Source organism: Vreelandella stevensii S18214 (genome assembly GCF_000275725.1).
In the GTDB taxonomy this organism is placed as follows: Bacteria; Pseudomonadota; Gammaproteobacteria; order Pseudomonadales; family Halomonadaceae; genus Vreelandella; species Vreelandella stevensii.
The window spans coordinates 57,672-114,469 of record NZ_AJTS01000010.1; the positions used below are offsets into that span (position 1 = coordinate 57,672).

A 56,798-nucleotide genomic window follows, 5' to 3' on the forward strand; every position below is an offset into this window, starting at 1 on the left:
TGGCGGAAGTCATCGACTTTCAGCGCGAGCGTCATTTCAGCGGACGCTATCGCTACCCCAATGCGCGCATGCATCAACCGGATGAAAAGCTGCAGTTGAACTGCTTTTTAGGAGAGTGGTTGGCCCATGGGCTGGCCCATGGTCATGTCGTCGATTTGCCGGAGCTACCCTGATGCGGTTGATACAGATTACCGATGCGCATCTGCACGCCGACAAGCAGGCACGCTCTCGGGCGGCCATTCCCTGGCAGCAGTTCGAAGCCGTGCTGGACGCCGTGATGGCCGAACGCCCGGACGTGGTGGTGGTGAGTGGTGATATCAGCCAGGATGAAACCAGCGCGTCTTACGTTCACGCCTGCGAGGCCTTGAACCGCCTGCCGTGCCCCTGGTTCTGGATACCGGGCAACCACGACCAGCCCGAACTGATGGCCGCAGAACGCCCGATGCTGGATGAAGTCGACCTGGAACAGTGGCGCCTGCTGCTGCTGGATACCCATGTGCCGGGCAAGCCCCATGGCGAGCTGGGGGCGGCCAAACTCACCGCCCTGGCCGAACGGCTGGAGCAGGACGAGCGGCCGGTGGCCATCGTCATGCACCACCCGCCGGTGGACGTCGGGGCGGACTGGATGGATGCGATTGGTTTGCAGGACCGCGATGCGTTCTGGCAGCTGTTGAGCGCTTACCCCCAGGTCAAGATCATTCTGTTTGGGCATGCCCATCAGGCTTTTGCCCAGCATCAGCCGCTGGCGGGCTCGGCGATAGGCACTTATGGTTGCCCCGCCACGTCAGACCAGTTTCTGCCCGGTGCGGAAACCTTTGCAGTGGATGAAGCGTCGCGGCCGGGTTATCGCGTGGTGGAGCTGCACGGGGAGGAGTGGCAGACCTGGGTCGAGCGTATCGACCTCTGATGCCTGTCTATTTATTCGATAAAGATATAAAAAGATAGTTATTAATTCTTTTGGGTTATTATTGGCCTGGCGTTACCCTACCCACAAATGCCCACCTTGCGATTCATGCGCGCAGGGTGGCACACCATGTTTGCACAGGCTTCCTTGAAAAGCCGTTTCGATAAAAGCAAGCACCGTTTTGTGAGGGAGTAGGTAATGAACCAGTTTTCTGCGCCACCGGCGACGCAACAGGTGCCCATTGCACCGGATGCCGCCCGACTGACCCACCTGAAGCAGCTCGAAGCCGAGTCGATCCATATCATCCGGGAAGTGGCTGCCGAGTTCAGCAACCCGGTGATGATGTACTCCATCGGCAAGGACTCCTCGGTGATGCTGCATCTGGCGCGGAAGGCCTTCTACCCCGGCACGCCGCCGTTCCCGCTGATGCATATCGATACCACCTGGAAGTTCCGCGAGATGATCGCTTTCCGCAATCGCATGGCGGAAGAGGCGGGCATGGAGCTGATCGTGCATACCAACGAAGAGGGGCGCGCCGCCAACATCAACCCCTTCGACCACGGCAGTGCCAAGTACACCGATATCATGAAGACCCAGGCCCTCAAGCAGGCCCTGAGCAAGCACGGTTTCGATGCTGCCTTTGGCGGCGCGCGGCGCGACGAGGAAGCCTCCCGTGCCAAGGAGCGCGTCTACTCCTTCCGCGACAAGTACCACCGCTGGGACCCGAAAAATCAGCGTCCGGAGCTGTGGAGCGTCTATAACGCCAAGATCAACAAGGGCGAATCGATTCGCGTGTTCCCGCTCTCCAACTGGACCGAGCTGGATATCTGGCAGTACATCTATCTGGAGTCGATTCCCATCGTGCCGTTGTACTACTCCGCCAAGCGTCCGGTAGTACAGCGCGACGGCATGCAGATCATGGTGGACGACGAGCGCCTGCCGCTGGCCGAGGGCGAAGTGCCGGAAGAGAAGTGGGTGCGTTTCAGAACCCTGGGCTGCTACCCGCTGACGGGGGCGGTGGAGTCCACCGCCGCCACGCTGCCGGAGATCATTCAGGAGATGCTGCTGACCAGGACCAGCGAGCGCAGTGGCCGCGCCATTGATCACGATCAGGCCGGTTCCATGGAGAAGAAAAAGCGTGAGGGGTATTTCTAATGGCGCACCAATCAACGTTGATTGCCGATAACATCGAGCAATACCTGCACGAGCACGAAAACAAGGATCTGCTGCGTTTCATCACCTGCGGCAGCGTCGACGACGGCAAGTCCACGCTCATTGGACGGCTGCTCCACGACTCCAAGATGATCTTCGAAGATCAGCTCGCCGCGATCACCAAGGCTTCCAAAACCAGTGGCACCACCGGTGATACGGTGGACCTCGCCCTGTTGGTAGATGGCCTGCAATCGGAGCGCGAGCAGGGCATCACCATCGACGTGGCGTACCGCTTTTTCTCCACCGACAAGCGCAAGTTCATCATTGCCGATACGCCGGGGCACGAGCAGTACACGCGCAACATGGCCACGGGCGCTTCCACTGCCAGCCTGGCGATCATCCTGATCGACGCGCGCTACGGTGTGCAGACCCAAACACGTCGGCACAGCTTCATTGCCGACCTGCTGGGCATTCAGCATCTGGTCATCGCGGTCAACAAGATGGACCTGGTGGGCTTCTCGGAGGCACGCTTCAACGAGATCGTGGCGGAGTACCGCGCTTTTGCGGCCAACTTGCAGGCCCCGGACATTCGCTTCGTGCCGATGTCGGCGCTCAATGGCGACAACGTGGTCAACGCCAGCGAGCACACGCCCTGGTACTTTGCGGCGGGCAGTGAAGGCTACGAAGGCAAGACCCTGATCGAGCTGCTGGAAAACGTCGAAGTCACCCGTGACCAGAACCTGAGCGACCTGCGCCTGCCGGTGCAGTACGTCAATCGCCCCAACCTGGACTTCCGAGGCTATTGCGGCACCCTGGCGGCCGGTGTGCTGCGCCCAGGCCAAGAGGTGAAGGCGCTGCCGTCGGGCAAGACCTCCCGCGTGGCGCGCATCGTCACTTTCGACGGGGATCTCGACGCTGCTTACCCCGGTCAGGCCATCACCGTGACTCTGGAAGACGAGATCGATATCTCCCGTGGCGATTGGCTGGTCAGCGCCGAAGCCCAGGTGCCGCTTTCCAACGTGTTCAACGCCGATGTGGTCTGGATGCACGAAGAGCCCCTGGAGCCGGGCAAGCTCTACGATATCAAGCTGGCCACTCGTGATCTGGCGGGCCAGATCAGCGCCATCGAGTATCAGGTGGACGTCAACACGCTGGAGAAACACCCGACCCAGCGTCTCGGGCTGAATGCCATTGCTCGCTGTGAAGTGGAACTGACGGCATCGATTCCGGTGGACGACTACCGTACCAGCCCCGGCACGGGCAGTTTCATCATCATCGACCGGCTGAGCAACGTGACCGTGGGCGCCGGTATGATTCGGCGGGTCGCGGATGCCCGTGAGCAGGCCGGCACCACCGACTGGGCCGCCTTCGAACGTGACCTGAACGCTCTTGTGCGCAAGCATTTTCCGCACTGGGGCGCGAAGGACATTCGTGACCTTCTGCGCTAATGGTTTGATGACGTTATCGAGATAATCGAGTAGACGCTTAGCCGTTGGCAACGCACACTGAACCTGCTGTTGGCGCAAGACGCTGCAGCAGGTTTTCTATATGGAGACAGCGGGTGGGTTGCCGCTGTTTTTAATGATCAAAGATGAAGTTTTATCTCCAATGCGCCCTGGAGCGAGTCGCGTTGGGGAAGAACAGCTGCTGGTCGTTGACCTTGAAGTCGGCAATCGCTTGCTGGCCTTCGTCGGACACCAGCCACTCGTGCCATTGGCCCGCCAGCTCATGTTTCAGGTGCGGGTGCTGCTCCTGTGACAGCAGCAGCGAACCGTATTGGTTGAACAGCGCTTCGTCGCCCTCGAACAGCAGGGTCAGGTCCTGCGGGTTTTCAAAGGCCACCCAGGTGGCGCGGTCGGTGAAGCTGTAGGCGTTCATGCCTGCGGCGGTATTCAGGGTCGGCCCCATGCCGCTGCCCAGTTCACGGTACCAATCTCCTTGCGGTGTGACGCCCGCATCTTTCCAAAGGCGCAGCTCGGCGCGGTGAGTGCCGCTGTCGTCACCCCGTGAGGCGAAGGGCGACTCGCTGTCGGCGATCCGCGCCAAAGCATCACTGACGCTGTCACTGGCGGCGATGTTGGCGGGGTCATCGCTGGGTCCCACGATCACGAAGTCGTTGTACATCACATCCAGCCGCTCGGTGGCGTAGCCATCGGCAACGAACTGCTCTTCGCCTGCGGTATCGTGAACCAGCAGGCTATCGGCATCGCCACGACGAGCGATTTCGAAGGCCTGGCCAGTGCCTACGGCCACCACGCGCACATCGATCCCGGTCGCTTCGGTAAAGACCGGCAGAATGGCTCCAAACAGCCCCGAGTTCTCGGTAGAGGTGGTGGAAGCCAGGGTAATGTAATCATCATTGGCCAGCAGCGAGGCGCTCCAGGCCAGTGCCGTGGTGCATAGGCTGGCGGTAACGAGGGTAGTGGTCTTGTTCACGGTCCTGCTCCTTTGGGTATTGTTCAAGCGTCGTAGCGGGGCTTACTAGAGTAGGGCTTGCCAGAGCAAGGCTTACCAGACCAGCTCGCCCCGTATGAACGCCCTGGCCTGCGCTGTTGCCGGGGTGTCAAAAAAGTCTTCTGCCGAGGTGTGTTCGATCAACTGACCGCTGTACATGAACAGCACGTCGTCGGCCAGACGCCGGGCCTGATGCAAATCGTGGGTGGTCATGACGATACGCGTGCCTGCCTGATGGAACTCATTGACCGCGTCTTCCACGGCCTTGATGGCCGCCGGGTCCAGGGCGGAGGTGGGTTCATCCAGAAACAGGACGGCAGGCTTGAGCAGCCAGGCCCGTGCCAGCGTGAGACGTTGCTGCTCGCCTCCGGAAAGCACCCGGGCGGGGCGCTTGGCCAAGCTGGTCAGGCCGAACTTTTCCAATGCCTGCAAGGCCAGCGCCTTGCGCTGGCGGCGAGGCACCCGATGCACGGCCAGCGCGTAGGTGAGATTGTCCAGCGCCGAACGGCGCAGCAGCACCGGGCGCTGAAAGACCATGGCCTGCACCGGCGGCTTGCCTTCCCAGGTCACCTGACCACTGCTGGGGCGCAGCAGCCCATGCGCCAAGCGCATGAGCAGGCTTTTGCCAGCCCCGTTGGGGCCCATTACCAGCGTCCGGCGGCAGCCGTGCAGCGCTAGCGTGGTCGGTGCCAGCAGCGTGTCGCCACGGTGGCAGAAACTGACCTGCTGAAAATGCAGTCTGGGGACGGTGGAAGCCGCGGGGCTGAGGGGTGCGTTCATCCTAACCGCCGTTTTGCCGTTTCACTGACCCAGTGGGCCAGTGCATTGATCAAGGTGACCAGGCTGAGCAGAATGATGCCCAGCCCCAAGGCCATCGCCAGGTTACCCTTGCTGGTTTCCAGCACGATGCTGGTGGTCATGACCCTGGTCACGCCGTCGATATTGCCCCCCACGATCATCACTGCGCCCACTTCCGCACTGGCGCGGCCAAAGCCCGCCAGTATCACGGTCAGCAGGCCAAATCGCGCATCCCACAGCAGCGTGGGCATCATGCGCAGTTGGCCGAGCCCCAGCGAACGCAGCTGTTCGGCGTACTCGCTGTGCAGGGCTTCCACCTGCTGGCGTGTCAGGGCAGCAATGATCGGAAAGACGAGAATCACCTGGGCAATGACCATGGCGGTGGGCGAGAACAGCAGCCCGAACTGACCCAATGGCCCCGCACGGGAAAGCAGGAGGTAGACGCACAGGCCCGCGACCACGGGAGGTAGTCCCATGAGGGCATTGAGCACCACGATCAGAGCGTTCCGCCCGGGGAACTGCCACAGTGCCAGCGCCGCCCCTAGGGGCAGTGCCAACAGGCTGGCCAGGGTGACGGCGATCAGCGACACCTGAAGCGATAGCGTTACGATGGCCACGAGCGCGGGGTCCATGCCCAGAATGAGCGCTATCGCGGTGCTGAATGGGTTATCCGACATGACGTTCCGTGGCCAGGGTTGCTGATAGGGGCAGGTTCATTGTGTTGGTAGGGTGTCGTTGTAAGGTCATGACGTGTCTAAAAAGTCACGATGCTGGTAGAAGCATCAGGTAGGTGCATAGTGTACGTAAATTTCCCGGGATGCACGGTGCGCTGAAAAATATGCGCTACTATGCAGTCTCATGCAGCATTTGAAGGTGGGCGGGTGAGAGAGTCTTTGAAAGAGTATTCAAAAGAGTACCTTACGACGGCGGAAGTGGCGGAGTATCTGCGGCTCAAGGAGCGCAAGGTGTATGACCTGGTGCGCCAGGGGCAGATCCCTTGTAGCCGTGCCACCGGGAAACTGCTGTTTCCTCGTCAGCACATCGACATGTGGGTGTTGAGCCACCTGGAAGGCGACCAGGCCCAACGGTTGCCGCCCCCTCAGGTGCTGGCCGGAAGCCTCGATCCGCTGCTGGAGTGGGCGATTCGTGAGAGTGGCTGCGATCTGGCATCGCTGTGCCATGGGAGTGGCGACGGCATTCGGCGCTTGCTCGAAGGCAAGGCCATGGTGGCGGGTATCCACTTGCGGGACCCTGACAGCGGCCGCTACAACGAACCGACCGTGCTGGGGTTGGGTGGGGTCAAGGATCTGGTGGTACTGCACTGGGCCAAGCGCCGTCAGGGTCTGATAGTGGCGCCGGGCAACCCGCTGGGCCTGAAGACGATAAAGGATCTTGCCCGCCCAGACGTGGTGTGTGCTCATCGCCAGCCCGATGCCGGGGCTGCGCATTTGCTGCGAGGCTTGTTGACGCAAGCGTCCATCGCGTCTGACGCGCTGCGCTGGGCCGACCACATGGCGCTCAGCGAGGAGGATCTCGGCCTGGCCATTGCTCAGGGAGAGGCGGATGTCGGGGTGGGCATGGAGGCGGCGGCGCATCGCCAGCAGCTTCATTTCATTCCCCTGGTGGAGGAGTCGTTCGATCTGGTCCTGCATCGACGCAGCGCTTTCGAGCCCACCATGCAAGCGCTGATGGCCTTTGCCCGGCAGCCGCGCTTTCATCAGCGGGCCGAGGCGCTGAAAGGTTACGACATCAGCCAGCTGGGTCGCGTTTTATACAATGCTTGACGATGGTATAAGATGCGCCACACTGGTTAGGTGCTGTACACGACTACTCATCACGAAATGGAGAGCATGATGAATCAAGCACTGAACGGTAAACGCGTTGCTATTCTGGCAACGGATGGTTTCGAAGAGTCCGAGCTGAGCGTACCTCGCGCCGCGCTGCAAAAGGAAGGCGTCGATGTGCATGTGATCTCCCCGGAAGGCAAGGAGATCCGCGCCTGGGCAGAGACCGAGTGGGGCGATAACTACCCCGCCGACAAGTCGCTTGCTCAAGCCAGCGAGGCGGACTATCACGCCTTGGTGCTTCCCGGTGGCCTGTTCAACCCGGACGAGCTGCGCATGAACGATGAGGCGCTGAGCTTCGTCAAAGCCTTCTTCCAGGCAGGCAAGCCGGTGGCGGCCATCTGTCACGCCCCGTGGATTCTGATCAATGCGGACGTGGTGGAAGGGCGCAAGATGACCTCGGTCGCCAGTGTCGCTCAGGATTTGCGCAATGCGGGCGTGAACTGGGTAGACGAGCCGGTGGTGGTCGACAGTGGGCTCGTGACCAGCCGCACCCCCAAGGACCTGGATGCCTTCAACGCCAAGCTGCTGGAAGAGCTGCAGGAAGGGCGTCACTCGGGTCAGCACGCTTAATGGCGTGGTATCACCAGTGGGCAAGCTTTGCCAAAAGGCTTGCCCATGTCGTTGCCAAACCCATGAAAAAGGATCGTGGCCGGGGTGGCATGATGGTGCACCCTTATCGTGGCTACGGCTCTCAACAGGAAATTTTCGTCATGGGCCGCGTGTTTCGACAGGCGGCCCTTGGGCGTGCCATCCCGCGGCGCGGCATATTGCGTGACACGGCCGACGTGGCCCGGCGCATCTTTCGCCGTGGCCTGGCCGATGCCCAGGTAGAGATCCGTGTGGGTGAAAATCAGCTGACGCTGACCACCGACCGCGACGGTTATTTCGACGCCCATTTGCCCATCACCTCGACGCTGCCAGTGGACGTTTCCTGGCACCGTGCGGATATCGTCGTACGTGCCAGCGGCCAGCCCACGGTGCGCACCAGTGTGGAAGTCTACGTGCCGCCCCCCGAGGCCGACCTGCTGGTGATCAGTGATATCGACGACACCGTGATGTTCACCGGTGTAGCCGAAAAGCTGAAGATGCTCTATCGGCTGTTCGTGCGCAAACCCCATCGACGCACCGCGTTTCCCGGCGTGGCATCGCTGTACCAGGCGCTCTACCGTGGCCAGACCGAAAAGGCAGAGCGTCCCATTCTGTACGTGTCCCGTGGCCCCTGGGCCATCTATGAAATGCTCGAAGCCTTCTTTCAGCTCAACCGTATTCCGGTGGGGCCGATCCTGTTTCTGCGCGAATGGGGTATCTCCTGGCGCAAGCCCTGGCCGCGCCGGGCAGAAGCCCACAAGCGCGACCTGATCGACCGCATGCTGGCGCTCTATCAGGACATGCCCTGCATCCTGATCGGCGACAGCGGCCAGCACGACCCGGAAGTGTATACCGAGGTCGTCAAAGCCTACCCGGAGCGCATCAAGGCGATCTACATCCGACGGGTGGACAGTGACCCCAAACGCGAAGAAGCCATTCAACGCCTGCGTGAGCAGTTGGCGCACACTCAGTGCGAACTGGTGTTGGCCGCTGACAGCGTGCTGATGGCCGAACATGCCCACGGGCAGGGCGATATATCTGCCCGCGGGCTGCAGGCCGTCAAGCGTGATGTTGCCGCACATCACAACGACCCCGACTGACGCTGCGCCGCCACGCGTATCATGGTAAAACTAATGGCCCGCTTGCGGGTCATTTTACGTAGGCACTGGCCGTCGCGAGCAGCTTGCTTTGCCGCCGTCAGTGCCCCCACGGCTTGTCGAAGCCTCTCTGAATTACCTGTGAACGCAGCGGTGGAGTTATGTGGATTCTGGTCATTGCCATCATGCTGGCAATCTTCGTACTGCCCAACGTCTGGGCGAAATGGGTGCTGAAGCGTCACACCCGTGGCCGTGATGACTACCCGGGCACCGGGGCCGAACTGGCCGAGCACCTGTTGCGCCGCCTGGGCGTAGAAGGGGTCAAGGTAGAGCGTACCGAGCATGGCGACCACTACGACCCGGAAGCCCGCTGTGTGCGCCTGACGCCAGATCACTACGACGGCCGCTCGCTCACCGCCGTCACCGTGGCGGCTCACGAAGTGGGCCATGCTCTGCAGCACCATGAAGGTTATGCGCCGCTGCTGGCCCGCAGCCGCCTGGTACAGCTGGCACAAAGAGCGGAAAAGCTGGGGGCGGTGCTGATGATGCTGGCGCCTTTCCTGTTCCTGCTGACCCGCTTGCCCGGCGGCCTGGCAGCGGTGGTGGCCATGGCCGTGATCAGTTTTGGCACTGCGGCACTGGTGCATCTGGTCACGCTACCGGTCGAGTTCGATGCCAGCTTCAACCGGGCCCTGCCGCTGCTGAAAGATTACGTGCCCCCCTACGACATGCCCGGTGCCCGCCACGTACTGACCGCTTGCGCCTTCACCTACGTCGCCGCCTCACTGGCCAGCGTCATGAACCTGGGGCGCTGGCTGGTGATTTTGCGGCGCTGAGCCTGGCTTACGCCGGCCTGTTCGCCAGAATCACTGCGCGGCGAGGGGCGGGGTAGCCTTCTATGGTGCGGGTGCGGTCGTGGGGGTCCAAAAAGTCGGCCAGTGACTGATAGGTCATCCACTCGGTGGAGCGCTGCTCATCCAGCGTGGTGATGGCTTCATCCACTACGCGCACGTTGGTGAAGCCGCAGCGCTCAAGCCAGTGGCACAGGGCGCGGGATGAGGGCAGGAAGTAGACGTTGGGCATGGCGGCGTAGCGCTCGCCGGGCACGAACACGGTCTGCTCGTCGCCTTCCACTACCAGGGTTTCCAGCACCAGCTCGCCGCCGGGGGCCAGCGCGCCCTTGAGCTGTTGCAGGTGCTCCAGGGGCGAAGGGCGATGGTAGAGCACGCCCATGGAGAACACCGTATCGAAAAAGCCCAGGTTTTCCGGTACGTCCTCGATACCCACGGGCAGGAAGTGCGTGCGGCCTTCATCGGCGTCACCCACGAAGTGGCGCACGGCCTGGAACTGCCAGTAGAAGCGCGGGGAAGGGTCGATCACCAGCACGAAGGCGGCGCCTGCGCCTGCCATGCGCCAGGCGTGGTAGCCGCTGCCGCCGCCGACATCCAGCACTTTGCGATACTTGAGCGGGGCAAGATGCGGCGCGACGCGCTGCCATTTCCAGTCGGAGCGCCACTCGGTGTCGATATGAATACCGCCCAGACAAAATGGCCCCTTGCGCCAAGGGGCCAGCTTGCGCAGCAGGTTGAAACACTGGCGCTGCTGGCTCTCGGTAAGTGCCAGCTCTACCGTCAGCGTGTCGCTGTTGAGGTCGACGTGGCGCTCTTCGGGCAGCGGGGGCAGCTTGGCCACAGCCTTTTCCCAGGCGGAAAGGTCGCCGTGGCGCTGGCGGTCTAGCCCGCTGGCCAGCTGCTCGGGCAGCTTGGCCAGCCACGGCGTCAGTGAAGCGTCCTGCGTGGCCTGATCCAGAAACGCTTGATACAGCATGCGATGATCGTCGGGAAGCAGCGCCACGTCAGCCCTCCTTGAACGCGATCAGCGAGGTGAAGTTCAGGTACTGAAACCAGGTCATCGAGCGCGGAAAGCCCGCCTGCGACAACCGCTCGTGCAAGGCATCCAGGGTGTCGGGAATCAGCACGTTCTCCAGCGCCGTGCGTTTCTGGCTGATTTCCATGTCGCTGTAGCCGTTGGCGCGCTTGAAGTCGTGGTAGCGCTCTACTCGCCAGGCATTGTCGCGTTCGTCGGCGTCGATGGTCTTTTCCGAGAGAATCAGCACGCCGCCGGGCTCCAGGGCAGCGTACAGCCGCTTGAGCAGGGCATCTCGGTCGGCGGGAGGCAGAAACTGCAGCGTGAAGTTGAGAATGATCATCCCCGACGGCGCGTACGCGTAGGTGCGGATGTCGGCTTCTTCCACCTGCATGGCGTGATCGGGGCTCTCGTCGAGAAAGGTCTGGCGAGCACGCTCGACCATGGCAGGCGAGAGGTCGATGCCGGTATAGCGGAAAGCGTCGGCGGGTATGGCCCCGGCCAGCGCCAGGCCCGAGGCCCCCAGCGAGCAGCCCAGGTCGTAGACATGGGCGCCGTGGCGCAAATGGCGCTGGGCGATCAGGCTCAGCATGCCCAGGATCTGGCCATAGCCGGGCACCGAGCGGCGGATCATGTCGGGAAAGCAGGCGACGACCTGTTCATCGAAAGAGAACCTTGCCACCTTATCCAGGGGTGTTGAAAAGATAGCGTCGCGGTAAGATGCATCACTCATGGGCAAGCCAGGCTGGTTAATGAGGCTCGCTAGTTTACGCGCCCTTGTTAATCCAGAACAGGCCCGTCGATCACAGATTCCTGCCTCACGGAACGACGCCACAGGAGAGGGCACATGGCTTCAGCAAAGGCAACTCCCGATACGCTACCCGCTTGGCAAACGCTTACCCAGCATGCCCAGGCGATTCGTCACATCCATCTGAAGAACCTGTTTGGTGACGACCCCGAGCGCTGGTCACACTTCACCCGTCACGTGGCGGGGCTGACGCTGGACCTCTCCAAACAGCGCTGGGATGACGACACCCTGGAGCATTTGCTGGGCCTGGCGGAAGAGGCGGGCGTGCCGGGGGCCATCGAAGCGCTGTTGAGCGGCAAGCGGGTCAACGTCAGCGAAAACCGCCCGGCGCTGCACACCGCCTTGCGCTTGCCCGCCGATGCCCAGCTGGAGGTGGAGGGTGAAGACATCGTCGGGGCCGTGCACGACAGCCTGGCGCAGATGGAGTGCTTGGTGCAGCGCCTGCACGCGGGCCAGTGGCGTGGTGCCACCGGTAAGCCGATTCGTCACGTGGTGAACCTGGGGGTAGGCGGCTCGGATTTGGGCCCGCTGATGGTGACCCACGCGCTGGCCGATTATCGCCCCAGCGACATTCACCCCGTCGAGGTGCACTTTGCCTCGACCATGGATGGCTCGCAGCTGGCCGACTACCTGACGCGTTTCAACCCGGAAACGACGCTGTTCGTGCTCTCTTCGAAGTCGTTCACCACCATCGATACGCTGTCCAACGCCAACACCGCCCGTGACTGGCTGCTGGGGCGGCTGTCCCGGCATGCGGAAGCTGGCGAAGCCCCTCAGGCGCACACCATCAGTGCCGAACTGGTCGTGCGTCAGCACTTCATTGGTGTCTCGGCAAGCCCGGAAAAAATGAGCGAGTGGGGCATCACCCCGGACCACCAGCTGATGTTCTGGGAGTGGGTGGGGGGGCGCTATTCGCTCTGGGGCACCATTGGCCTGCCGATTGCCCTGGTGATCGGCATGGAGAACTTTCGTGCGCTGCTGTCGGGCGCGCACGCCATGGATACCCACTTCAAGACGGCGCCCATGGCCGACAACCTGCCCGTGCTGCTGGGCCTGGCGGGTATCTGGAACGTGAACTTTCTGGATATTCGTGCCCATTCGATTCTGCCCTATGACGGGCGTCTGGAATATTTTGCCGCCTATCTGGAACAGCTGGAAATGGAGTCCAACGGTAAATCCGTGACCCGCCAGGGCCAGGCGGTGAGTTACTCTACCTGCCCGGTGCTTTGGGGGCAGTTGGGTCCCAATGCTCAGCATGCGTTCTATCAGCTGCTGCACCAGGGCACCCAGCCAGTGGTCTGCGACTTCATTGCCCCGCTCAAGCGCTACGACGAGGTCGAAGACCCGGACACTCGCCGCCACCTGAAGGCCCAGCATCGGCTGGCGCTGGCCAACTGCTTCGCCCAGTCGCGGGTGCTGATGCTGGGGGACGATGCGCTGGAGGAGGACGGCCCGCGCCCCGAACACAAGCGCTATCGCGGTAATCAGCCCTCGACCACGGTGCTGCTGGACAAGCTCACGCCCGCCACCCTGGGGGCGCTGATTGCGCTCTACGAGCACAAGGTGTTCGTGCAGGCGGTGATCTGGGACATCAATCCTTTCGACCAGTGGGGCGTCGAGCTGGGCAAGCAGATTGCCACCGACACCCAGGCCATCATCGAAGGTGACGGCGAGCTGGCGCGTTTGGACGCGTCCAGCCGTGGGCTGATCGAAGCGTTCTGGGCGGCGGAGCAGACGCCGCGCGGCTAAGGGATGCGTGGCGCCCGTTTTTCATGGCTGGATATACAGCTTTTTGCTTTTCCGCTATCCTGTGCCCTTTTGTCGGCGGCGCACGCCGCCGACAGTACGTATTTTTAGGAACTGACGTTACATGACCCAGTTTGATGCTTCTCAGTACGGCGCGAGTTCCATCGAGGTTCTCTCCGGGCTTGAGCCGGTGCGCAAGCGCCCTGGAATGTATACCGATACCTCGCGGCCCAATCACCTGGCCCAGGAGGTCATCGACAACAGTGTCGATGAAGCGCTGGCTGGGCATGCCACGGCCATCAGCGTCGTGCTGCACGGCGATGGCGCCATCGAAGTGCAGGACAACGGGCGCGGCATGCCCATCGACCTGCATCCCGAGCACGGCGTCTCGGGGGTCGAGCTGATTCTGACCAAGCTCCACGCGGGGGGCAAGTTCTCCTCGTCGAGCTACCGCTTTTCCGGCGGCTTGCACGGCGTGGGCGTGTCGGTGGTCAATGCGCTGTCGCGGCGGCTGGAGGTCGAGGTCACCCGGGACGGCGCGCGCCACGCCATTGCCTTCGAACACGGCGAAAAGGTCGAAGAGCTCAAGGAGATCGGCAAGGCCGCCAAGCGTGCCACCGGAACGTTGGTGCGCTTCTGGCCGGACGAAAGCTACTTCGACAGCCCCAAACTTGCGCTCTCACGATTGAAGCACCTGCTGCGGGCCAAGGCGGTGCTGTGTCCGGGGCTGGCGGTCACGCTGGTGGAGCCGGACGGCACCAAAACCGAGTGGGCGTACGCCGATGGCCTGCGCGACTACCTGGCCGAAGCCACCGATGGCTACGAGGTGCTCCCCAGGGAGCCTTTCGTTGGCCACTTCAATGATGACGAGCATGGCGTGGACTGGGCGATTCAGTGGCTGCCGGAAGGTGGCGAAGCGCTGCTGGAGAGCTACGTCAACCTGATTCCCACGCCCCAGGGCGGCACCCATGTGAACGGTTTCCGGGCGGGGTTGCTGGATGCCCTGAGGGAGTTCTGCGAATTCCGCAACCTGCTGCCCAGGGGCATCAAACTCACCGCCGAAGACCTGTGGGAGCGCGCATCCTTCGTGCTGTCGGTCAAGATGCTCGACCCTCAGTTTGCCGGGCAGACCAAGGAGCGGCTGTCGTCGCGTACCATCGCCGGATTCGTGTCCGGCGTGGTGAAAGACGCGTTCTCGCTGTGGCTGAACCACCACGTGGAGCAGGCCGAGCAGTTGGCCGAGCTGGTGATCAGCGCTGCTCAGCAGCGTCAGCGGAAATCGAAGAAAGTGGCGCGCAAGAAGGTCACCTCGGGCCCCGCGCTGCCGGGCAAGCTGGCCGACTGTTCGGGACAGGACCCGGCCCAGAGCGAGCTGTTTCTGGTGGAAGGGGACTCGGCCGGGGGCAGCGCCAAGCAGGCGCGCAACCGCGAAACCCAGGCCATCCTGCCGCTGCGCGGCAAGATTCTGAACACCTGGGAGGTCGAGACCCACGATATCTACGGCTCCCAGGAAGTCCACGATATTGCGGTGGCCATTGGCGCTGACCCCGGCAGTGCCGACCTGGAAAAGCTGCGCTACCACAAGATCTGCATCCTGGCCGATGCCGATTCGGATGGCCTGCACATCGCCACGCTGCTGTGTGCCCTGTTCGTGAGGCACTTCCCCGCCCTGGTGGATGCAGGCCATGTGTTCGTGGCCATGCCGCCGCTCTACCGGATCGATCTGGGCAAGGAAGTGCACTACGCCCTGGACGAGAGCGAAAAAGCCGCCATTCTCAAGCAACTGGCCAGCAAGCGCGGCACCCCCAACGTGCAGCGCTTCAAGGGGCTGGGCGAAATGAGCCCGCTACAGCTGCGTGAAACCACCATGGCCGTGGAGACCCGCCGACTGGTGCAGCTCACGCTGAGCGAGGGGGACGGCACGCTGGAGATGATGGACATGCTGCTGGCAAAAAAACGTGCCAGCGACCGCAAGAAGTGGCTGGAAGATTACGGCAACCTCGCAGACATTGAGGTATAACCTCCGATGACCATGGATATTCAGGTAGCGGAGGGCGACGTCGAGCGTCTGTCCCTGCGCGACTACACCGAAAAAGCGTACCTCGACTACTCGATGTACGTCATTCTCGACCGCGCGTTGCCCAACATCGGTGACGGTATGAAGCCCGTCCAGCGGCGCATCATTTATGCCATGCGTGAACTGGCGCTGCACGCCAACGCCAAGTACAAGAAGTCGGCGCGTACCGTGGGCGACGTGCTGGGCAAGTTCCACCCCCACGGCGACAGCGCCTGCTACGAAGCCATGGTGCTGATGGCCCAGCCGTTCAGCTACCGCTACCCGCTGGTGGATGGCCAAGGCAACTGGGGTAGCCCGGACGACCCCAAATCCTTCGCGGCAATGCGCTACACCGAGGCCAAGCTCTCCAAATTCGCCGACGTGCTGCTCAGCGAACTGGGCCAGGGCACCGTGGAGTGGGCGCCCAATTTCGATGGCACCATGCAGGAGCCGGTGGTACTGCCGGCTCGTCTGCCCCATGTGCTGCTCAATGGCGGCACCGGCATTGCCGTGGGCATGGCCACGGACATTCCACCGCACAACGTATCGGAAGTGGTCGATGCCACCTGCCATCTGCTGCGCAACCCCAAGGCCACCACGGCCGAGCTGATGGCGTTCGTGCCCGCGCCGGACTTCCCCACCGATGCCGAGATCATCACCCCCAAAGCGGACCTGCAAAAGCTCTACGAAAGCGGCCGTGGCTCGGTGAAGCTGCGCGCTCGCTACGTGCGAGAAGAGGCCAACGTGGTGATCACCGCGCTGCCTTACCAGGTCAGTGGTGCCAAGGTGCTGGAGCAGATCGCCGCGCAGATGCAGGCGAAGAAGCTGCCCATGGTGGCCGACCTGCGCGACGAGTCGACCCATGAAGAGCCCACCCGACTGGTGATCGAGCCACGCTCCAGCCGAGTGGACGTGGAGTCGCTGATGGCCCACCTGTTCGCCACCACGGACCTCGAAAAGAACGTGCGGGTGAACATGAACGTGATTGGCCTGGACGGTCGGCCACGGGTCATGCCGCTGAATGACATGCTGGGCGAGTGGCTGCGCTTTCGTCGTGCCACGGTGCGCCGTCGCCTGGAGCATCGGCTGGGCAAGGTGGAAGATCGCCTGCACATTCTGGAAGGCCTGCTGACGGCTTACCTGAATATCGATGAAGTGATTCGTATCATCCGCGAAGAGGACGAGCCCAAACCTGCCCTGATGAGCGCTTTTGGCCTCTCCGAGCGGCAGGCCGAGGCGATTCTGGAGCTGCGCCTGCGCCACTTGGCCAAGCTGGAAGAGATGAAGATTCGCGGCGAGCAGGACGAGCTGGAGAAAGAGCGCAAGACCCTGCAAGGCCTGCTGGGCAGCGACGCCAAGCTCACCACGCTGATCGAAAAAGAGATTCGCGCGGCGGGCAAGGAGCACGGCGATGCGCGCCGTTCGCCGCTGGTCGAGCGCAGCGAAGCGAAAGCGCTCTCGGAAGTGGAGCTGCTGGGAGCCGACCCGATTACCGTGGTGCTGTCCGACAAGGGCTGGATCCGTGCGGCCAAGGGCCATGACATCGACCCTGAAGGGCTATCGTACAAGGCGGGCGACAGCTTCCGCCTGGCGGCCCGGGGCAAGACCAATCAGCCGCTGGTGCTGCTGGACGATACTGGCCGTGCCTACACGCTGCCAGCGCACAACCTGCCCAGCGCCCGAGGGCAGGGCGAGCCGGTCACCGGCCGCGCCAATGTCTCGGCGGGCGCCCAGATGGCGGGCTTGATGCTGGCGCCGCCCACGCGACGCTTTTTGCTGGCCAGTGATGGTGGCTATGGCTTCGTCGCGCCCCTGGAGGCGCTGACCGGCAAGAACAAGGCGGGCAAGGCGGTACTCAGCGTGCCGAAGGGCTGCAGCGTCATGGCGCCCGTGGAGGTACCGGAAGGCGAATCGCTGTGGGTGGCGTCGGTTTCCAACGAAGGGCGGCTGCTGCTCTTCCCGCTGGACCAGTTGCCCGAGATGGCCAAGGGCAAGGGCAACAAGATGCTCGATATCCCCGGCCCCCGGGCGGCGCGGCGTGAAGAGTTCCTGCGTGATATCGCCATTGTACCGGAAGGCGGTGAGCTGATCATTCATGCGGGCAAGCGCAAGCTGACGCTCAAGGCCGATGACCTTGCTTATTACCGGGGTGAACGTGGGCGTCGGGGCAGCAAATTGCCGCGCGGTTTCCAAAAAGTTGAACGACTAGAAGCAGGGGAGTGACCGATGGCACGCGGTGATGAAGCAGTAGCCGATGTGGTGATGAGTGTACTGGCACCACGCTGGACACCCGACATGGAGCCGCCCCTGGCGGCACTGCTGGCGCAGTTCGGCCTGCAGGAGCAGCAGCGTACGCCGTTGGCCCAGGTGGCAGAAGGCGCGCCGCTGGATTGCCTGGAGCTGCACCTGGCTGGCGCTCCCGCCGAGTGGCGGGAGCTGCGTCAGGCGGCGCTGGCGCTGGGGGAAACGCTGGGGGCCGACGTGGTGGTGCAACCCGACCGGCGCCACCTGGGGGCTCCCAGGCTAGTCTGTTTCGATATGGACTCCACCCTGATCAAGGCCGAGGTGATCGATGAGCTGGCGCGCCGCCACGGGGTAGGTGACGAAGTGGCTGAAGTCACCGAGCGGGCGATGCGCGGCGAGCTGGACTTTCAGGCCAGCTTCCGGGAGCGGATGAGCAAGCTGGCGGGGCTGGATGAGTCGGTGTTGGCCAGCATTGCGGCCGAGCTGCCGCTGATGGACGGTGTCGAGCGGCTGATGGCCAATCTTCGCCATCAGGGTATCCGCACTGCCATCCTTTCTGGTGGCTTTACCTATTTTGCCCGTGGCCTGCAGGCGCGGCTTGGCTTCGATGAGATCCACGCCAATGAGCTGGTGATTCAGCAGGGCAAGGTCACAGGCGAAGTCCAGGAGCCCATCGTCGATGCCGAGCGCAAGGCGCTGCTGCTGGAGCAGATTGCCCAGCGTGAAGGTATCGACCTGGCGCAGACGGTGGCGGTAGGTGACGGGGCCAACGACCTGAAGATGTTGGCCAAGGCGGGAATGGGCGTAGCGTTTCGCGCCAAGCCACTGGTGCGTGCCGAGGCGCGTCAGGCGCTGGGCGTGGCAGGGCTGGATGGCGTGCTCTATCTGCTGGGCTATTCCCAGGCCGAGCTGATCGATCCTGTCTAGTGATGACGGGGCGGCGTTTGGCCGCCCTGTTCAGCTCGAAGGGCTCTCGGTGCTGGGCGTCAGGCTACCGTACTCGGCCCGCAGGGCTGCCAGCCGTTCGGTTTCGGCCTCCGTCAGCGTAGGCGCGTGCCAGAGCCGTTGGCCCTGGGCATCCTTCACGCCCTTCAACGTGAGGGTGAGCTGGACATCCCGGGGTATCTGATCGTTGCCCCAAGGGCCAAAACGGTTGGGTGCCAGGCTCCAGGTGGCGCGCTCACCCGGCGCCAGGCCGCCGGAAATCACGTAGTAGAACGTCTCGTCTACCCAGGCAACGTCGCGGTTGGCGCTGCGCAGTACGCCGCGCAGCTGCAGCTCGGCAATGGTCTCCTCGGAGTCGTTGCTGACCTCTAGTTCAATGACCGGCTCCAGCGCTCCGAATGGGCTGGAAGCAAGATAGTAGCGCGCCCTGTCGATAGTCACCTGCGCCAGCTGCTGCTGAGCGGCTTCGGCGTTGGCCTCTTTTTCTTCCAGGCGGCTCAAGGTGCGCAGGGCCTGGTCACGCTCTCGGGCACGGCGCTGGCGCAGCATCTCGTCGGCTCGCTCGATGACCTGGTCGCCGGTGAGCCCGTGCATGTAGGCGTTGGCCGACTCGGCGATTTCAGCCGCGTTCATGCGCCCGGGTTGCAGCGCACTCATCCCGCTGAAAGACGATATGGCGATGATCTTCAACGCCTGATCGAACTCGTCGCGCTTGTAAGTGGGCAGCGAATCGCGGACTTTCTCGATGGACACCACGGCTGCGGGCATCGAACTCGTATCAATTTTGGGGTCAGCGCAGCCCGCCATCAGCAGGGCCGTCAGCGACAGTATCGATAGCCTTGTCAGGCGCCGCATAGTTGTACCTCGTTACAGGCCAAAAAACCGACAGGGAGCTTACCCGAAAGTGGTATCGACCACTAGCCGGAGCAGAAAAACTCCCCTGTATCCAGCAGGTGGAAGGCGGCCCTTTTTGGTATAAAGTGTGCCGATTCAACGTTTCCGAGAAGCCCCGTTCCATGAGTGCATCCTTTACTACCTGGCAGGCGCGCTTTGAAAAGCTGCGCAGCAACAAGCTGTTCGAGACCGTGGTGATCGCCATCATCGTGGTGTCTGCCCTGACCATCGGTGCCCGCACCTATGATGAGGTCAGTCAGTTCGAGCAGTGGCTGATCTATCTGGACATCGCCGTCACCATCTTCTTTCTGGTGGAACTGCTAATTCGCATGGCCGCCGAACGCAATCTGACCAACTTCTTCAAAAAGGGTTGGAACGTGTTCGACTTCCTGATCGTCACGGCCAGCCTCATCCCTATGGACGACTCGGAGATGGTGCTGTTGGCGCGCCTGCTGCGCATCTTCCGGGTGCTGCGTCTGGTGTCGATGATTCCCGAGCTGCGCCTGCTCTTGGTGGCGTTGATCAAGTCCATTCCACGGATGGGCTATGTAGCGCTGCTGATGTTCATCATCTTCTATATCTATGCGGCGGTGGGCAGCTTCATTTTCCATACCGTGGATGAGCAGCTGTGGGGCAACATTGCGCTGGCCATGCTGACGCTGTTCCAGGTGGCCACCTTCGAGAGCTGGGCCACGGCGGTGCTGTATCCCACCATGGAGCAGTACCCCTATGCCTGGATCTACTTTCTGACCTTCATCTTTTTGAATGCGTTCATTTTCCTGAATATGATGATCGGTATCGTGCTGGACGTGATGCAGAAAGAGAGCGCACAGATTGATTTAGAAAGCGGAGAAGGCGAAGCTGCAGAGATACAGGGCCTGCGTGACGACGTGCGCGCACTGCGCAGCCAGTTGGATCGCATGGAGTCCGCCCTGCAGGCGGCCGCGCAAGCAAAGCCTGGTCTAGCACAGCCTGGCCAAGCAAAGCCTGACCGCGACGAATAACAGGAGAGCCACGATGATGATGAAGGACCCTTCGAAAAAGTATCGCCCTTTCGTGGCGGTGGACCTGCCCGACCGTCAGTGGCCCGGCCAGCGTATCGACACGCCGCCCATCTGGTGCAGCGTCGACCTGCGCGATGGCAACCAGTCGCTGATCGACCCCATGGATCAGGAGCGCAAGCAGCGGTTGTTCGACATGCTGCTGAAGATCGGTTTCAAAGAGATCGAAGTGGGCTTTCCTTCTGCGTCGCAAACCGATTTCGATTTCGTGCGTTCGTTGATCGAGCAGGACAAGATTCCCGACGACGTCACCATCCAGGTGCTGACCCAGGCACGGCCGCATCTGATCGAGCGCACCTTCGAGGCGCTGAAGGGCGCCAAGCGTGCCATCGTGCACGTCTACAATGCCACCGACCCGATGTTTCGACGGGTGGTGTTCAACGTCGACAAAGCAGAGTGCGTGCAAATTGCCGTGGACGCCACGGCGCAGATACGTGACCTGATGGCCGCCAACCCGGAGACCCAGTGGACCTTCCAGTATTCGCCGGAACTGTTCACGACCACGGAAATGCCTTTCGCCGTGGAGATCGTCGAAGCCGTGATGGACACCTTCGGCCCCAGCGTGGACAACCGGATGATCGTCAACCTGCCGGCCACGGTCGAAGTGGCTACGCCCAACAATTACGCCGACCAGATCGAGTGGTTCTGCCGCCATGTGAAAAAGCGCGATACATTGATCGTCAGCGTGCACCCGCACAACGACCGCGGCACCGGCGTGGCGGCGGCGGAGTTGACGCTGATGGCGGGTGCCGACCGAATCGAGGGCACCCTGTTCGGTAACGGCGAGCGTACCGGCAATGTCGATATCGTGACGCTGGCCATGAACATGTACACTCAGGGCGTGCACCCTCAGCTCGATTTCTCCAATATCACGCCGATCATGCGCGAAGTGGAGTACTGCAACCAGCTGCCGGTTCATCCGCGCCATCCTTACGTGGGCGACCTGGTGTTCACGGCGTTTTCCGGTTCGCATCAGGACGCCATCAAGAAGGGCATGGCCGAGCGTCGCGCCAACCCCGAAGCCCCCTGGGACGTGCCGTACCTGCCCATCGACCCCATGGATGTCGGGCGCAGCTACGAAGCCGTGATTCGCGTCAACAGCCAGTCGGGCAAGGGCGGCATCTCCTACCTGCTGGAGCAGGAGCACGGCATCGAGCTACCGCGCAGGCTCTCCATCGAATTCAGCCAGGTGGTGCAGGAAGTGGCGGACCGTACGGGTCGCGAGATCACTTCCCGGATGATCTATCAGGCCTTCCTGGAAGAGTACCTGGAGCGGCAGGCACCGCTGGCGCTGGTCAACCACCGCCTGGTCTCCGAGCCGGATAGCCCTCGGGTCACCCTGGAAGCCGTCGTGGAGCAGCAGGGCGAACGCCATCTGCTGAGCGGTCAGGGCAACGGCCCGCTGGCGGCCTTCGTCAAAGCGCTACACGCCCAGGGTCACGACGTGGAGATCATCGACTACCACGAGCACTCCCGAGGCCAGGGCGCCGATGCGGAAGCCATTGCCTATGTCGAAGTCCGTATCGACGGCCAGGCCGTGTTTGGCGTCGGCAGCGACGAGAGCATCACCAGCGCCTCCATGAAAGGCGTGCTGAGTGCCATCAATCGTTATCATGTGGCTCGTTCCCAACAGTAAACGTTTAGTCGGCAACGTTGGAGTAAACACGGTTTACAAGATGCACTGACTCAGAGATCAGCATGGAGCAGGCCTATCTGCCCATGGAGGAAGTGCATCGCCAGCTACAGGATTGGGTAGGCTCATTAGGGTGTATATCCCTTTGACATATCCATTGCGTTGGCTAACATGAGTTCCATGTACGGTATCTCCCGATGGTCCTGGCACAGGAGTCTGATCATGGAACAAGGCGCAGTCTTTCAGAGTAATCGAAGCCAAGCGGTTCGACTGCCCAAAGCGTTGGCTCTGCCAGAAGGTGTAAAGCGAGTCGACATCGTGGCCATTGGTCGTACCCGGGTTATATCGCCAGCCGGGGAGGCCTGGGATAGCTGGTTTGAGGGTGAAGGCGTGAGCGATGACTTCATGTCGTCACGTGAGCAGCCCCCCGAACAGGAACGAGACATGTTTTGATGCTCAAGTTCATGCTCGATACCAATATCTGCATTTTCACGATTAAAAATCGTCCGCAAGAGGTTCGTGAGGCATTCAAACAGCATCATGGGCAGCTGTGCATCAGTACTGTCACACTGATGGAGTTGGTGTATGGTGCAGAAAAATCTGCTTTCCCTGAGCGTAATTTAGCCACCATCGAAGGGTTTGCAGCCAGGCTGGACGTGTTGATGTACGACGAGGCAGCGGCATCGCATACAGGGCAGCTGCGCGCTGAACAAGCCAAGGTGGGCAAGCCCATAGGCCCTTACGATCAAATGATCGCCGGTCACGCGCGCTCACGAGGGCTGATACTGGTTACCAACAATATGCGCGAGTTCAAAGCAGTGCCGGGCTTGCGTGTAGAAGATTGGGTAGGCTCGGGGCAGTGACGCTCTATGGCGGGAGACCACCTAGTGTCAAAGCGATTATTCCAGCATAGAACAGCAGGATAGCCGTCAATGTGCAGAGGATGGGTAACACGGGTTGGGTGGGTCTTCGTGCTGATTGCCTTGGCAGCTGCAATATTGACCTCGGCTGCCTCCCACGAGCCCTTCGAGCCACGGCTGGTGCGGCTGGAAGCCCACAAGGCACTGCCTGCATTGCCCCTTGAGCAAGAGTCTCCTGAGATCAACGCGCTGATGCTGCACTATGCTTCTGATCAGGCGCTGTGGATGAGCGCCTGGCTGGCTGTCATGCAGCATGGCGACCTCGCCCGGGAGGTACTGCTCGCGTACGGGCTCTCACCCCAGTGGCAGGACGTATTGGTGCGTTATGGTGCCGATGCGGTGCTGCCAGTCAGCTATTTTCATCATCACGACAGTGCCACGCTGCGTGCACAGCACTGGCTGGGTGAGCGCTACCAGCAGCTGAGCCGATGGTGGAGCGATGAAGAGATGCCTGCCCCGGCGCAATGGTCGGCCCAGCAGCGCGGGCTGATGGGCATTGCATTCCTCGATGCCGAGGGGCACGCACTGTTGAACCAGTTCGTCATCGACCGTGAAGGCCAGGTGAATTGGCTGCAAGGCGAGCGCGTCGTGACCGGGGTGGGCGACTTTTTCACCAGTGGGATTCGTCAACTGGAGAGCCAGTGGCGCAGCGGCGACGGCGTGCGTGCCAGCGATCTCGGGTGGGCAGGGGTGGACCTGCTGGTGATGGCCAGCACGGTCAAGGTGCTGCGAGCGGGAAGAGCCGCCCGGGCAGGCCGAGTCGGCGCGCTGGAGGCGCAGGGTGCCCGTGTGGGCGTCGCGGCCAGCACGGGGCGTTTCGCAGCGCTGCCCCGCATGGCACGCGTGGCGGCAGTGGCGAGCACGGCCTACGTGGTGGTACGCCACCCCAGCCTGGTGAGCGCGCTAGGCGCCAATCTGGCCAACTGGCTTGGCTGGCCCACCTGGTTGGGGCAGTGGCTGCTGTGGTTCTTGGTCTTGCTGCCGGTGCTGATCATGGCCCGCTGGCTATATCGCTGGTTGATTTCCCCCTTGCTCTGGCTGCTACTGCCGGTGGCGCGCCTGTGCGTCAGGATGCTTGCGCACGCGCCGAGGCAGCGTGGGTAGCGCCGCTCTGACGTCATTTCTCAGAGCGGCGGGCGGTGTCAAGCGTGGCTGGCCAGCCACTTTCGCCAACTGCCGAATTCGGTAATATCCCTGGCGGTACCGCTTTCGTTCAGCGCCCCGGCAGTGCAGATGAATCCACACGCCCAGCGGCCGCTGGCCAGCTCCACCTGCCCCAGCCCTAGCGGCGCGGGAATCCCGGCCAGAAAGCTGCCCACGGTCTCGACGGGCAGCCGCCATACCTCTACGTCAATGGCCTGGCCCCCCGCATCGCGCAGCAGCGCCGGACGCGAAGGCGGCCCGCCCGCCAGCGCGAACAGCTTGTAGCAAGGAGCCGTCTGGCTCGCTTCGTGCAGCACGCCGCCGCGCTCCGTCAGTTGGTGGTTGAGGGGTAAGCCGCTCAGGTGGGCGCCGCACACCACGATTTCCATATGGCCGTCCTGGGCGGTGGTTGCCAAATCAGCGAGTGGCGGATGTGCAATGCCGGTTGCCCCCAGTGGCAGCATCACGCGTGCCTCCAGCGCCCGCGCCAACGACAGCAGCATCAGGTCGGCAAACGCCGGGCCGAACAGGGTGACCCCGGCAGGCAGGCCGCTTTCGGGCAATGCCACAGGTACCGCCAGGGCGCTGTAATCGAGCAGGTTCATGAAGTTGGTCCAGGTCCCCAGCCTTGAGTTCACGCCAATCGGGTCAGCGGCGACATCTGCCTTGGTGGGGTGGGTCACCGTGGTAGGGCTGAGCATCACATCCACTTGGGCGATGAGCGCATCGGCCTGACGCTTGAATTCGGCGAGCTGATAGCGGGCATCGAAGGCATCGACCGCCAGCGGGGTGGCTCCGCCTTGCGTGATCTGAAACGTCACCGGGTGAACGGCTTCGGGGTGGCTGGCCATCAGCTCACGAATCACGTGGTAGCGCTCGGCCACCCAGGGGCCTTCGTAAAGCAGACGCGCCGCCGCCAGCAGTGGCGCGCAGTCCAGCTCGACCCTTTCACCGCCCAGCGCTTCAAGGTGGGCAATGGCCTGGTGCATGCCCTGGGTGTAGGCCGCATCCGTTTGCCATTGGGCTTCCGGCGGTACGCCAAAGCGGAACGCGGAAGGGGCCTTTCCATAGCGTCTGGCGTGCACGGCAAAATCGTGCTTGCGCGACCAGGCGCACTGATCATCATAGGCAGCGGTAATGCTGAGCACTTTCGCGGCATCGTCGGCGGTGAAGGTAAACAGGCTGATGGTGTCCAGCGTTGTGCAGGCGGGTACTACGCCGCGGGTGCTGAGCAGGCCCAGGCTTGGCTTGACGCCGTACAAGTTGTGAAAACAGGCCGGCACACGGCCTGAGCCCGCCGTATCGGTACCGAGAGCAAAGCTGACCATGCCTGCCGCCGTGACCACCGCCGAGCCACTGCTGGAGCCACCCGGCACCCGCGTCGGGTCGAAGGCATTGGCGGGCGTGCCGTAAACCTCCAGCGCCCGTTCACCGACCAGCCCCGTGGCAAACTGATCCAGGTTGGTTTTGCCCATGGGGATCGCCCCCGCATCGATCAGCTGCTGCACCACAAAAGCATTTTCCGTAGGTGTATAGGCATACGCCGGGCTGCCAGCGGTGGTCGGAACGCCCGCCAAGTCGATATTGTCCTTGATCGCAAACGGAATGCCGTAAAGCGGCAGGGTCTCCGGCGATTCGCCTTCCAGGCGTTGGAGGTAGGGCGCTAGTTGCTCACGCGTCAGCCGGGTGATCCAGGCAGGGTCATGGCCGTGTGTATCGGCCAGGGAGAGCAGGTGTTCTACCAGTCGTGCAGGTGTCAGGTTGCCCTGCCGATAGGCGCTGTGCAGGCTGGCGATATCCAGCGCTTGGGTGAGTGCCATGGTGGTCTCCTAATCTAGTTCTGAGCTAGTGGTCTTACCTAGCCGTTCTGGGTCGTGTCGAGCTTGAGTGGCGTGTCGTTCATTGGCGTGGCTGGGTGACTTATGCGCCAGGGGTGGGTCGAAAGACGAATCTGCCACCCTTGCCCATCGCGCTCCAGATAGTCCATGCACAGGCTGGCTCGCCAGCGCAGTGCGTCGTCGCTGGCCTTTTCCAGTGGCGTGTATAGCGAGTTCTGGTGGCCTGGTGCTGGGCGCGGAGTGATGGCCATGGCATGGTCACCGATCTGTAACCAGCGTAGCTGCCCTTGGGCGTCGGTGCGCACTAGCTCGCGTTGGTCGGGGGTGCATTGGCGTTGCCAGTGTTCGACGTAGCGCCCGTGGGGGTGCTGCTCTTCGAGCAGGTGGTCATCGAGCCAGGCCAGGTGGCCGACGTCTTTCTCCAGGCTGGGGTTCAGGTCCTGCAGGCGGTGCCAGGTGCATACCGGCCCGTCGATCTGGGTGATGCCGACGAATCCGGTCAGGTGGGCGAGCCATTCGAGCTGCGCTCGACTGCACGCCCCCAGGTGCTCGATGCCTGCCAGCGCATCGTGACGGGCGGGAAGGCGCAGGTCGGCATGCCACTGAGCGCCCTGAAGCCAGACCACCTGGGTGCCGGTATCCGTGTACTGGTAGGGTGGCTGAGCGGGCTCGGCATAGAGCGTGCGCTTCCAGACGCCCCGGAACTCGGTTGGTGTGGCGGGGAGTGGTAGGGTCATGAGGCGGGCTTCTCGTCTTGGGCAGCCGAGTGCTTGCCGTGCTGGCCCAGGCTACCCACTTCTCGGGCACCTTCGGGAAGCGTAATCTCACCCTTTGCCAAACGCTCGCGCAGGTAGCGGAAGGTCTGGATCGTTTGGGCGTAGAGGTGATCGCCCGCTTTGAGCGGTGCGTAATGAGCTTTGCCGTGGCGCTCGACCAATTCAGGCAGCGGTGCCACTTCAGTATGGTAATCGCAGGCGAAAAACAGCGGGAAAGAGTAGCGCTCCTGTTTAACTTTGCGCACTCGATGGGAGGTCGCCACAAATTCGCCGTTGCTCCAAATTTCCAGCATGTCGCCAATATTGACGACTAATGCATCCTCTTGATAGGGGACATCGATCCATTTGCCTGCACCATTCATGACCTCGAGCCCCGGTGCAGTGGGTAGCAGCAGCGTGAAGCACTCGTAGTCGGTATGGGCACCGATGCCTTGGGCATCTTCGGCATCAGGGTTATACGGATAGTGGATCAATCGCAGTTGGCTGGGCGGCTTGGTGACGTGGCGCAGTAGCTGCTGCTCATCAAGACCCAATGCTCGGGCAAAGCCGCCCATGAGTGCCCGGCCCACTTGGTAGGCAGCCTCGTAGTAGGCGGCGATAGGCTCGCGGAAACCGTCAAGGTCGGGCCAGGGGTTGGGGCCGAGGAGTGGCGTCCCTGCCAACACCTCTGGGTCGTCACTGGGCAGTTCAAAGGCAAGATCAAACGCCTCTTTCATGTCCGGCTTGTTAGGGTCTGGCGACTCTTCACCAGGAGGAACATAGCCTCGGTGGTGGTGGTAGAGGCCGATGTAGCGCTCCATTTTGATGGCTTCAGGTTGGGCAAAGAAGCGTTTGGCTTGAGTAATCAAACCCTCGCGAAGCGGGAGGTCGATACCGTGGCCCACCATTTGAAAGAACCCCACGTCTCGTGCGGCGCGACCAAGGTTATCCGCAACCGCTTGGCGTGCAGCGGCATCACCATGGAGTAAACCGCTAATGTCGATAACGGGGATTGCTTGAAAGTCAGCTAAGCGCTGGTCGGCGGTGATCTGGCTCATGCGTTTACCTCCTGTTCACTGGTGAGCACCACAAGTGGTTGCCCCGGCGCAATGGAAGCGCCCTCAGAAAGGGGTAAGCGAGCAACACGGCCAGCGCAGTGGACGGTGATCTCAACTTCCATTTTCATCGACTCCACCAGTGCCACTGGCTGGCCAGCCGTTACCAGATCACCTTCTTCCACCAGCAATTTCCACAGACTGCCGGTGACGGGGCTTTCGATGCCTATTTCGTGATCATCCAACGCGGTGACTTCGGTGGCTTCCGGGGCCTGGTCTTCAAAGGTGAACTGGCCATTGGCACGCCAGGCGGCCATTTCGGCCTGGAAGGCGGCTTCACGTTTTGAGCGGAAGGTCTCAATTGCCGAGGCATGTTTGTCGATGTCGGCCTGGTAGTCCGCCAAGCGAAAGCGAGTCGTTTCAATGGACAACTCGTAACGACCATGGGGGAAGTCGCGGCGAATTTGCGCCAGCGCCTCGTGGCTGACCTCATGAAAACGCAGTTGATCAAAAAAGCGCAGCAGCCAGGGGTTCTCGAAGTGGGCCGTGGTGCGATAGCGGTTCCACATCTGCAGGGTGCGCCCCACGAACTGGTAGCCGCCAGGGCCTTCCATGCCATAGACGCACAGGTAGGCGCCGCCGATACCCACCGAGTTTTCGGCGGTCCAGGTGCGGGCCGGGTTGTATTTGGTGGTAACCAGCCGCTGGCGCGGGTCGAGGGGCGTGGCGACCGGTGCGCCGAGGTAGACGTCCCCTAGCCCCATGACGAGATAGCGGGCGTTGAAGACGATATCGCGCACCTGCTGCTCGCTTTCCAGCGCATTGATGCGGCGTATGAAGTCCAGGTTGCTGGGGCACCAGGGGGCGTCGGGTCGCACGCTGCGCTGGTACTTGTCCACCGCTTCCTGACAGGCAGGGTCGTCCCAGGAGAGCGGCAGGTGCACCACGCGGGACTCCACTTCCAGCGACTCGACATCCACCAGCGCCTGTTCGGCCTGGTGCAGGTGGTCGAGCAACTGGTCGAGGCTTAGCTCGCGGGGCTCGTAGTGGAGCTGCAGGGAGCGAATGCCCGGCGTCAGCTCGCGCAGCCCCACCACTGGGTGCTCGCGTAGCCACAGCATCCAGGCGTGGACCCGAAAGCGCAGCGCGATATCCAGCTCCATGGGGCCGAATTCGATCAGCAGGAAGTCGTCACCTGCGCGGCGGTAGACGATGCGCTCGCCTGCCTCGGCAGCATCGACCTCGCGGAGCAGCGGCGAGCCGCGCTCGGCCTCACAAACGGGCTCGGGCTGGGCGGACAGCTGCTGCAACTGCGTCCGCTGATGCGCTTCCAGGGCGCGGGCATCTTCCAGGCGGATCGGCACGAAGCGCACCTTGTCGCCTGCCGTCAGTTGGCCCAGCTTCCAGCGTTCGGCGCGGACTACAGTGGCCGGGCAGACGAAGCCGCCCAGTGAGGGGCCGTCGGGGCCCAGGATGACCGGCATGTCGCCGGTGAAGTCGATGGTGCCGAAGGCGTAGGCGTTGTCATGAATATTGGAGGGGTGAAGCCCCGCCTCGCCGCCATCGGTGCGTGCCCAGGTGGGCCGAGGGCCGATGAGCCTGACGCCGGTGCGGCTGGAGTTGTAGTGGACCTCCCACTCATGGTCGAAAAAGCGCTCGATATCCTCGTCGGTAAAGAAGTCCGGGGCGCCGTGGGGGCCGTAGAGAACCGCAATGCGGGTCACCTCCGGGCCGCCAAAGGTGGGGATCAGCGCTGGGTCCAGCGTCTTGACGGGCGCAGCTGAAAACGCGGGCAGGTCCAGCATGTCGCCACTGCGCAGGGCGCGACCACCGTGGCCACCAAACTGGCCCAGCGTGAAGGTGCTGCGTGAGCCCAGGTAGCGGGGGCAGTCGATGCCGCCCCGCACCAGCAGGTACGCGCGGGCGCCCACGGCGGCCTTGCCCAGGGTCAGGGTGGCGCCGGCTGGCACGTCGATGACCTGCCAGCCGGAGATGTCGGTGCCATCGAGGGTGGCAGGCAGCTCGGCGCCCGCCAGCACGATCTGGGTGGCGCGATGAAAGCGCAGCGTGGGGCCATTCAGGGTGATTTCGAGCCCGGCGGCCTCGTCGGGGTTGCCCAGCAGCCGATTGCCCAAGCGAAACGACCAGTCGTCGAAGGGACCCGACGGGGGGACACCCACGTCCCAGTGGCCTTGACGCCCCGGGTAATCCTGCACGGTGGTCAGCGTGCCCGGGCTGAGCACTTCCATGGCGGGAGGGGCCCATGCCAGCTGGGTGAGCCAGTGCGTATCGATCTGGGCGGCGTCGAAGCGGGCGTCCCTCAGCACATGGGCCAGCCAGCGGCGATTGGTGGCAATGCCATATACCGAGGCGTCTTCCAGGGCCGTGGCCAGCCGGGCAATGGCCTGTTGGCGAGTGTCGGCATGGAGCATCACCTTGGCCAGCATGGGGTCGAACAATGGGGTGACTTCCAGGCCTGCTTCGAGGGCGTGGTCGATACGCAGGCCCTGGGCTTCGGGGAAGGTGACTTCGGTCAGCAGCCCCGCGCTGGGGCGGAAATCGTGCGCTGGGTCTTCGGCATATAGCCTGGCCTGCACGGCATGGCCACGGGGTTGCAGGCCCTCTGCCAGGTTTGCCAGCGGGGGGAGTGCCTGGCTACCGAGGCGTACCATCCACTCGACGATATCGACCCCGTAGACCAGTTCGGTCACCCCGTGCTCGACCTGCAGGCGGGTATTGACCTCCAGAAAGTAGAACGCCTCGCGTTCGGCATCGTAGATGAATTCGACGGTGCCCGCACTGCGGTAGTTGACCGCTTGGCCAAGCTGCACCGCCGTGGTGTGCAGGGAGCGCCGCACGGCATCAGGCAGGTTGGGAGCAGGGCACTCCTCAAGGACTTTCTGATGGCGCCGCTGGGTGGAGCAGTCCCGCTCGCCAAGGGCAATCACCTGCCCCTGACCATCGCCGAACAGCTGCACTTCCAGATGGCGAGCACGGGCGATGTAGGCTTCGAGAAAGACGCCGCCATCGCCGAAGTTGCGCTCGCCCAGACCTTTCACCGAATCAAAAGCGCGGGCCAGCTCTGCCTGGGAGTGGCAGACCTGCATGCCGATGCCGCCACCGCCAGCGGTGGACTTGAGCATTACCGGGTAGCCGATACGCTCGGCGTGAGCCTTGGCGTCTTCCAGCGAGGCCAACAGCGGTGAACCGGGGACCAGCGGCACACCGGCCTGTTCGGCCAGCGCGCGGGCTTCGTGCTTCAAGCCAAATTGGCGGATCTGCTCGGCGGTCGGGCCCAGGAAGACCAGACCGGCCGTGTCGCAGGCGCTGATGAAGCGGGTGTTTTCCGACAGGAAGCCGTAGCCGGGGTGAACCGCTTGGGCGCCGCTTTGCTGCGCAATGGCGATGAGCTTGTCGATGTTCAGATAGGTCTCGCTGGCGCCGCCTTCACCCAGCGAATAGGCTTCGTCGGCCTGGTGCACGTAGGGCGCATCGCGGTCAGCGTCGGCGTATACCACGACGCTCTGGATGCCGAGGGCGTTCAGCGTTCGCAGGATGCGCGCGGCAATGGCCCCGCGATTGGCAATCAATACCTTGGACAATAACGGTGTCGTGGACATGGTGGTGCCTGCAAAGAAGGGCGGGCCGTCCCGCAGATGAATCAGCCCCTTGGGGTCGTCCCCAGGAGGAAAAGTGACCTCACTCCCAGACCAGCAGCTCGATGGGCGTCGGGTGGTAGCCGTTACAGGGGTTGTTGAGCTGAGGGCAGTTGGAGACCAGTACGATGACATCCATGTTGGCTTCCATCTCGACGTACTTGCCGGGGGCCGAAATACCGTCGGCAAAGGTCAGCCCGCCGTCGGCCGTCACCGGCACGTTCATGAAAAAGTTGATGTTGTGGGTGATGTCGCGTTTGGTCAGCCCGAACTCGGGGTGGCGGGCAATGGCCTGCATCCAGTTGTCGCGGCAGGAGTGCATGTGGCGCTTTTCGAGATCGTAACGCACGGTATTGCTTTCGCTGGCGCAGGCTCCGCCCAGGGTGTCGTGGCGGCCACAGGTATCGGCGGTGATGGTCAGCATGGTGCGGCCTTCACTGGACATCAGCCGGGTGCCCGCCGTCAGGTAAACCGCGCCCTGTTCGCGCACGGTATCCATGGCGCTGTAGCGTTCGGCGGTATCGTCGGCATTGAAGAACAGGGTGTCGGCGGCCTGGTTACCCTCCAGGTCCAGAATGCGCAGGGTCTGGCCGCGCTTCACGGTGCCGATGTAGTGGTCACCGGCCTCGACGGTGGTGCGGCGGACGGCGTTTTCAGGGCGTAAGGTGCTTTCGATGATCATGGTGTCCCCCTTAGAGGCCGAGGTGGTAGAGGCGATTGTTGGCAAAGCCACGTGCGTTTTCGGGCCGTGAGCGGTAGCAGGGGTCTTCCTCGGTGGGAGGCTCCGCCGTGCCTAGCGCGATATCAACGCCGCGACGGGGGTAGTGCGGGCTGGGGTCGAGGGGGTGCGGGCAGGTGTGCAGCAGCACCAGCGTATCCATCTCGAAACGCAGCGTGACGCGGCTGCCCGGCTGGCAGTGGTTGTCGACATAGCGCAGCTTGCCTGCGTCATCGCTCTCGACCCGTGAAAACAGGTTGAGGTTGGCCGCCAGATCGCGTCGGCCCAGGCCGTATTTCGCCAGCTCGACGAGAAAGGCATCGTGGCCGGTGCGGGTCCAGTCATTGTGAGCCTGCTGGTAGCTCACCGGCTGCCAGCCCTTGGCCAGAAGGTGGTGGGGCATCAGGTTGCCGCCCACGCTATCGTGCCAGCCCAGGGTGTCGTGGGTGATCGACGCAAAGATGCGGCCCATGTCGGAATAGAGGCAGTGGCCCTGGGTGAGTTTGAAAGTGTGCTGGCACTTCAGGGTGTCCGGCAGGTTGAGGCGCTCCAGCAGGTTTTCCGGGTTGTAGCAGAGCAGCCCTACGTTGCTGTTGGCCTGCTGGGCTGACAGGGTCAGCGTGGTGCCGCGGCGCAGGCGCAGGGACCAGTGATGGCCGCCGGGCAGGTGCGTGGCGTAGTCCGCGTGGGTTGTCATGACAGCGTCTCCTGTACGTGGGTGGTCAGACCGCGTTCCGCCAGCGTGTCACTCAATGCCTGGGCGGAGTGTGCGCGGTTGGCCTGTTTGCCGATGGGCAGGTCGTAGGTGATGGTGGCGCCATAGGCCTCGGGGGCCTGGGGGTCGTGGCGAGTCTTGTCGAAGACCCACAGCCGCGTGCCGAGGGCGAAGGCTTCCGTGAGGTCGTGGGTGATCATGAAAATGGTCAGCGACTGCTCTTGCCAAAGCCGCGTGATCAGCGCGTGCATGTCCTGGCGAATGCCGGGGTCGAGCGCGCCGAACGGCTCGTCCAGCAGCAGTAGCCGAGGTTTCATCATCAGCGCCTGGGCAATGGCGAGGCGTTGCTGCATGCCGCCGGAAAGCTCGTGGGGGTACTTGTGCAGCGCCTGGCCCAGGCCCACCTCCTCGATGCGCGCCGTGGCCACTTCGATGGCGCGCCGCCGGGATGCACCAAAGCGCTTGCCCAGCAGCGGGGCAGTCCGCAGCTCTTCGGCGATCATGACGTTGGCCAGGACGGTCAGGTGGGGGAAGACCGAGTACTTTTGAAACACGACGCCTCGGTCAGGGCCGGGTTCGTCAGGAATGGGCTGGCCATCCAGCAGCAGGCTGCCTTTGGAGCGCTTTTCGGTGCCCAGCAGCATTTTCAGGAAGGTGGTCTTGCCACAACCTGAAGCGCCCACCAGCGTCACGAACTCGCCTTCCTCGACGGAGAAGTTGAGGTTTTCCAGCACCACGTGCTGGCCATAATGCTTTTCCAACCGGTGGGCGGAGAGCAGGCTCATGATTTGTCTCCTTCATCGGCGTGATACCAGGGGAAGGCCAGCCGTGATACCCAGGCCAGCAGTTGATCCAGCACAAAGGCCAGCAGGGTGATCCAAGCCACGTAGGGCAGAATCACGTCCATGGAGAGGTAGCGGCGCACCAGAAAGATGCGATAGCCAAGGCCCTCCTGGGCGGCAATCGCTTCTGCTGCAATCAGGAACAGCCAGGCGCTGCCCAGCGCCAGCCGTGTGGCATTGAGCAGCCGAGGCGTCAATTGAGGCAGCAGCACTCTCAGCAGCACTTGCCAGGAGCTGGCGCCCAGGGTCTGGGCCTTGATCAACTGTTCGTCTGGCAGGCGCAGGGCGTGGCCCTGCAGGTCTCGAATCAGAAAGGGCGTCACGCCCATCACGATCAACGCGATCTTGGCCGCTTCCCCGGTGCCAAAGGCGATGAACAGGATCGGCAGAATGGCCATGGGCGGTATCAGCGACGTTACCGTGATCAGCGGCGAGAGCTTGGCGCGCAGCAGCGGAATGCCGCCACTCAAGATGCCCACCACCAGGCCGATCAGCGCGCTGATACCGACACCGATCAGCAGCCTTTCGAGGCTGGCGAAAGTGTCGGTCCACAATACGATCTGGCCGGTGCGCACGTTCTCGGCCGTGGCCAGGTGGTGAAAGGTCTGCGCCATGCTGCCAGGGGAAGGCAGCAGGCGGTCGTTGGGGTTGTCAGCCAGGCGAGCACTGGAGGCGCTCAGGTAGAGCATGCCCAGTACCAGAAACGGCATCAGTCCCAGCAGCCAGCGGCCGCCGCGCGAGGGCGACAGGTTAATCAAGCGCTTCATGGCAGGGTCCACCAGGTAAGTAAGGGGCAGAAGCGGCGAGCCGCCGCTTCATGGGGCGAATACCGTGGCCTCGTTACTGTGCGTCGAGGTACGCCTGAGTAAAGGAAGGATCGAAGCGCAGCTGCACGTTACTCTCGTCACCGAAGATACCGCTGGGCGTTTCGATGCCCACCACGCCCGCGCTGGGTGCCATGTCGCCCAACAGCCCGTGGGTAAAGCTGAAGTCGGCCACTCGCTCCATGGTGTCCAACAGCTCGGGGCTTTCCATCAGCGCCACGGCTTCGGCGGGGTCGGTATACAGGTAGGTTGCCTCTAGCTGGGCACGGTAACCCTCCAGATCGGTGCCGGCGGCATCGGCCATGATCGTCAGCGCGTGCTCGTCATTGGCCTCGACAAGCGCCATGACCTCGTACCAGGCGCCCACCAGGGCGTGTCCCAGGGCGGGGTAGTCGGCCAGGGTTTGGGTGTTCACTACCATCATGTCAAGAATTTCACCGGGGATTTCCGCCGAGGTGTACACCACCTGGCTGTCCGGCATCTCGGCGATGGTGCTGAGCTGCGGATTCCAGGCGGCTACGGCTTCGGTACTGCTGCTGGAAAACAGGCCGACGATATCGGCGTCGGAGGTATTGACCGTTTCGATGTCGCGCTCGGTCAGCCCAACGCTCTCCAGGGCGCGTGCCAGAAAGTAGTGAGACACGCTGAACTGCACCAGATTGACCCGGCGGCCTTCGATATCCGCCAGCTCACCGCCCCCTTTGAGCACGATGCCGTCATTGCCATTGGAGTAGTCGTTGATGATCAGCGCGGTGGAGTCGACGCCGCTGGCGGCAGGAATGGTCAGAGCGTCCATGTTGGTCATGGCGCAGCCATCGACGTTGCCCGAGGTGAACTGGTTGATGGACTCGACGTAGTCATTGACCTGTATCACGTCGATAGCGATGTCGTGCTGCTCGGCCCATTTGTCGACGATGCCTTCGACATCGGCATAGGCCCAGGGCATCCAGCCTGCATAAATGGACCAGCAGACGCTGAATTGATCACGCTCCTGGGCATGTACGAAAGAGGGGGCCAGCGAGGTGGCAAGCAGGGCGGCAGAGAGCGGGGCCAGCAGATATTTACCAGGGGTGCGGATGGAACGGGTCATGAGAGCCTCCAGCGGCTAAGTAAAAACTCAGGGGGCATCGGCGCATCACTGTGCCTTATCCTCCCGGGCTTTTATCCCGCCGTGTAACCTTGCGCTTGCAAGGTCGATCGCTCTCGGACCAGCCACAGCCATCAGGGGCGTTTCGTTGATGGTGTCGGAACCCTAGCGATCTATTGGAAACTCGATTGTGCGGCTGCGATAGCGGCCAATACCCCGTGTGTAACATCATGAACACAGCAAAATATTGGCCGCTTGCTTAAAAATGACGGTGAATCATGCGTTTGGCGACGTTTCTGACGAACAAGGCATGCAGCGTCGCTTTTGTCTGCGCATTTTTTTGGTGCGTTATCATTGGGCTTGCACCACGCTGTATCGGTTGTCAGCGCTTACAGCGGCGTCTTGCTCATCCTGCCCGGTACTTCTCGCACCAGCCTGGGCATCAGGAAGCCGGGCAGGTGTTCGAGCAACTGCTGGACCAGCGCTTTGGCGCGTTCGTCGGTGACGTCGTAGTGGGCTGCGCCTTGTACGGGGTCGAAGGCGTGCAGGTAATAGGGCAGTATCCCCGCCTCGAACAGCCGTTCGGAGAGCGTGGCCAGGGTCGTGACGTCATCGTTGATGTCGCGCAGCAGGACGCTCTGATTGAGCAGCGTGACGCCCGCCTGCTTGAGGCGCGCGCAGGCTGCGACCACGGCCTGGTCGATCTCGTTGGCGTGGTTGATGTGCAGCACCATTACCTTTTGCAGCCGGGTGTTGCCAAGCCAGCCCAGCAGGTGGTCATCCACACGGTCCGGGATGACCACAGGCAGACGCGTATGCAGCCGCAGTCGCTGCAGGTGGGGAATCTCTTCCAGCTGCGCGACCAGCCAGCTCAATTGCCTGTCGTTGGCGGCCAGCGGGTCGCCGCCGGAGAGAATCACTTCCCGAATGGCGCTGTCCTGGCGGATATAGCCAAGGGCCTCCTGCCACTGGGCTCGCGAAGGCGCGTGCTCCTGGTAGGGGAAGTGGCGGCGAAAGCAGTAGCGGCAGTTGATGGCGCAGGCCGGGCTGGCGATCAACAGCACGCGGTTGGTGTATTTATGGATCAGGCCTTTGGCCGGGCGGTGATCGGCTTCTTCCAGTGGGTCGGTGACATAGCCAGGCGGCGACAGGGCTTCTTCGGCCAGCGGCAGGACCTGGCGCAGCAGCGGGTCGCTGGGGTCGTTGGGCGCGATACGTGACAGGTACGCCTCGGGCACGCAGATATCGAACAGGCGATGCCCCGCCTGGGCTTCTTGCTGCCACTGGGCGTCCAGGCCAAGGCGCTGGCAGAGGGTTTGCGGGTCGCGAATGGCGCGGGATAGTTGCCGTTGCCAGGAGGCGGGCGCCTCGTCGGATATCGAGTGACCGGCAATAATGATGTTCTCCTGCAAAAAGCCCTCCTTCGGGTTATCATGCGCGCACTTGGCTACAAGGTTAACGACGGCGGAGCAGGGCTGCGCGCGTCACCGACTGAAACACACCATAGAACCATTGAGAGGCAGTATGGCGAACTATTCTACCAATGAATTCAAAGCGGGTTTGAAAGTAATGCTCGATGGCGATCCTTGTTCGATCGTCGAGAACGAGCTGGTCAAGCCTGGCAAGGGTCAAGCGTTCAACCGCGTCAAGCTGCGCAACCTGATGACTGGCCGTGTCGGTGAGCGCACGTTCAAGTCTGGCGACTCGCTGGAAGGCGCTGACGTCATGGATCTGGAGATGGAGTACCTCTACACCGACGGTGACATGTGGCACTTCATGAAGACCGACGGCTCTTTCGAGCAGTACGCGGTAGAGAAAAAAGCACTGGGCGAGACCGAAAAGTGGCTCAAGGAGCAGGTGCCCTACACCCTGACGCTGTGGAACGACAAGGCGATCTCGGTCACGCCGCCCAACTTCATCGAGCTGGAAGTCGTCGAAACCGACCCCGGCCTGAAAGGCGATACTGCTCAGGGCGGCTCAAAGCCTGCTACGCTTTCCTCGGGTGCCGTGGTACGCGTACCGCTGTTCATCAACCAAGGCGAAGTGTTGAAGATCGATACCCGCTCCGGTGAATACGTATCACGCGCTTGATCGGCGTCACTTGCAAGCGGTAAGCAAAGCCACGCACTCTGCGTGGCTTTATGTTGTCAGGGAGAAGGGAATGACGGCCAGTTGGCAGCCAACAGCATCCATGGAGACGCTACGTGAGCGTGCGCGCCTGCTTGCGGCAGTGCGCCATTTTTTCGTATCACGCGATGTCATGGAAGTAGAGACCCCCGTCCTCGGGCAAGGGGGCAGTACCGATGTCAACCTCGTGTCGCTGGCGACCCGGGCACGCACGGACAAGGGCCAGCGCAAGCTGTGGCTACAAACCTCGCCGGAATTTCACATGAAGCGGCTGCTGGCAGCTGGAAGCGGGCCGATCTTTCAGCTGGCTCGGAGCTTTCGTGATGGAGAGGTGGGGTCGCGGCACAATATCGAATTCACCATGCTGGAGTGGTATCAGCCGGGCTATTCGCTCGCCCAGCTGATCGAAGAGACCACGGCGCTGGTCGCCCATGTGATGCCCAATGCTCCTGGGCCGGTGGTGCACTACCGCTACCGTGAGCTGTTTCATACGCATCTGGAAGTGGACCCTTTCACCACGTCGCTGGACACCTTGCGTCTGGTGGCGGCCGAGCGGGGCAGCATGCCCGCCAAGGCGCTGGCCGAAGAGGGGCGTGATACGTGCCTCGATCTGCTCATGGGCATGGTCATCGAGCCGCGCCTGGGCCAGCAGGAGCTGAGCGTGGTGGTGGATTATCCGGCCAGTCAAGCGGCACTCGCGCAGCGCCATCAGGATAGCGACGGGGAGTGGGTGGCGTCGCGGTTCGAGCTCTATCTGAACGGGGTCGAGCTGGCGAACGGCTACCATGAGCTGACCGATGCCGACGAACAGCGTCAGCGGTTTGCCCGCGATAACGAGGAGCGTCGTCGGTTGGGGCTGAGCGAAGTGGACGTGGACGAGCGGCTGCTGGCCGCGCTGGCCCATGGAATGCCTGCTGCCTCCGGTGTCGCGCTGGGCATCGACCGGTTGATACAGCAGGCCCTGGGCAAGGGGAAGCTGGAGGAAGTACTGGCGTTTGCTACCCCTGCCTGTTGAGGTTGGCCGTGCCGGGCGCTGGCTATGACGCCTGCGGCGTTGCCAAGGATTGGCCCATGGCCACCTTGGCGCCCAGCTCATGCTCGGCAAAGGTGATCGGCTTGGCGAAGCAGGTGACCACCGTGGAGCCCAGCTTGAAGCGGCCCATCTCGGCGCCTTTTTCGATCACGATGGGCTGGCCGAAGACCATCCGCTGGGGCGTGCCCGCCAGCGGGGTCACTTGGCCTGCCCAGACGGTCTCGATGGCGGCCACGATCATGGCACCCACCAGCACCATGGCCATGGGGCCGTGCTCGGTATCGAAGATACAGACCAGGCGCTCATTGCGCGCAAACAGGCCGGGCACGTAGTTGGCGGTGGCCTGATTGACGGAGAACAGCCGCCCCGGCACGTAGATCATTTCGCGCAGCGTACCGGTCACCGGCATGTGCACGCGATGGTAATCCCGAGGAGAGAGGTACACGGTGGCAAAGCTGCCTGCCATGAACTCCTGGGCCAGCGCATCGTCCCCCCCCAGCAATGTATGCACCGAATAGCGATGCCCCTTGGCTTGCACGATGTCGCCAGCGCACAGGCGGCCAAACTGCGAAAGGGTGCCGTCGGCCGGGCTGAGAATGCCGTCGCCCAGGGGGCGGGCATCGGGCTTCAGCGCCCGGGTGAAGAAGTCGTTGAACGTGGCGTAGGCGGTAGGGTCCGGTTCCAGTGCCTGGCTCATGTCCACGTCGAAGCGTTTGATGAACGCTTTGATGACGGCGTTCTTGACCCGTGGTTGATCGCACGCGGCGACCTTGCCCGTCAGCCGGGAAAGCGCGTGATGGGGCAGTGGGTACTGCAGTAGCGAAAAGGCTTTTTGAGAAACGGTCACAGTGGTGTCTTTGTCTCGATGTCGGTTGAGTGTCGTTGGCGCATGGCAGTCATCAGCGTTCGATGGGGGTATCGTCGCGATTGCCCCATTCGCCCCAGGAGCCCGCGTAGCCACGAATGTTGAAGCCCAGGGCCTTGCCCACCAGCCAGGTAAAGCTGCTGCGGTGGTGGCTTTGGCAGTGGGTGGCGATCTCCATGTCCGGTGTCAGGCCCAATGCGCCCAGTTCGGTGATCAGTTCGGCGTAGTCGCGAATGCGCAGCGCGCGTTGACGATCCATGGCGTCTACCCAATCCATGTTCACCGCGCCGGGGATGTGGCCCAGGTGCTTGTTGTTGCCACGCTCACCGTCGTACTCGGCCTTCGAACGGGCATCCCAGATGGCGAACTGCTTGTCGTTCAGCTTGTCGAGAATCTCGTCGCGGCTGATGGCGGCCTGAGGATTGAGAATGTCGGCCTGATAGTCACTGGGCGTGGGGGCCGTGGGGTCGGTGCTCTCTTCGAGGCCCGCGTCGCGCCACGCATGAATGCCGCCATTCAGGTAGGAGTAGCGGGTATGGCCAATCAGTTCTAGCGTCCAGAGCAGGCGAGCGGCCCAGCCGCCACCCTCGTCATCGTAGGCCACCACGTGGGTATCACGGGTCAGGCCCATGGCGCTGAACAGCTGCGAGAGAAACGCCACGGAAGGCACGTCGTTGGGGACCGGGCCCTCGCCGCGCATCAAATAGCGGTAGTCGAGGTAAATGGCGCCGGGCACGTGCCCCTGCCGGTAGCTGTCGCCATTCAGTGGCACATCGACGATCAAGAGCTGAGGGTCGCCCAGATGCTCGACGAGCTGTTCTGGTTCGACGATCAGTGGCAGCACGTTGGTTTCGGAAGAGTGGCTGTTGGTCATGGTCGGCTCCCTGTCCCTGCAATGAAAGTAATCTGAGCCATCGGCGTCAGCCGTCAGGCCTGGGTGTTCAGGCTATCCAGTATGCGTCGGTAGCTGGTAAAGCGCTCTGGGTGAATCTTGCCCGCCTCGACGGCATTCAGTAAAGCACAGCCGGGCTCATTGCGATGGCGGCAATCCCTGAAACGGCATTGGCCCAGGTAGGGGTGAAACTCGATGAAGCCGTTGGTCACTTCCTGTTCATCGAGGTGCACCAGCCCGAATTCGCGGATGCCGGGGGAGTCGATCAGCTCGCCGTCGTGCACTTCGTCGCTGCGCATGGCGTAGAGCCTGGCGGTGGTGGTGGTATGAGTCCCCTTGCGCGAATCTTCCGAGAGGGCGCCGATGCGCAGGGTCTCGTCCGGCAGCAGCAGATCGATCAGCGAGGATTTGCCTACCCCACTCTGGCCGACGAACACCGAGGTACGGCCCTCCAACTGCTGACGCAGGGCGTTCAGGCCGTCAGGGTTGGCCGTGGTGGTACGCACCACCCGATAGCCCAGTTGGCGGTAACGCTCCAGCAGTTGGCCGAGTTCGCCACCCCCTTCTGGCAGCAGGTCAGTCTTGTTGAGCACCAGTACGGGCGTGATGCCGGTGGCCTCGGCGGCGACCAGGTAGCGGTCGATCAGGTTGGGGTGCGGCGCGGGTTCCACCGCAAAGACGATCAGCAGCTGGTCGATGTTGGCGGCAACCGGCTTGAGCTGCCCTCTGGCATCCGGGCGTTTGAGGATCGTGTCGCGCTCCTCCCGGGCCACCACGACGCCAGAGCCATCCTGACCCGCTCGCCAGATCACCCGGTCGCCGGTCACCAGCCCTTCCAGGTTGGCGCGCAGATGGCAGCGTACCGGGGTGCCGTCGGCATCGCGAACTTCCAGGGTACGGCCGAAGTGGGCCATCACACGGCCTGGCTGTTCGGGACCATACTCCCCGGCGGAGAGCTTTTCGGCATCCCGCGCGTCGCGTTTTTCCGCCCGCTGAGCGCGCTCGGCCTGGATTTTTTCGACGCGCCACTGCTGCTGACGGCTTAATTTACGTTTGCTCATGACCACCCGAAGATCGTTACAATGGCAGGCATTGTAACCACCTGAGCCACCCACTGTCCCCTACGGGGTGCGGTGCAAGGCAATATAAGCGACACTTTTATGCACATCGCTCGTGTTGGAGCGACTTTGGCCAAGGAATGAGACGAATGAGTGAGCAAGCCGTCACCCCGCGCAGCGACCTGCTGGTATGGATCGACCTGGAGATGACCGGCCTGGAGCCGGACAAGGAGCGCATCATCGAAGTGGCCACGCTGATCACCGATGCGCATCTCAACGTGGTGGCCGAAGGGCCGGTGATTGCCGTCAAGCAGCCGGACAGCCTGCTGGCCGCCATGGATGAGTGGAACCAGAAAACCCACGGTGAGTCGGGGCTCGTGGCGCGGGTCAAGGCCAGCCAGGTGAGTACCGAAGAGGCCGAGCAGCAGACGCTGGCGTTTTTGAGTCGCTACGTGGTGCCCGGCTCATCGCCCATGTGCGGCAACAGCATCCATCAGGATCGCCGCTTTCTGGAGCGCGAGATGCCCGCCCTGTGGAGCTTCTTCCACTACCGCAACCTGGATGTGTCCAGCGTCAAGGAACTGGCCAAGCGCTGGAACCCGAGCGCACTGGAAGGGTTCAAGAAGCGCAACGTGCATTTGGCGATGGACGACATCAAGGAGTCGATAGCCGAGCTTGCCCACTATCGCAGCACCTTCCTGCGCGTGGCGCCCGGCAGCGACGAGCAGCGTTGATCCGCGCTGACGCTTTTCAGCGTTGCGTCGCGATGCGCGCTGCGCGTTTCTGGTGCTGCTCTGCCAGTGCCCAGACCACGTGCTCGCGGACCAGCGCGCTGGGGTAGGCGCGGCGTGCCCACAGGGCGGCTTCGACGTCACGGCTCCAGGGCGCATTGCCCAGGCCCACCGCCAGGTTGCGTAGCCAGCGCTCGTAGCCGATGCGGCGTATCGGGCTCCCGGCAGTCTTGTCGAGAAACTCCGCCTCGCTCCAGCCGAACAGAGTGACGAGCGAGGCGCGGTCGAGATCGTGACGCGGAGCAAAATCCTGCTCCTGGGTCGGGCGTGTGAAGCGGGTAAACGGGCAGACCAGCTGGCAGTCATCGCACCCATAGACACGGTTGCCCATGGCCCGGCGGTACTCCACGGGGATCGCGCCGTGCAGTTCGATGGTCAGGTAGGAGACGCATTTGCGCGAATCGACCACCTTGTCATCGACGATGGCGCCGGTGGGGCAGGCCGTGCGGCAGGCGCTGCAGCTGCCGCAGTGCTCTCGCTCGAAGGGCGGGTCCACGGGCAGAGGCAGGTCGGTATACAGCTCGCCGAGAAAGAACAGCGAGCCAGCCTGGGGGGTGAGCAGCATGGCGTTCTTGCCGAACCAGCCAAGCCCTGCCTTCTGGGCCAGGGCACGCTCCATGACCGGGGCCGAGTCGACGAAAGCGCGAAAGCCAAAGGCGCCCACCTCTTGCTCGATCTGTCGTGCCAGCTGGGCCAGCCGTTTGCGCATCAGTTTGTGGTAGTCGCGCCCCAGCGCATAGCGCGATACATAGGCACGCTGGGGCTGCCCCAGCACTTTGGTGGTGGCAACGTCGGCGGGCAGGTAGTCCATGCGCACGCTGATCACCCGCTGTGTGCCGGGCTCCAGCTCGGCCGGGCGGGTGCGCTTGGTGCCATGCTTGGCCATGAAGCCCATGTCGCCGTGATAGCCCTGTTCCAGCCAGCGCTCGAGATGGCGCTCGTGGACGGCAAGATCGGTGTCGGTGATGCCGACCTGCTGAAAGCCCAGCTCGCGCCCCCAGCGCTTGATCAGCACGGCGAGTTGCTGGAGTCGCTCGGCAGAGAGTGAAAAATCAGAGGAAGGTGGCATGGTTGATCAACATTGGTGCAACAGGCGCGCTATGCTAACCCATTACGCTTTCATACGATATCCACGGTGCTGCCGTGTCAATGAATACGGCGGTGCCTCGGCCCATGGCAGCCGCTAAGGAGAGACCGTGTCCACACTGAGTACCTCATCGTTACGCCCTTTGTACAAGGCAGCCCAGGTGCGTGAGCTGGATCGACGCACCATTGCCAGTGGCATCGACAGCTTCGCGCTGATGCAGCGTGCGGCCTCCAGCGCCTGGCACAGCTTTCGCTCGCGTTGGCCCCAGGCCCGCAGCGTCACGGTGCTGTGTGGAAGCGGCAACAACGGGGGCGATGGCCATGTGCTGGCGGCCCTGGCCATGCAGGCAGGGCTCAAGGTTCAGCGGCTTTCGAGCAAACCCCTGGCAGCGCTCACGGGTGACGTGGCCAAGGCGGCGGAGCTGGCATCGGCAGCCGGGGTGGGATTCGACGAGTGGCAGCCCGCCACGACGCTGGTGGGGGAGGTGATCGTCGATGCCCTGCTGGGTACCGGGCTTGCTGGTGAACCCCAGGGCAACATCCGCCAGGCCATCGAGGCCATCAATGGCGCGCACCAGCCGGTGCTGGCGCTGGACATTCCCTCGGGCCTGTCGGCGGATAGCGGGGCCGTGCTGGGCAGTGCGGTGGTGGCGGATGGTACCGTTACCTTCATTGGCGACAAGGTCGGGCTGCATACCGGCGACGCGCCAGCCTATACCGGCGAGATCGACTTTCGCCCGCTGGGCGTGAAGGCCCAGGCCTTTTTCGATATCCCGCCCACGGCATGGCGGCTGGATGAAGCGCTGCTGGTCGACGCCTTTGCACCTCGTTCGCGGATCAGCCACAAGGGCAACCTGGGGCATGTGCTGGTCATGGGCGGCGCACCCGGCTTTGGTGGGGCCGCCTTGCTGGCCGCGCAGGCGGCGGCGCGGCTAGGCGCGGGCAAGGTCACCCTGGCGACGGCCGAGGAACACATTACCGCCAGTTTGGTACGCTGCCCGGAAGTCATGGCCCGAGCCGTGCGCGGCGGGGCGGAGGCCGCCGGGTTGCCCGACACCGCCGACGTGGTGGTGATTGGCCCGGGGCTGGGGCAGGACGCTTGGGGTCAGGCGCTGTTGCAAAGTGCGCTGCAGGGGGCGACGCCGCTGGTGGTGGATGCCGATGCCCTGAACCTGCTGGCCAGCCGCTGGCCTGACGTGCGCCGCGATGACTGGATACTGACCCCGCACCCGGGGGAAGCCGCGCGGCTGCTGGGGTGCACGGTGGCCGAGGTACAGGCAGACCGCCCTGAGGCGGCGCGGGCCTTGCAGCGTGCCCGTGGCGGCGTGGTGGTCCTGAAAGGCGCAGGCAGCCTGATCGTCGGCCCCAGTGGGCTGGTGGTATGCCCGTATGGGAATCCCGGCATGGCCAGCGGCGGCATGGGTGACGTGCTGAGCGGCATGCTGGGAGCCTTGGCAGGCCAGCATGACCGCCTGGAGTGGAGCGCCTGGCTGGGAGTCATGGTACACGGCCTGGCGGGCGATGCCGCCGCGAAAGCCAGCGGAGAGCGTGGCCTGTTGGCAAGTGATCTGGCATCCTATGCACGAGCGTTTATCAACCCGTGAAGGCAGCCCACATGCAGGTGCAATCAAGTGACGAAATGGCCCACGTTGCCTTTGGAGAAGCGCTGGGCAAGGCGCTGGAAGGTCGCGGGCGAGTGTATCTCGAAGGCGACCTGGGGGCAGGCAAGACGACGCTGACGCGAGGCATCTTGCGTGCCTACGGTTATCAGGGGGCGGTCAAAAGTCCCACGTACACGCTGGTAGAGCCCTACGAGCTAGGCGAGCAGCGGATTTATCACCTGGATCTTTACCGCCTTGCCGACCCGGAAGAGCTGGAGTTCATCGGCGGGCGAGAGGTGCTGTCCGACCAGGCCTTGTGCCTGGTGGAGTGGCCCAGCCAGGGCGCTGGCTGGCTGCCCGCGCCCGATCTATGGATACGCTTGCAGGTGGCGTCACCCGGTCGCCTGCTGACATTAAGTGCCGAGACGCCGCATGGAGTTGCGGCGTTGGCTCAGCTCGAAACGCTGGCGGCTGAACAGCAACAGGAGTGTGGTGTGGTTCAATGGACATGAGACAGTCATTGGTTGCCTGGGCAGGCAGGTTGGCCACCGGGTGCGCGCTGCTCTTGATGAGTAGTGCATCGTTGCAGGCAGCGACCGTCGAGAGCATGCGCCTGTGGGCGGCGCCCGATCATGCGCGGCTGGTGTTCGATTTGACCGCCGCTGCGCAGGCCAATGTGTTTACCCTGGATAATCCGGCGCGGCTGGTCATCGACCTCGACGACAGCCAGCTCGATACCGATGTCTCGACGCTGCCCCTGGAGGGCAGCGCGATTTCCGCCGTGCGCACGGGCTCCCGAGATGGTGGCGGCCTGCGCGTGGTGCTGGAGCTCAATCGCGATATTTCCCCGCGTCATTTTACCCTGCCGCCCAACGACCAGTACGGTCATCGGCTGGTGGTGGATCTGGAGTACCCCGGTGAAAGCGCCGTCGAAAACCCCATCGACCCCATCGAGGCGATGATCCGCGATCAGGAGATCATGGCGCAGCGTAGCGCCCAGGCCCAGCAGGCGGATGTGCCCAGTGCGGTGGCCGAGGTGCCCGAAGCACCCACCCAGCCGGTGGAGGTGCAGCCTGCGCAGCCCCACCCGCGTCGCGACATCATCATCGCCATCGATGCCGGGCACGGGGGGGAAGACCCCGGCGCCATCGGGCCTGCCGGTACTCGGGAAAAGGACGTGGTGCTGGAGATTTCACGCCGCCTGGCCGCAGAGGTCAATCGAACCGAAGGCTTCAAGGCGGTACTGATTCGTGACGGTGACTACTATCTTGGCCTGCGCCAGCGTACCCAGCTGGCCCGAGAGCAGAAAGCCGATTTCTTCGTCTCCATCCATGCGGATGCTTTCACCAGTCCTCGGCCGCAAGGCAGCTCGGTGTATGCGCTTTCCCAGCGGGGGGCCACGTCGGAAACCGCTCAGTGGCTGGCCGACAGCGAAAACCGCGCCGACCTGATAGGCGGTGTCGACGGCAGTCTGTCGCTGCGCGACAAGGACCAGGTGCTGCGTGGCGTACTGCTCGACTTGACCATGACCGCCACGCTCAACGACTCGCTCTCCATCGGTGGGCAGGTGCTGGAGCAGTTAGGCCGGGTGAATCGACTCCACAAGAGTCGTGTGGAGCAGGCCGGTTTCATGGTGCTCAAGTCGCCGGACATTCCGTCGCTGTTGATCGAGGTGGGCTTCATTTCCAATCCCGACGAAGAGCGACGGCTACGCGACCCGGTGCATCAGCAAGGCCTGTCGACGGCGATTTTCAGCGGCCTGCGCGAGCATTTTCAGAGCAACCCGCCACCGGCCAGTCTGCTGGCCTGGCAGCGCGACAATCAGCGCCGCCCCACGGGCAACGAATACCGTATCCAGTCTGGCGATACCTTGTCGGCCATCGCGATTCGCCACGGCGTGCCGGTGAACCAGCTCAAGCAGGCCAATGACCTGAACGGCGACGTGATTCGTGTGGGTCAGGTGCTGCGCATTCCCAGCTCTTGAAACGGATGACGAGCAGGCCGAGGCAACAGCGCTATGGAAACGAAGCAACGGAAACAGGTGAGGTGAAGGTTGGCTGAATTGACTTCTGCCGCTGGGCGGATACAGGTACTGGACCCCCGTCTGGCGAACCAGATTGCGGCCGGAGAAGTAGTCGAGCGGCCTTCGTCGGTGGCCAAGGAGTTGATCGAAAACGCCATCGATGCGGGCAGCCAGCGCATCGAGGTGGATATCGAGCAGGGCGGCGCCCGCTTGATCAAGATCCGCGACGACGGCATCGGTATCGGCGAGCAGGACCTGCCGCTGGCCCTGGCGCGTCATGCCACCAGCAAGATCACCAGCCTGGAAGATCTGGAAGGTGTCAGTTCGCTGGGGTTTCGTGGGGAGGCGCTGGCCTCCATCAGCTCGGTCTCCCGGCTGGAGCTGGTATCCAATGCTGAAGACGATCCTCGCCAAGGGTGGCGGGTGGTGGCGGAAGGGCGTGGCATGGAGGCCAGAGTGACGCCTGCGCCGCACCCGCGTGGTACCAGCGTGGCGGTGCGTGATTTGTTCTTCAACACGCCGGCCAGACGCAAGTTTCTGCGCACCGAGAAGACCGAGTTCGCCCATGTGGAAGAGGCGTTCCGCCGCCAGGCCTTGTCGCGTTACGATATTGGCTGGGTGCTGCGCCATAATCAGAAAGTGGTGCATCAACTGCCGCCCGGGGATACCGCCGCCGCGCGAGAGCGGCGCATCGCTTCGCTGCTGGGCAAGAACTTCATCGAGCATGCCCGCTACATCGAGCGGGAAGCCGGGGGGCTAAGACTCAGTGGCTGGGTGGGTCTGCCGACGCACTCGCGCTCCCAGGCGGACCAGCAGTATTTCTTCGTCAATGGGCGCGTCGTGCGCGACCGGCTGGTGGCCCACGCGGTGCGTCAGGCCTACCGAGACGTGCTCTACAACGGTCGGCATCCGGTCTTCGTGCTCTACCTGGAGCTGGACCCGGACGTGGTGGACGTCAACGTTCACCCCACCAAGCATGAAGTGCGCTTTCGCGATGGGCGCATGGTGCACGATTTTCTCTACTCCAGCCTGCATCACTGCCTGGCAGTGTCTCGGCCCAGTGAAGTTGCCGAGCCCGAGGTTGACCAAGCCCCGCAAGCCGAGTCGATTACGTCTGATGCCGAGCCGCCTGCGGCCCCGGCGCCACGCTGGCAGCAGCAGGGCATGGCGTTAGCGGAGAGTGAGGGTCGCCACCCAGGAGCCGAGCGGGTGCGGCGGTTCATGCAGGGTTACCAGGCGCTTCACCCCGACCATGAAGAGACGCTGCTGACGCCTCAGCCCAGCCCGCCAACGGCCACGATGCCTGAAGCTCATCAGGTGCGCGAGGCGCCGCCCGTCATGCCCCAGGAGGATGCCACGGCCGCGCCGCCGCTCGGGTTCGCGCTGGGTCAGCTGCATGGTGTTTATATTCTGGCTCAGAACGCCCAGGGGCTGGTGCTGGTGGATATGCATGCGGCCCATGAGCGCATCGTCTATGAGCGCATGAAACAGCAGTGGTCTGCCGCGCAGGGGATCGATGCTCAGCCGCTGCTGGTACCGGTGTCGCTGGCCGCCAGCCGCAGCGAAGTGGCGACAGCCGAAAGCGAGCGCGAGGCCATTGCGCAGCTAGGTATCGAGCTGGACGTGGCAGGGCCGGAAACGCTGCTGGTTCGCCAGTTGCCAGCCCTGCTGGCGCAGGCAGACCCCGAGGAACTGGTGCGCGAAATGCTGGAGGAGCTGTCGCGCTTTGGCCGCACCCATCAGGTAGAGGCGCGCATTCACGAGCTGCTCTCCACCATGGCTTGCCATGGCAGCGTGCGCGCCAATCGCCGCCTGACTCTGGATGAAATGAATGCGCTGCTGCGCGACATGGAGCGCACCGAGCGTAGCGACCAGTGTAACCATGGTCGCCCCACCTGGACGCAAATGAACATGAAGGCGCTCGATCGTCTGTTCTTGCGTGGCCAGTAGCCTTGAGACACCCCCTATGAACCTATTCCGTGAAGCAGGCCAGACCGATGGTTGACCAGCGCCCTTTGGCGATTTTCTTGATGGGGCCTACCGCGGCAGGCAAGACCGACGCGGCCATTGCGCTGCACGAAACCCTGGGGCACGAACTGATCAGCGTCGATTCGGCCATGGTGTACCGTGGCATGGATGTCGGCAGCGCCAAGCCGAGTGCTGCCGAGCTGGCCCGCGCCCCTCATCGGCTGATCGACCTGCGGGACCCGGCAGACCCCTATTCCGCCGCTGATTTTCGTGAAGATGCGCTGCGCGAGATGCGGCAAATCAGCGCGGCAGGCAAAGTCCCCCTGTTGGTGGGCGGTACCATGCTCTACTTCAAACGCCTGGTGGAAGGGGTGGCCAATCTGCCCGCCGCAGACCCACTCATTCGTGAGCGGCTGGCGGCCATGCAGGCAGAGCAAGGGCTGGCAGCGCTGCATCGCGAACTGGCCAGCGTGGATCCGGTCTCGGCGGCGCGCATTCATCCCAACGACCCGCAGCGGCTGATGCGTGCTCTGGAAGTGTTCCATGCCAGCGGCAGGCCCATGAGCGAGCTGTGGGCTGAACAGGAAACGGAAACCTTTCCCTGGCGGTTGCTGTCGATAGCCTTGTCGCCGCTCGATCGCTCGATATTGCACCGGCGTATTGCCCAGCGATTTGACGCCATGCTGGATGAGGGCTTGATTGATGAGGTCGCCGCCCTCAAAAAGCGTAAAGATATCCATGCGGGCTTGCCCTCGATGAAAAGTGTTGGCTACCGTCAAGTATGGGAATATCTGGATGGTGAGTATGACCGGGACGAGCTGGTGTCCCGGGGAGTGATCGCTACACGTCAACTGGCCAAGCGGCAGCTGACGTGGCTGCGTAGCTGGCCAGCACTGCGCTGGATAGATACGCAGCAGCCGGGTGCGCTGGATAAGCTGCTGAAATTCGTGCGTGAAAGCGGTGCTTAGCGTAAGATAGTGATTTCGTAACAAGTGTTTTAGAGTGAGTGTTAGAGTGGCCTCTGGCTCTCGAATCGACACTAGGCCTTTCGGGCAACAAGATTGCGGCGCAGCACCAGTAGGGCGCGCCATTTGATAACCAACCCCAACGACAGTTTAGGGAGAGCAACATGTCCAAAGGGCAGTCCCTTCAAGACCCGTACCTGAATATTTTGCGCAAGGAGCGCATTCCGGTCTCTATTTTCCTGGTAAACGGCATTAAGTTGCAGGGCCAGATTGAATCGTTTGACCAGTTTGTCATCTTGTTGCGCAATACCGTCAGTCAGATGGTTTATAAACACGCCATTTCCACCGTCGTGCCCTCGCGCAATGTGCGCCTGCCAGCACAGGATCCCTCAGCGGCCGACGCTGACATCTGAGACGGCTGGATGGCAAGAGAGTCCATGAGGTATTGATTGTTTTTTGAACGCCCTGAAGCCGGTGAAACGGCAGTCCTTGTTCACGTAGATTTCTATGATGAACAGGCACGAGAAGACCCGGGTGAGTTCCTGGAACTTGTGCGCTCTGCCGGTGCAGAGCCCGCGACATTGCTCACAGCCAGCCGCCAGCGACCCGATTCCCGAACCTTCATCGGAACCGGGAAGCTGGAGGAGCTGCGGGCAATGCTCGCAGCCCATGAAGCAGAACTGGTGATCTTCAACCACAGTTTAAGCCCTTCCCAGCAGCGTAATCTTGAGAAGGAACTCAAGTGCCGTGTGTTGGACCGCACTGGGCTGATTCTCGATATTTTTGCTCAGCGGGCACGAACCCATGAGGGCAAGCTGCAAGTCGAGCTTGCCCAGCTAGAATACATGTCCACCCGCCTGATACGCGGATGGACCCACCTTGAGCGTCAAAAAGGTGGCATTGGCTTGCGCGGTCCTGGCGAAACACAGCTGGAGACCGACCGGCGATTGCTGCGTGGCCGCATCAAGTCCATCCACAAGCGTTTGGACAAGGTGCGCAGCCAGCGTGAGCAGAATCGCCGCGCCCGAGCCAGGGCCGAGATCCACAGCGTATCGCTGGTGGGGTATACCAACGCGGGTAAATCGACGCTATTCAACGCGCTGACCAGCGCCGAGGTGTATGCCGCCGACCAGCTGTTCGCGACGCTGGACCCGACGCTCAGACGGTTGGAAATAGAAGATGTCGGCCCCGTCGTGCTGGCCGATACCGTAGGCTTCATTCGCCATCTTCCCCACAAGCTGGTGGAGGCGTTTCAGGCGACTCTGCAAGAGGCTTCCGAAGCCACGCTGCTGGTCCACGTGATCGATGCCGCTGACCCGGACCGCGAACTGAACGTGGCGCAGGTGGACGAAGTGCTCAAGGAGATCGGCGCTGACGGCGTGCCGGTGCTCAAGGTCATGAACAAGATCGACAAGCTGGATAGCGCGCCGCGCATCGAGTACGACGGTCACGGCGTGCCGAGCGTGGTATGGCTATCTGCTCAGCAGGGGCAGGGTCTGGAGCTGCTGCACGAGGCGCTGTCAGAGCGTCTGGCCAATGACGTGATCGGCTTCTCGTTGACCCTGGCGCCAGAGCAGGGCAGGCTGCGCGCTGGCCTACACGAGCTGAATGCCGTACGCGAAGAGAGTTTCGACGAGCAGGGGCGTTCCGTACTGGACGTGCGCCTGCCGCGGCGTGATTTCAATCAGCTGATGGCCCAGCTGGGCGAGCGCGCCAATACCTATTTACCAGAAGCATTACGCGAATCTGACGAATGGTAGCCCTTCAAGTGCCAGCTGCCCATGGTGCAGTGTTGTGGGGGTATGGTACAAGATTGATATAGCAATAATATCAAAAGCACTCGGCCTTGCCTGAGCGTAAGGTACGGTGCAGGTGAACACCTTAGTGGAGACGAAGTATGGCCTGGAATGAGCCCGGTGGTGGCAACCAGCACGACCCCTGGAGCAGTGGGGGGCGTCGTGGTAGCAATAACGGCGGTAACAACGGCGGAGGCAATGGTGGGAACGGCGGTAACAACCAGGGGCCTCCCGACCTTGATGAAGCGCTCAAGAAGTTTCAAGACAAGCTGAACGGCATGCTGGGCGGCGGCAAGAAGAGCGGTGGCGGTAGCGGCGGCAACAAGGGCGGCGGCAAGCCGCGCAACTCGTTTGCACTGCCCGGCTTGCTGCTGATCGTGGCGCTGGCCATTTGGGGTGCGTCCGGTTTCTATCTGGTCGATCAGTCTGAGCGTGGCGTCGTTCTGCGTTTTGGTGAGTTCCAGGGCATCGTTAGTCCCGGTCTGCAGTGGAATCCGCCGCTGATCGACGATGTGCGTATGGTGAACGTCACCCGCGTTCGCTCCGTTGCACAGACCCAGTCGATGCTGACTCGCGATGAAAACATCGTCGAAGTCGAAATCTCTGCCCAGTATCAGGTGGCCAATCCGCGTGATTTCGTACTGAACGTGCGCGATCCGGCACTCTCCATCGAGAATGCGCTGGACTCGGCTCTGCGTCACGTGGTGGGCGGCACCGACATGATCGACATCCTGACCTCGGGTCGTGAAATTCTCGGTAGCTCGGTGGCCAGCCGCCTGCAGACCTATCTGGATGCCTATGGTGCCGGTATTCGTCTGCAGACCATCAACATCGAATCCACCTCGGCGCCCGCGCCAGTGATCGATGCTTTCGATGACGTTATCCGTGCCCGCGAAGATCGCCAGCGGACCATCAACGAAGGTATGGCCTATGCCAACGCGATCATCCCGGCTGCACAAGGTCAGGCTCAGCGCGTGGTAGAGCAGGGGCAGGGTTACCGTGAATCGGTCGTTGCCGAAGCACAGGGTCAGGCCAACCGCTTCAATGCGCTGTTGACCGAATACCAGAACTCACCGGAAGTGATGCGCGAGCGTATGTACCTGGATGCCATCGAAGAAGTCTTTGGGAACACGCCCAAGGTGCTGCTGGATATCAGCGACAATGCGCCCTTGATGTACCTGCCGCTGGATCAGATGCGCAGTGGAAGCAGCAGCGGTTCGAGCAGCTCCAGCAGCAGCGACAGCAGCAGTAACAGCAGTGACGCCATCGACCCGCGCGTGCTCGATTCGCTGCGTACCAGTCAGGGTGGCGCTTCGTCATCATCCAGTAGTTCGTCCATTCGCAGGGAGGGTCGCTAAATGATTAATAACCGTTCCCTGCTGATCGTGGGTGGCCTGGCCGCAGTTGCCTGGCTGGCCAGCAACAGCCTGTACGTGGTGGATGAGACCGAGCGTGCCGTCAAGCTGCGCTTTGGTGAAGTCATCGAAGAGAACATTCAGCCCGGGCTTCACGTCAAGATTCCGATTGCCCAGACCGTGCGCAAGTTCGATGTGCGTCTGTTGACCCTCGATACCGATACCAGCCGTTATCTGACCCTCGAGCAGAAAGCGGTCATCGTCGACTCCTACGTCAAGTGGCAGGTGGTCAACCCCACCCGTTACTACGAGGCCACTGCGGGTGACGAGATGATGGCGGTGCGCCTGATTCAGCCCCGTGTCGACGAAAGCCTGCGTAATGAGTTCGGTCGTCTCAATCTTCAGGAAATCATTGCCGAGCGCCGTGATGACCTGATGACCGGACCCACCGGCGAACTCGACGAGCTGATGCGTGAAGAGTTGGGCGTGGCGATTCGTGATATTCGTATCAAGCGGATCGACCTGCCGGAAGACGTATCCGCTGCCGTCTTCGAGCGGATGCGCTCAGAACGTGAGCGTGAAGCGCGCGAGTGGCGTGCCCAGGGTCAGGAAGAGGCCGAGCGTATTCGCGCCAACGCCGACCGCCGCCGTCAGGTTCTGTTGGCGCAAGCCAACGAGCGTTCCGAGACCCTGCGTGGTGAAGGGGATGCCGAAGCCGCCGCGATCTTCTCCCAGGCTTACAGCCAGGATCAGGAATTCTTCGCCTTCTGGCGTAGCCTGAACGCCTATCGCCAGAGCTTCTCCGGCGACGGCAACCTGCTGGTACTGGAGCCAGACAGCGACTTCTTCCGCTACCTGCGCAGCGCCATGCCGGCCAGCGACGAGTAAGCGAAGGATGCTGGTTTCCCGCTGGGCGATGCGCCCGGCGGGGTTCAACTGGGCTCCAAACGTGGTAGACTTTATCAACCGGGCGTCGCCCGGTTTTTTTGTGGCCCCATTTCACGTGCGTTATCAGGCCGGGCAGGTCAAGGTGCCCTCCTGGTGTCGTCGGCCGGGCCTTCATCGTCTCGCAGGATTGTTCACATGACCATCGCTGACCGCTGGCTACTGCCTGACGGCATGGATGAGGTGCTGCCGCCTCAGGCAAGCCGCATGGAAGAGCTGCGCCGTGCGCTACTCGATCTTTATCACGCCTGGGGCTATGACCAGGTAATGCCGCCACCGGTAGAGTTTCTCGACTCGCTGCTGACGGGTACCGGCACCGACCTCGACCTCCAAACCTTCAAGCTGACCGACCAGTTGACGGGGCGCATGATGGGCGCCTCGGCAGACGTCACGCCCCAGGTGGCGCGAATGGATGCGCACTCGCTGAAACGTCAAGGGCCGGTACGCCTGTGCTACTGCACCAACGTGCTGCGTGCCAAGGCCGACCAGCATCAGGGGGGACGCAGCCCCGTTCAGGTGGGTGTCGAGTTGTTTGGTCATGCGGGGCTCGAAGCCGACAGCGAAATCATTCACCTGGCGCTTGCCAGCCTGCATGCCGCTGGTGCCAGTGAGATCCACCTGGCGCTGGGGCATATCGGCATTTATCGCAGCCTGGTCGAAGCCGCTGCGCTCAGCGAAGAGCAGGAGCGTGCGCTGTTCGAGGCGCTGGCGCTCAAATCGCCTGGGCAGTTGGCCGAGCAAGTGGCGGCCAGCGTCAAGGACCCGGTATTGGCGGAGATGCTGATGGCGCTTGGCGAACTGCACGGCAATGCCGAGGTGCTGAGCGAAGCGCGTGAGCGGTTTGCAGGCGCACCGGCGCCGGTCAATGCCGCGTTGGATCAGCTGGAAGCGCTGTACAAAGGGGTGTTGGCGCGTTTCGACGTGGCCCTGTACTTCGACCTGGCCGAGCTGCGTGGCTATCAGTACCACACCGGCATGATGTTTGCGGCTTACGTTCCCGGTTATGGCTACGCATTGGCCAAAGGGGGGCGCTATGATGATACTGGGCGTGCCTTTGGGCGTGCCCGCCCGGCGACGGGCTTCTCGATGGATCTGAAACAGCTGGCCTCCCTGGCGCCAGCGTCTCCTGACCGCAAAGCGGTGTGGGCGCCAGCCCAGCAGGATGAGTCGCTCAATGCTGCCATCGTGGCACTGCGCGAGCAGGGTGAACGCGTTATTCAAGCGCTGCCTGGGCAGCGTACTGGGCCGGCGGAGCACAACTGTGACCGCCGTCTTGAGTTTATCGACGGCCGTTGGCAGACAGCGGCCCTGACACAAGAGACGAGTGCATAATGGGTAAGAATGTCGTAGTCCTGGGGACTCAGTGGGGCGATGAAGGCAAAGGCAAGATCGTTGATCTGTTGACCGAGTCCGCTTCTGCCGTGGTTCGCTTTCAAGGTGGCCACAATGCTGGCCATACGCTGGTCATTGATGGTGAGAAAACCGTTCTTCACCTGATTCCGTCCGGCGTGCTGCGTCCGGGCAAGACCTGCGTCATCGGCAATGGCGTCGTGCTCTCTCCGGAAGCCTTGATCAAGGAGATTCGCGAGCTGGAAGCCAAGGGCGTGCCGGTGCGTGAGCGTCTGCGCCTGTCACCAGCCTGCCCGTTGATCCTGCCGTACCACGTGCGCCTGGATCAGGCGCGTGAAAAGGCCCGTGGCGTGGCCAAGATCGGCACTACCGGTCGCGGCATCGGCCCGGCTTATGAAGACAAGGTCGCCCGTCGTGGCCTGCGCCTGGGCGATATGCTGCATCGCGAGCGTTTTGCCTCCAAGCTGGGCGAAGTCCTCGATTACCACAACTTCGTACTGGTGAATTACCACGGCGAACCGGCGGTGGATTTTCAGGAAGTGCTCGATGGCGCCATGCAGATGGCCGAAGAGCTGCGCCCCATGGTCAGCGATACCGTCAGCATGGTCCACGACCTGCGCAAGGCCGGTGAGAACATTCTGTTCGAAGGGGCTCAAGGCTCGCTGCTGGATATCGACCACGGTACCTACCCCTACGTGACCAGCTCCAACACCACGGCCGGTGGTACCGCCACCGGCTCTGGCGTGGGCCCGCTGTACCTGGATTACGTGCTGGGTATCACCAAGGCGTACACCACGCGTGTAGGCTCTGGCCCGTTCCCCACCGAGCTGTTCGACGACCACGGCCGCCACCTGGCCGAGCGCGGCCATGAGTTCGGTGCTACCACCGGGCGTCCGCGTCGCTGTGGCTGGTTCGACGCCGTGGCCTTGCGCCACGCCGTGCAGATCAACTCGGTCTCGGGTATCTGCTTGACCAAGCTGGACGTGCTCGATGGCCTGGAGAACATTCGCGTCTGTGTCGGCTATCGCAGCAAGGACGGCGAAGTGCTCGACAATCCGGTGGACTCAGAGGGCTACGAAGCCATCGAGCCGGTCTATCACGACCTGCCGGGTTGGAAAGAGTCGACCCTGGGCGCCAGGAAGGTCGAAGATCTGCCCGCCAACGCTCGTGCCTACATCAGCTACCTGGAAGAGCAGGTAGGCACCAGCATTGATATCATCTCTACCGGCCCTGACCGCGTGGAAACCATCGTGCTGCGCAATCCCTTCGACAGCTAATACCTGCCGATGCCAGCCAA

Annotated in this window: 51 protein-coding genes and 1 riboswitch (1 of these 52 only partly in view); of the genes, 31 read left to right on the forward strand and 20 right to left on the reverse strand. The window is 62.7% G+C overall.

Translation table 11 applies throughout. The features are described from left to right. The 4 genes from HSS18214_RS0100730 to cysN all read left to right on the forward strand — a co-directional run. Nucleotides 1-173: the end of a DUF1249 domain-containing protein gene (locus HSS18214_RS0100730; protein WP_016913401.1), read on the forward strand. Its footprint begins 274 nt before the window's first position; the window shows 173 of its 447 coding nt (coding positions 275-447); its start codon lies off the left edge, out of view; it ends in the stop codon at nucleotides 171-173. After that, nucleotides 173-907: a phosphodiesterase gene (locus tag HSS18214_RS0100735; protein WP_016913402.1), complete on the forward strand. Its 735-nt coding sequence runs from the start codon at nucleotides 173-175 to the stop codon at nucleotides 905-907. The genes HSS18214_RS0100730 and HSS18214_RS0100735 overlap by 1 nt, the downstream gene beginning before the upstream one ends. 195 nt (nucleotides 908-1,102) lie before the next feature. Then, nucleotides 1,103-2,059 carry a sulfate adenylyltransferase subunit CysD gene (cysD, locus tag HSS18214_RS0100740; protein ID WP_016913403.1) on the forward strand — a complete coding sequence of 319 codons (957 nt, stop codon included), beginning with the start codon at nucleotides 1,103-1,105 and terminating at the stop codon, nucleotides 2,057-2,059. Further along, entirely contained in the window at nucleotides 2,059-3,504 is a 1,446-nt protein-coding gene (gene cysN / locus HSS18214_RS0100745) for a sulfate adenylyltransferase subunit CysN (RefSeq protein ID WP_016913404.1), read from the forward strand. The genes cysD and cysN overlap by 1 nt, the downstream gene beginning before the upstream one ends. A gap of 151 nt (nucleotides 3,505-3,655) precedes the next feature. On the opposite strand, the gene HSS18214_RS0100750 is transcribed toward cysN, so the two are convergent. From HSS18214_RS0100750 to HSS18214_RS0100760, 3 genes are all read right to left on the reverse strand, one after another. Further along, nucleotides 3,656-4,492 (reverse strand): ABC transporter substrate-binding protein, encoded by an 837-nt coding sequence (locus HSS18214_RS0100750; RefSeq protein WP_016913405.1) that lies wholly within the window; start codon nucleotides 4,490-4,492, stop codon nucleotides 3,656-3,658. Between the two features lie 72 nt (nucleotides 4,493-4,564). Continuing rightward, nucleotides 4,565-5,290, reverse strand: a complete 726-nt coding sequence (locus HSS18214_RS0100755; RefSeq protein WP_016913406.1) for an ATP-binding cassette domain-containing protein — start codon at nucleotides 5,288-5,290, stop codon at nucleotides 4,565-4,567. Next, a complete protein-coding gene (locus HSS18214_RS0100760; RefSeq protein WP_016913407.1) occupies nucleotides 5,287-5,985 on the reverse strand; it encodes an ABC transporter permease in 699 nt (232 codons plus the stop codon). The genes HSS18214_RS0100755 and HSS18214_RS0100760 overlap by 4 nt, the downstream gene beginning before the upstream one ends. 204 nt (nucleotides 5,986-6,189) lie before the next feature. Between HSS18214_RS0100760 and HSS18214_RS0100765 the strand changes: the two genes are divergently transcribed. The 4 genes from HSS18214_RS0100765 to HSS18214_RS0100780 all read left to right on the forward strand — a co-directional run bounded on the left by HSS18214_RS0100765 (nucleotide 6,190) and on the right by HSS18214_RS0100780 (nucleotide 9,676). Further along, nucleotides 6,190-7,092, forward strand: coding sequence for a substrate-binding domain-containing protein (locus HSS18214_RS0100765; protein WP_026001632.1), 903 nt, complete (start codon nucleotides 6,190-6,192; stop codon nucleotides 7,090-7,092). A 69-nt stretch (nucleotides 7,093-7,161) separates the two neighbouring features. After that, on the forward strand, nucleotides 7,162-7,725 hold the full coding sequence (locus HSS18214_RS0100770) for a type 1 glutamine amidotransferase domain-containing protein (RefSeq protein ID WP_016913409.1): 564 nt from the start codon (nucleotides 7,162-7,164) through the stop codon (nucleotides 7,723-7,725). A gap of 62 nt (nucleotides 7,726-7,787) precedes the next feature. Further along, nucleotides 7,788-8,843 (forward strand): App1 family protein phosphatidate phosphatase, encoded by a 1,056-nt coding sequence (locus tag HSS18214_RS0100775; protein WP_227407877.1) that lies wholly within the window; start codon nucleotides 7,788-7,790, stop codon nucleotides 8,841-8,843. Nucleotides 8,844-9,001: 158 nt separating this feature from the next. After that, nucleotides 9,002-9,676, forward strand: a complete 675-nt coding sequence (locus HSS18214_RS0100780; protein ID WP_016913411.1) for a zinc metallopeptidase — start codon at nucleotides 9,002-9,004, stop codon at nucleotides 9,674-9,676. 7 nt (nucleotides 9,677-9,683) lie between these two features. Here HSS18214_RS0100780 and cmoB read toward each other — a convergent pair whose 3' ends face one another. Next, on the reverse strand, nucleotides 9,684-10,694 hold the full coding sequence (gene cmoB / locus HSS18214_RS0100785) for a tRNA 5-methoxyuridine(34)/uridine 5-oxyacetic acid(34) synthase CmoB (protein WP_016913412.1): 1,011 nt from the start codon (nucleotides 10,692-10,694) through the stop codon (nucleotides 9,684-9,686). Between the two features lies 1 nt (nucleotide 10,695). Beyond that, complete coding sequence (gene cmoA / locus HSS18214_RS0100790; protein ID WP_016913413.1) at nucleotides 10,696-11,439, reverse strand: carboxy-S-adenosyl-L-methionine synthase CmoA; 744 nt, start codon at nucleotides 11,437-11,439, stop codon at nucleotides 10,696-10,698. 114 nt (nucleotides 11,440-11,553) lie between these two features. Here cmoA and pgi point away from each other — a divergent pair, with 114 nt between their 5' ends. From pgi to serB, 4 genes are all read left to right on the forward strand, one after another. Continuing rightward, entirely contained in the window at nucleotides 11,554-13,263 is a 1,710-nt protein-coding gene (gene pgi / locus HSS18214_RS0100795) for a glucose-6-phosphate isomerase (protein WP_016913414.1), read from the forward strand. 121 nt (nucleotides 13,264-13,384) lie between these two features. Next, entirely contained in the window at nucleotides 13,385-15,280 is a 1,896-nt protein-coding gene (gene parE, locus HSS18214_RS0100800; protein WP_016913415.1) for a DNA topoisomerase IV subunit B, read from the forward strand. Between the two features lie 6 nt (nucleotides 15,281-15,286). Continuing rightward, nucleotides 15,287-17,539, forward strand: a complete 2,253-nt coding sequence (gene parC / locus HSS18214_RS0100805; RefSeq protein WP_016913416.1) for a DNA topoisomerase IV subunit A — start codon at nucleotides 15,287-15,289, stop codon at nucleotides 17,537-17,539. A gap of 3 nt (nucleotides 17,540-17,542) precedes the next feature. Further along, the gene (gene serB / locus HSS18214_RS0100810) at nucleotides 17,543-18,487 is read left to right on the forward strand and encodes a phosphoserine phosphatase SerB (protein WP_016913417.1); all 945 of its coding nucleotides are present in this window, start codon (nucleotides 17,543-17,545) and stop codon (nucleotides 18,485-18,487) included. 30 nt (nucleotides 18,488-18,517) lie between these two features. On the opposite strand, the gene HSS18214_RS0100815 is transcribed toward serB, so the two are convergent. After that, nucleotides 18,518-19,360: a DUF6694 family lipoprotein gene (locus HSS18214_RS0100815; RefSeq protein ID WP_016913418.1), complete on the reverse strand. Its 843-nt coding sequence runs from the start codon at nucleotides 19,358-19,360 to the stop codon at nucleotides 18,518-18,520. Between the two features lie 161 nt (nucleotides 19,361-19,521). Between HSS18214_RS0100815 and HSS18214_RS17695 the strand changes: the two genes are divergently transcribed. The 5 genes from HSS18214_RS17695 (at nucleotide 19,522) to HSS18214_RS0100840 (ending at nucleotide 24,117) form a co-directional block, all read left to right on the forward strand. Beyond that, a complete protein-coding gene (locus tag HSS18214_RS17695) occupies nucleotides 19,522-20,403 on the forward strand; it encodes an ion transporter (protein ID WP_016913419.1) in 882 nt (293 codons plus the stop codon). Nucleotides 20,404-20,416: 13 nt separating this feature from the next. Further along, a complete protein-coding gene (leuA, locus tag HSS18214_RS0100825) occupies nucleotides 20,417-22,096 on the forward strand; it encodes a 2-isopropylmalate synthase (RefSeq protein ID WP_016913420.1) in 1,680 nt (559 codons plus the stop codon). Between the two features lie 219 nt (nucleotides 22,097-22,315). Beyond that, nucleotides 22,316-22,546: a type II toxin-antitoxin system VapB family antitoxin gene (vapB, locus tag HSS18214_RS0100830; protein WP_016913421.1), complete on the forward strand. Its 231-nt coding sequence runs from the start codon at nucleotides 22,316-22,318 to the stop codon at nucleotides 22,544-22,546. Further along, nucleotides 22,546-22,956 (forward strand): type II toxin-antitoxin system tRNA(fMet)-specific endonuclease VapC, encoded by a 411-nt coding sequence (gene vapC, locus HSS18214_RS0100835; protein WP_016913422.1) that lies wholly within the window; start codon nucleotides 22,546-22,548, stop codon nucleotides 22,954-22,956. Before vapB ends, vapC begins: the two co-directional genes overlap by 1 nt. Nucleotides 22,957-23,064: 108 nt before the next feature. Beyond that, a complete protein-coding gene (locus HSS18214_RS0100840; RefSeq protein WP_016913423.1) occupies nucleotides 23,065-24,117 on the forward strand; it encodes a hypothetical protein in 1,053 nt (350 codons plus the stop codon). Nucleotides 24,118-24,155: 38 nt separating this feature from the next. Here the strand turns inward: HSS18214_RS0100840 and atzF are convergent, their stop codons facing one another. The 10 genes from atzF to epmB all read right to left on the reverse strand — a co-directional run bounded on the left by atzF (nucleotide 24,156) and on the right by epmB (nucleotide 37,058). Then, complete coding sequence (gene atzF / locus HSS18214_RS0100845) at nucleotides 24,156-25,976, reverse strand: allophanate hydrolase (protein ID WP_016913424.1); 1,821 nt, start codon at nucleotides 25,974-25,976, stop codon at nucleotides 24,156-24,158. 38 nt (nucleotides 25,977-26,014) lie between these two features. Then, complete coding sequence (locus tag HSS18214_RS0100850; protein WP_016913425.1) at nucleotides 26,015-26,731, reverse strand: hypothetical protein; 717 nt, start codon at nucleotides 26,729-26,731, stop codon at nucleotides 26,015-26,017. Next, nucleotides 26,728-27,807 carry an isopenicillin N synthase family dioxygenase gene (locus tag HSS18214_RS0100855; RefSeq protein WP_016913426.1) on the reverse strand — a complete coding sequence of 360 codons (1,080 nt, stop codon included), beginning with the start codon at nucleotides 27,805-27,807 and terminating at the stop codon, nucleotides 26,728-26,730. The genes HSS18214_RS0100850 and HSS18214_RS0100855 overlap by 4 nt, the downstream gene beginning before the upstream one ends. Next, nucleotides 27,804-31,424 (reverse strand): urea carboxylase, encoded by a 3,621-nt coding sequence (uca, locus tag HSS18214_RS0100860; RefSeq protein ID WP_016913427.1) that lies wholly within the window; start codon nucleotides 31,422-31,424, stop codon nucleotides 27,804-27,806. Before uca ends, HSS18214_RS0100855 begins: the two co-directional genes overlap by 4 nt. A 79-nt stretch (nucleotides 31,425-31,503) precedes the next feature. Continuing rightward, nucleotides 31,504-32,142 carry an urea amidolyase associated protein UAAP2 gene (locus HSS18214_RS0100865; protein ID WP_016913428.1) on the reverse strand — a complete coding sequence of 213 codons (639 nt, stop codon included), beginning with the start codon at nucleotides 32,140-32,142 and terminating at the stop codon, nucleotides 31,504-31,506. A 10-nt stretch (nucleotides 32,143-32,152) separates the two neighbouring features. After that, entirely contained in the window at nucleotides 32,153-32,875 is a 723-nt protein-coding gene (locus tag HSS18214_RS0100870) for an urea amidolyase associated protein UAAP1 (RefSeq protein ID WP_016913429.1), read from the reverse strand. After that, the gene (locus HSS18214_RS0100875; protein WP_016913430.1) at nucleotides 32,872-33,678 is read right to left on the reverse strand and encodes an ABC transporter ATP-binding protein; all 807 of its coding nucleotides are present in this window, start codon (nucleotides 33,676-33,678) and stop codon (nucleotides 32,872-32,874) included. The genes HSS18214_RS0100870 and HSS18214_RS0100875 overlap by 4 nt, the downstream gene beginning before the upstream one ends. Next, a complete protein-coding gene (locus tag HSS18214_RS0100880; protein ID WP_016913431.1) occupies nucleotides 33,675-34,502 on the reverse strand; it encodes an ABC transporter permease in 828 nt (275 codons plus the stop codon). Before HSS18214_RS0100880 ends, HSS18214_RS0100875 begins: the two co-directional genes overlap by 4 nt. 73 nt (nucleotides 34,503-34,575) lie before the next feature. Beyond that, nucleotides 34,576-35,649, reverse strand: coding sequence for a putative urea ABC transporter substrate-binding protein (locus HSS18214_RS0100885; protein WP_016913432.1), 1,074 nt, complete (start codon nucleotides 35,647-35,649; stop codon nucleotides 34,576-34,578). A gap of 58 nt (nucleotides 35,650-35,707) precedes the next feature. After that, a riboswitch (guanidine-I (ykkC/yxkD leader) is annotated at nucleotides 35,708-35,826 on the reverse strand. Nucleotides 35,827-36,035: 209 nt separating this feature from the next. Next, a complete protein-coding gene (epmB, locus tag HSS18214_RS0100890) occupies nucleotides 36,036-37,058 on the reverse strand; it encodes an EF-P beta-lysylation protein EpmB (protein ID WP_016913433.1) in 1,023 nt (340 codons plus the stop codon). Between the two features lie 112 nt (nucleotides 37,059-37,170). Here epmB and efp point away from each other — a divergent pair, with 112 nt between their 5' ends. Next, entirely contained in the window at nucleotides 37,171-37,737 is a 567-nt protein-coding gene (efp, locus tag HSS18214_RS0100895; RefSeq protein WP_016913434.1) for an elongation factor P, read from the forward strand. Nucleotides 37,738-37,807: 70 nt separating this feature from the next. After that, the gene (gene epmA / locus HSS18214_RS0100900; RefSeq protein ID WP_016913435.1) at nucleotides 37,808-38,788 is read left to right on the forward strand and encodes an EF-P lysine aminoacylase EpmA; all 981 of its coding nucleotides are present in this window, start codon (nucleotides 37,808-37,810) and stop codon (nucleotides 38,786-38,788) included. Between the two features lie 22 nt (nucleotides 38,789-38,810). Here epmA and asd read toward each other — a convergent pair whose 3' ends face one another. The 3 genes from asd to rsgA are packed head-to-tail and all read right to left on the reverse strand — an operon-like array spanning nucleotide 38,811 to nucleotide 41,624. Next, on the reverse strand, nucleotides 38,811-39,653 hold the full coding sequence (gene asd / locus HSS18214_RS0100905; RefSeq protein ID WP_016913436.1) for an archaetidylserine decarboxylase: 843 nt from the start codon (nucleotides 39,651-39,653) through the stop codon (nucleotides 38,811-38,813). A gap of 52 nt (nucleotides 39,654-39,705) precedes the next feature. Then, nucleotides 39,706-40,545 (reverse strand): sulfurtransferase, encoded by an 840-nt coding sequence (locus HSS18214_RS0100910; RefSeq protein ID WP_016913437.1) that lies wholly within the window; start codon nucleotides 40,543-40,545, stop codon nucleotides 39,706-39,708. A gap of 53 nt (nucleotides 40,546-40,598) precedes the next feature. Then, complete coding sequence (rsgA, locus tag HSS18214_RS0100915; protein WP_026001635.1) at nucleotides 40,599-41,624, reverse strand: small ribosomal subunit biogenesis GTPase RsgA; 1,026 nt, start codon at nucleotides 41,622-41,624, stop codon at nucleotides 40,599-40,601. A gap of 146 nt (nucleotides 41,625-41,770) precedes the next feature. On the opposite strand from rsgA, the gene orn reads away from it, so the two are divergent. Continuing rightward, entirely contained in the window at nucleotides 41,771-42,355 is a 585-nt protein-coding gene (gene orn / locus HSS18214_RS0100920) for an oligoribonuclease (RefSeq protein WP_016913439.1), read from the forward strand. Nucleotides 42,356-42,371: 16 nt separating this feature from the next. On the opposite strand, the gene queG is transcribed toward orn, so the two are convergent. Then, on the reverse strand, nucleotides 42,372-43,481 hold the full coding sequence (queG, locus tag HSS18214_RS0100925; RefSeq protein WP_026001637.1) for a tRNA epoxyqueuosine(34) reductase QueG: 1,110 nt from the start codon (nucleotides 43,479-43,481) through the stop codon (nucleotides 42,372-42,374). Between the two features lie 127 nt (nucleotides 43,482-43,608). On the opposite strand from queG, the gene HSS18214_RS0100930 reads away from it, so the two are divergent. From HSS18214_RS0100930 to HSS18214_RS0100980, 11 genes are all read left to right on the forward strand, one after another. Continuing rightward, nucleotides 43,609-45,102 (forward strand): bifunctional ADP-dependent NAD(P)H-hydrate dehydratase/NAD(P)H-hydrate epimerase, encoded by a 1,494-nt coding sequence (locus tag HSS18214_RS0100930; RefSeq protein ID WP_016913441.1) that lies wholly within the window; start codon nucleotides 43,609-43,611, stop codon nucleotides 45,100-45,102. 11 nt (nucleotides 45,103-45,113) lie between these two features. Next, entirely contained in the window at nucleotides 45,114-45,611 is a 498-nt protein-coding gene (tsaE, locus tag HSS18214_RS0100935) for a tRNA (adenosine(37)-N6)-threonylcarbamoyltransferase complex ATPase subunit type 1 TsaE (protein WP_016913442.1), read from the forward strand. Further along, complete coding sequence (locus tag HSS18214_RS0100940) at nucleotides 45,602-47,083, forward strand: N-acetylmuramoyl-L-alanine amidase (protein WP_016913443.1); 1,482 nt, start codon at nucleotides 45,602-45,604, stop codon at nucleotides 47,081-47,083. The genes tsaE and HSS18214_RS0100940 overlap by 10 nt, the downstream gene beginning before the upstream one ends. A gap of 78 nt (nucleotides 47,084-47,161) precedes the next feature. After that, nucleotides 47,162-49,072, forward strand: a complete 1,911-nt coding sequence (gene mutL / locus HSS18214_RS0100945; RefSeq protein WP_016913444.1) for a DNA mismatch repair endonuclease MutL — start codon at nucleotides 47,162-47,164, stop codon at nucleotides 49,070-49,072. A gap of 47 nt (nucleotides 49,073-49,119) precedes the next feature. Further along, a complete protein-coding gene (gene miaA, locus HSS18214_RS0100950) occupies nucleotides 49,120-50,058 on the forward strand; it encodes a tRNA (adenosine(37)-N6)-dimethylallyltransferase MiaA (protein WP_016913445.1) in 939 nt (312 codons plus the stop codon). Nucleotides 50,059-50,219: 161 nt separating this feature from the next. Next, nucleotides 50,220-50,468 carry an RNA chaperone Hfq gene (gene hfq / locus HSS18214_RS0100955; RefSeq protein WP_016913446.1) on the forward strand — a complete coding sequence of 83 codons (249 nt, stop codon included), beginning with the start codon at nucleotides 50,220-50,222 and terminating at the stop codon, nucleotides 50,466-50,468. A 36-nt stretch (nucleotides 50,469-50,504) separates the two neighbouring features. Beyond that, the gene (gene hflX, locus HSS18214_RS0100960) at nucleotides 50,505-51,815 is read left to right on the forward strand and encodes a ribosome rescue GTPase HflX (RefSeq protein WP_016913447.1); all 1,311 of its coding nucleotides are present in this window, start codon (nucleotides 50,505-50,507) and stop codon (nucleotides 51,813-51,815) included. A 137-nt stretch (nucleotides 51,816-51,952) separates the two neighbouring features. Continuing rightward, nucleotides 51,953-53,209, forward strand: a complete 1,257-nt coding sequence (gene hflK / locus HSS18214_RS0100965; protein WP_016913448.1) for an FtsH protease activity modulator HflK — start codon at nucleotides 51,953-51,955, stop codon at nucleotides 53,207-53,209. After that, nucleotides 53,210-54,094 carry a protease modulator HflC gene (hflC, locus tag HSS18214_RS0100970; RefSeq protein ID WP_016913449.1) on the forward strand — a complete coding sequence of 295 codons (885 nt, stop codon included), beginning with the start codon at nucleotides 53,210-53,212 and terminating at the stop codon, nucleotides 54,092-54,094. A gap of 195 nt (nucleotides 54,095-54,289) precedes the next feature. Continuing rightward, a complete protein-coding gene (locus HSS18214_RS0100975; protein ID WP_016913450.1) occupies nucleotides 54,290-55,483 on the forward strand; it encodes an ATP phosphoribosyltransferase regulatory subunit in 1,194 nt (397 codons plus the stop codon). Next, nucleotides 55,483-56,778, forward strand: a complete 1,296-nt coding sequence (locus tag HSS18214_RS0100980; protein ID WP_016913451.1) for an adenylosuccinate synthase — start codon at nucleotides 55,483-55,485, stop codon at nucleotides 56,776-56,778. Before HSS18214_RS0100975 ends, HSS18214_RS0100980 begins: the two co-directional genes overlap by 1 nt. The last annotated feature ends 20 nt before the right edge of the window (nucleotides 56,779-56,798 follow it).

Bases quoted from the DNA above. Each gene is read 5' to 3' on its own strand.
- vapB (WP_016913421.1), top strand. From the start codon at position 22,316: ATGGAACAAGGCGCAGTCTTTCAGAGTAATCGAAGCCAAGCGGTTCGA.
- HSS18214_RS0100775 (WP_227407877.1), top strand. From the start codon at position 7,788: ATGAAAAAGGATCGTGGCCGGGGTGGCATGATGGTGCACCCTTATCGT.
- miaA (WP_016913445.1), top strand. From the start codon at position 49,120: ATGGTTGACCAGCGCCCTTTGGCGATTTTCTTGATGGGGCCTACCGCG.
- tsaE (WP_016913442.1), top strand. From the start codon at position 45,114: ATGCAGGTGCAATCAAGTGACGAAATGGCCCACGTTGCCTTTGGAGAA.
- cmoA (WP_016913413.1), bottom strand. From the start codon at position 11,439: ATGAGTGATGCATCTTACCGCGACGCTATCTTTTCAACACCCCTGGAT.
- HSS18214_RS17695 (WP_016913419.1), top strand. From the start codon at position 19,522: ATGAGTGCATCCTTTACTACCTGGCAGGCGCGCTTTGAAAAGCTGCGC.
- efp (WP_016913434.1), top strand. From the start codon at position 37,171: ATGGCGAACTATTCTACCAATGAATTCAAAGCGGGTTTGAAAGTAATG.
- HSS18214_RS0100980 (WP_016913451.1), top strand. From the start codon at position 55,483: ATGGGTAAGAATGTCGTAGTCCTGGGGACTCAGTGGGGCGATGAAGGC.
- HSS18214_RS0100910 (WP_016913437.1), bottom strand. From the start codon at position 40,545: ATGACCAACAGCCACTCTTCCGAAACCAACGTGCTGCCACTGATCGTC.
- HSS18214_RS0100855 (WP_016913426.1), bottom strand. From the start codon at position 27,807: ATGAGCCAGATCACCGCCGACCAGCGCTTAGCTGACTTTCAAGCAATC.
- parC (WP_016913416.1), top strand. From the start codon at position 15,287: ATGACCATGGATATTCAGGTAGCGGAGGGCGACGTCGAGCGTCTGTCC.
- HSS18214_RS0100755 (WP_016913406.1), bottom strand. From the start codon at position 5,290: ATGAACGCACCCCTCAGCCCCGCGGCTTCCACCGTCCCCAGACTGCAT.
- orn (WP_016913439.1), top strand. From the start codon at position 41,771: ATGAGTGAGCAAGCCGTCACCCCGCGCAGCGACCTGCTGGTATGGATC.
- hfq (WP_016913446.1), top strand. From the start codon at position 50,220: ATGTCCAAAGGGCAGTCCCTTCAAGACCCGTACCTGAATATTTTGCGC.
- atzF (WP_016913424.1), bottom strand. From the start codon at position 25,976: ATGGCACTCACCCAAGCGCTGGATATCGCCAGCCTGCACAGCGCCTAT.
- parE (WP_016913415.1), top strand. From the start codon at position 13,385: ATGACCCAGTTTGATGCTTCTCAGTACGGCGCGAGTTCCATCGAGGTT.
- rsgA (WP_026001635.1), bottom strand. From the start codon at position 41,624: ATGAGCAAACGTAAATTAAGCCGTCAGCAGCAGTGGCGCGTCGAAAAA.
- HSS18214_RS0100850 (WP_016913425.1), bottom strand. From the start codon at position 26,731: ATGACCCTACCACTCCCCGCCACACCAACCGAGTTCCGGGGCGTCTGG.
- HSS18214_RS0100875 (WP_016913430.1), bottom strand. From the start codon at position 33,678: ATGAGCCTGCTCTCCGCCCACCGGTTGGAAAAGCATTATGGCCAGCAC.
- HSS18214_RS0100815 (WP_016913418.1), bottom strand. From the start codon at position 19,360: ATGCGGCGCCTGACAAGGCTATCGATACTGTCGCTGACGGCCCTGCTG.
- epmA (WP_016913435.1), top strand. From the start codon at position 37,808: ATGACGGCCAGTTGGCAGCCAACAGCATCCATGGAGACGCTACGTGAG.
- HSS18214_RS0100735 (WP_016913402.1), top strand. From the start codon at position 173: ATGCGGTTGATACAGATTACCGATGCGCATCTGCACGCCGACAAGCAG.
- HSS18214_RS0100870 (WP_016913429.1), bottom strand. From the start codon at position 32,875: ATGACAACCCACGCGGACTACGCCACGCACCTGCCCGGCGGCCATCAC.
- hflK (WP_016913448.1), top strand. From the start codon at position 51,953: ATGGCCTGGAATGAGCCCGGTGGTGGCAACCAGCACGACCCCTGGAGC.
- HSS18214_RS0100865 (WP_016913428.1), bottom strand. From the start codon at position 32,142: ATGATCATCGAAAGCACCTTACGCCCTGAAAACGCCGTCCGCCGCACC.
- HSS18214_RS0100940 (WP_016913443.1), top strand. From the start codon at position 45,602: ATGGACATGAGACAGTCATTGGTTGCCTGGGCAGGCAGGTTGGCCACC.
- HSS18214_RS0100760 (WP_016913407.1), bottom strand. From the start codon at position 5,985: ATGTCGGATAACCCATTCAGCACCGCGATAGCGCTCATTCTGGGCATG.
- HSS18214_RS0100780 (WP_016913411.1), top strand. From the start codon at position 9,002: ATGTGGATTCTGGTCATTGCCATCATGCTGGCAATCTTCGTACTGCCC.
- vapC (WP_016913422.1), top strand. From the start codon at position 22,546: ATGCTCAAGTTCATGCTCGATACCAATATCTGCATTTTCACGATTAAA.
- cysN (WP_016913404.1), top strand. From the start codon at position 2,059: ATGGCGCACCAATCAACGTTGATTGCCGATAACATCGAGCAATACCTG.
- hflC (WP_016913449.1), top strand. From the start codon at position 53,210: ATGATTAATAACCGTTCCCTGCTGATCGTGGGTGGCCTGGCCGCAGTT.
- queG (WP_026001637.1), bottom strand. From the start codon at position 43,481: ATGCCACCTTCCTCTGATTTTTCACTCTCTGCCGAGCGACTCCAGCAA.
- HSS18214_RS0100770 (WP_016913409.1), top strand. From the start codon at position 7,162: ATGAATCAAGCACTGAACGGTAAACGCGTTGCTATTCTGGCAACGGAT.
- serB (WP_016913417.1), top strand. From the start codon at position 17,543: ATGGCACGCGGTGATGAAGCAGTAGCCGATGTGGTGATGAGTGTACTG.
- pgi (WP_016913414.1), top strand. From the start codon at position 11,554: ATGGCTTCAGCAAAGGCAACTCCCGATACGCTACCCGCTTGGCAAACG.
- HSS18214_RS0100880 (WP_016913431.1), bottom strand. From the start codon at position 34,502: ATGAAGCGCTTGATTAACCTGTCGCCCTCGCGCGGCGGCCGCTGGCTG.
- cysD (WP_016913403.1), top strand. From the start codon at position 1,103: ATGAACCAGTTTTCTGCGCCACCGGCGACGCAACAGGTGCCCATTGCA.
- leuA (WP_016913420.1), top strand. From the start codon at position 20,417: ATGATGATGAAGGACCCTTCGAAAAAGTATCGCCCTTTCGTGGCGGTG.
- HSS18214_RS0100975 (WP_016913450.1), top strand. From the start codon at position 54,290: ATGACCATCGCTGACCGCTGGCTACTGCCTGACGGCATGGATGAGGTG.
- HSS18214_RS0100885 (WP_016913432.1), bottom strand. From the start codon at position 35,649: ATGACCCGTTCCATCCGCACCCCTGGTAAATATCTGCTGGCCCCGCTC.
- uca (WP_016913427.1), bottom strand. From the start codon at position 31,424: ATGTCCACGACACCGTTATTGTCCAAGGTATTGATTGCCAATCGCGGG.